Below are 57,671 nucleotides of genomic sequence, written 5' to 3' on the forward strand. Positions count from 1 at the left end.
CCGCCGCAAGCGGCTCTTTTTTTATCCCGCGCCCCGGGGCGCGCGGAACAAAAAAATGCGCCCGAGGGCGCATTTCGTGTCGCGAGGCATCCGCCGCGCGGCCGGCGGCGATCTCAGAACGTGTGGCGCACCCCGAATTGAACGCCTGTCGTGCTGTCCCCTGCATCGGGACGGTTAAGCAGGTTCCCACCCGGCGCCTGGGCCGCCCCCAGCGCATATCGAAGGCCCTTCGAATTGGTGATGTACGCGGCCGACGCGTATAGCGTCGTGCGTTTTGAAAGCGAATGCAGGTACATCAGGCCGAAGTGGTTCGCGTGCCCCTTGCCGGGAAAGACGGCCGCGTCGCTGTTTGCCGCGTCCGCTTTCACGTCGATGTAGGTGTAGCCAACGCTCAACTGATCCGCCGGCGTGATGAACCATGCCGCGCTCACCGAATACAGATCCTTGTTGATCGTGTCGTCCGACTGCTTGTTCTTGAAGTAGCCGAGGTACAGACGGAACGGCTTGATGTCGTAGCTACCGCCGATCGCGTACTGACGATCGACCACGCCCTTGTAGGCGTTCGGCGCACTGACGAGCGGACGCGCTTCCACATAACCCGCCAGGAAATACACGCCATTGCCGCGGTAATCGACCGCGACCTGCGACGACGTGCCATTCGCCTTGTTCTGTGCATCGTTGCCCAACGCGTGATGCAATTCGGCTCGCCAGCCCGCCACGCGCGGCGTCGCGATCATGATGTCATTCGAATTGCGGAAGTTGTAACCCGATTCCGTCCCCAGACCAGCGCCGTATGTACCGCCGTAGAAAGCGGCGATACTGCCGAGGAACATGAAGAAAACGCTGTTCTGCTGGCCGATGCGGAACTCGCCGTAATTCTCGTGGCTCAACCCCACCCACGCCTGGCGGTTGAACATGCCCCCGGTCACCGAACCCGTGCCATTGTTCATGTTGAAGCCGTTCTCGAGCTGAAAGTTGGCCTTCCATCGTCCGCCCAGGCCTTCCGAGCCGCGCATCCCCCAGCGCGAAACCTGCAGACCGCCGCTATCGACGCCGTACGCCGATCGTCCGCTGCTGAAGATGCCGGTGACATACGTGTCGATCACCCCGTACAACTGAATGCTGGTCTGCGCCTGCGCCGAAGCGGCGAAGGCCGACACGCCGGCCGCGAGACAAATCGATGCTGCGCGGGCCGTCAGGCCGCTGCCGACTCCCGGAACTCCCGGAACTCCCGTCGTTTTCATGATCCTGCTCCTTGCTGATGTGTGCTCTGGTAACTCGCTCGCGCGAGGCTTGCTCTCAGGGCACGGCAACCGGGCGGGCTTGTCTTGTGTTTTGCGTCCCGTGCGCCACGTCGTGCGCAGAACGAGCGCTGCCCAACGCCTTTGCACAGGCAAAGGCGCTCCCACCGCCCCTCGTGAAGGGGGCGTTATCTGGAACTGAAGCCTGACTTATTGGGAACAATGACCGGACGAGGCCGCAAGTCCACATCCGGCCGGGATTCACCCGGTCAGTCGCTCAACACATGCGTGTGAACCGGATCCCAATGAATCGGATGACGACTGCCGACCGTCACCCCCTGCATGTCGATGTTCGGCACTTTCACGCGCAGCGGCAGGCCCGCGCTGTGTCCGATCACCAACGCGCTGTCGCCGTAGTGAATGACGTTCGTCACCTCCAGCTGCGCATCCTTCACACCAGCCGAGCAGGCGGTGCCACCGCCCGTCCCCAGGCGGATCCATTCGGGACGAAGCAGCAGCGACACCGCCGAGCCCGCAATCTTCTCGCACGTCGCGGCACGCACGCTGCCCAGTGCCGGCGAGGCATATTCCCCCTTGGCCGCGTCGACCACGCTCACCTCGATGAAGTTGCTCTCGCCGATGAATTCGCCGACAAACCGCGTGCAAGGCGCCCCGTACAGATCCAGCGGCGCGGCGAACTGCTCCACCCGGCCGGCGTTGAACACCGCGATGCGATCGGACATCGTCATCGCCTCGCCCTGGTCGTGCGTGACGAAAACCGTCGTCATGCCCAGCTCGGTGTGCAGGCGCTTGATCTCGATCTGCATCTGCACGCGCAGGTTCTTGTCGAGCGCGGAGAGTGGCTCGTCGAGCAACAGCACATCAGGCTCGAACACCAGCGCCCGCGCAAGCGCCACGCGTTGCTGCTGGCCACCGGAGAGCTGCGACGGCATTCGCGCCCCGTGCTGGCCAAGGCCGACGATGTCGAGCGCGCGCTGTGCGCGCCTGACCTGGTCCGCCGTATTGACCTTTCGCATGCGCAGCGGAAACGCGACATTCTGCGCTGCCGTCATGTGCGGAAACAATGCATAGCTCTGGAACACCAGGCCGATATTGCGCTGATGCACGGGGATCTGCACCAGCGAGCGGCCGTTGACTCGAATGTCGCCTGCCGTCGGCGTCTCGAATCCTGCGATCATCGACAACGTGGTCGTCTTGCCCGAGCCGCTCGGCCCGAGAAACGTGACGAACTCGCCGCGGCGGATCTCGAGATTGACGTCGTCCACGACGCGGTGAACACCGTCGTACGACTTGCACAGGCGACTGACATGCAGGTACGCATCGGTCAGCGTGGGAGACGCCGCACTGGCACTGGCCATGACACCGGCGGAATGCATCGACTTCATAAACATGGATACCTCTGTGACATAGAGCGGGACAGTGTCGTCAAACAACGGCGACCGCCTGCATGGCCGAGCGCTGCAGCGCTGCCTGACGACGTGCCTTCACACGTCGCACCACCATCGGCGTCAACGAGCCGATCACCACCAGCGCCAGCAACAGCGTCGAGACCACCGAAATCACGGGGTCGGCCTGCGTGCGCAAGCTGTCGAACATCTTGCGCGGCAGCGTCGACACGTCGCGTCCGGAGATGAACAGCGAGACGATCGCCTCGTCGAACGAGTGGATGAACGCGAACATGCCAGCAGCGAGAAAGCCGGGGCGCAGCACCGGGAACGTCACCAGCCAGAAGGCCTGCAACGGCGTGGCGCCGCAGTTGGCGGCGGCTCGCTCCAGCGTGCGGTCGTAGCCGCGCAGACTCGCCGACAGGATCAGGTAGGCAATGGGCGTCGACAGGCACGTGTGCGCCAGGATCACGCCGAGATACGTCTGCGTCAGCCTCAACGTTCCGAAGTAATAGAAGTACCCCAGCGCGACCACAATGTTCGGCACCGTCAACGGCAGCAGAATGAGAAGGCTGCCAAATGCACGACCGCGAAACTCGTACCGCACCAGCGCAAACGATGCCGGAATGACCAGCGCGAGCGTGAGCGCCGCCGTTCCCAGCCCGATCAGCAGACTGTTGATGGCGGGTCCGGTCCACGTCGGGTCCGCGAAGAAGGCGGCGTAATAATGCGTCGACCAGGCGGGCGGCGGGAACTGGAACGACTCCGACGCCGAGAACGACATCGGAATGACGACCAGCAGCGGCGCGCCGATCAGGATCGCCATGACGACGGCAAAGCACTTGAGCGCCTTCATTTGCCTTTGCTCCAGAGTTTGTCGAGCCCGAAGAATCGGTTGTAGAGCGCATACAGGCTGAGCGTCGTGCATGCGAGCACCACGGCCATCGCGGAAGCGTCACCGAAGTTGCCGAACTCTTCCATCTGCTGTCCGATCAGTCCCGCCATCATCTGCTCGCTCGGGCTGCCCAGCAGTACCGGCATGACATAGAAGCCGAGCGAGACGATGAACACCATCGTGCAGCCGTTGACGACGCCAGGCAGTGAGAGCGGCAGGAACACCGCCCGAAACGCCGCGAAACGGTTCGCCCCCAGATTGGCCGCCGCCTTGACCAGCGCCGGGTCGATCTTCTTCATGACCGAGTACAACGTGATGGTCATGAGCGGAAGGAGCGCGTGCACCATCCCGAGCGTGGACGAGAAGCGGGTGAACAGCAGCTCTGGCGGCGTCTGCACCCCCAGCATCCGGAACAGCCCGACGATCGGGCCGCTGTTGCCGAGGATGATCATCCACGCATAGCTCCGAACGAGGAAGCTCGTCCAGTAACTCATGCCGACGACGAGCAGAATGCCGGCGCCGAACCGCGCCGTCGCCTGTGCCAGGCAGTAGGCAAGCGGGTAGCCCAGCACGAGACAGCACGCGGTCACGAGCAGCGACGTGAGGAACGTCATGCCCAACACGCGAAGATAGAACGGGTCCGCAAAGAAGTGCACGTAGTTGGCAAAGCCCGGCGTCGGTTCGGTGAAGCTCAGCCAGAGCACCTGGGCGAGCGGCATGAGAAAGAACGCCGTCAGGAACGCGGCCAGGGGGGCCAGCAGGAGATAAGGGCGAAGCTTGTGCATGACGCGCAGCCCCGGTTACCGGACGACGAACTGATCGAAGCGACGCGACAGCTCGTTGAGTTGCGGACCCATCCTGGCCAGATCCTGCTCGAAGGTCAGCCGATAATTCGCCGGATAGGTCGGCATGCCCTTGGCTTGCGCGTCGGGGATGAACTGGAACACGCGCTGATCGACCGGGCTGTAATCGGCTTGCATGCAGAACTTGGCCAGTCGTTCGGCCTTGAGCGCCGATGCGATGAACTGCCAGGCCTGCTTGGCCCGCGGCGTGCCTTTGGACACGACCCAGTACGCCCGGTCGATCTCACCCTGGTTCCACACCAGCTCCACCGGGGCGTTCTGACGAATCAGCGACAACGCTCGGCCATGCCAGATTGCCACGGCGTTGACCTCGCCGTCGCGCAGCAGTTGTTGCGACTGTTGTCCCTGCGTCCACCAGACACGCACGTCTTTCTTGATGCGATCGAACGACTTGAACGCGCGATCGAGATCCATCGGGTAGAGCTTGCCCGCCGGCACGCCGTCGGCGAGCAGCGCGAGCGGCACGACACGTGCCGCGTAGCGTTGCAGGCTCCTCGGTCCGGGAAATCGCTGCGTATCCCAGAACTCGGCCCAGTTCTGCGGTCCGCCGTTGGGGAACTTGTCCTTGCGCGAAGCGATGACGGTCGCGAACGCATGCGTAGCGATCCCACTCATGTAAGCCTGCCCCGGCGGCAGTTGCTTCATGTCGATGATGCTCGTGTCGATCTTTTCCACGAGGCCGGCTTCGACGGCGCGAATCAGCTCGCCGCCGCCAAGCGTCGTGACGTCGAATTCATACACCCCCGTGCGCGCCTGTGCGGCAAGCTTGGCGTACGAGACCGGCGAGACCGTGCGGATGGGGATGCCGGTATCCCGGGTGAAGGGCTCGAACAGATGCGCTGCGGCGGCCTTCTCCCAGTCGCCCCCCAAGTATTGACGAACAACGGGTCGGCGGCGCGCGCCGTGTGAATGAAGGGCGCGGAGACGGCAGCGCCCGCTGCCGCACCCAGAAGCTTGATGACGGAGCGGCGACCCGCCGACGGATTCGATGTTTCGTTCTTCACATGTTCCTCGCAATCTACTCAACGCTCCGGGGAGCGATCGGGGTGGTACCAATCTGGCGCTTTGCACGTATTAGAATTTAAATTGGTCACATCAAATAGTGCCGATCATTGAATGTTTGATGGAACCAATTTACGAGCAACAAACTCGGGTAATCCCTTCTTGCGCCTTATTTTTCCGGTGTTTCGGCAATATCGTGCAGTATTATCGCCCGATGGCATTGTCGTGACGCCGCCAAATTGCACCACACAGGTGCAAATACTTTCATTGTGGGGCCAATCTCGCCCCAAGGTGCCGCCTTCATGCAGATTCTGCTGTCCGATCTGATCCTTCAGCATCTCGAACCAAACGCGGAGATTCCGCGCAACCGGCAGCTGTACAACATCGTGAGAGCGTCGATTCTCGACGGACGTCTGCCGGGCGGCACCCGACTGCCCGCCTCGCGCGATCTTGCACGCGAGTTGGCCATCTCCCGAAACACGGTGCTGTACGCGTACGAGCAGTTGCGCGCCGAGGGCTACGTACGCTCACGCACCGGCGACGGCACGTTCGTGACCGACGCGATTCCGGAGGAGTCCATGGCAACCCGGCCAGGTCGCACGCCCGACGCGCCGCCGGATGCGGAGGTCAACCTCTCGCAACGTGGCCGGGGCCTTATCCTCAACGCGCGAGCGTCGCGGCGTCAGGCCGGTGCCTTCATGCCCGGTGTGCCCGACCTCGACGCCTTTCCGCTCAAGCAATGGACACGTCTGGTCGAGCGGCACTGGCGTCGCCGCACGCCGGAGAATCTGACCTACGGGTATGGCGGCGGTCACCCCGCGCTCAAGAAAGCGCTTGCCCAGCATTTGCGCTCGGCCCGCTCGGTGGCCTGCGAACCCGAGCAGATCATCATCACCGAGGGCATTCATCAGGCGATTCATCTGTGCGTGCAAATGCTCACGGACGTTCGCCACCGCGCCTGGGTGGAAGACCCCGGCTACTGGGGCATTCACAAGGTGCTCCAGGCGTATGGCGTGGAGACGATCTCGATCCCGGTCGACGCGGAAGGGCTCAGTCCTTCGCCCGCCGACTGGCGCAAGCCGCCGCGCCTGATCTTCGTCACGCCCTCGCACCAGTATCCGTTGGGCCATGTGATGTCGCTCGCGCGGCGCCGACAGCTATTGCAGTACGCCCGCAAGCACGACGCGTGGATCGTCGAAGACGACTACGACAGCGAATTTCGCTACGCCGGGCGCCCGATCGCGTCGTTGCAGGGCCTGGAGCCGGGGGCTCGCGTGCTCTATGCCGGCACGTTCAGCAAAACCTTGTTCCCGGGGTTGCGCATCGGCTATCTGGTCGTGCCCAAGGCGATGGTCGAGCCCCTGCAGCTGGGCATCGCGGAACTCTACCGCGAGGGTCGATGGATGGATCAGGCGGTGCTGGCCGACTTCATCGGCGAAGGGTATTATTCCGCGCACATTCGCCGCATGCGGCTCATCTACGGTCGGCGGCGGGCATTGCTTCAGGACGCCATCCGCCGGCACATGGGAGATGCGCGGCTCATATCCGCCGACAGCAATGCGGGCTTGCACCTGACGGTCAGGCTCGCGCCCGAGGTCGACGACGTCTCGCTGTCCGCACGTGCTCAGGAACTCGGCCTGATCGCATTGCCGCTGTCCCGCTATTATCTGGAGCAGCCGCCGCTGCGCGGACTCGTGCTCGGCTACGGATGCGTGCCTGACGACGACATCGAGCCGTCTCTGGCCAGACTCGCATCGCTGCTGGCGTGAGCCCATGCCGGACGAATGCTGCCCTGAACCCTTTCGACTCCGATGGATGTTGCGTGAACAAGAAGCCTGATCCTGCCGGCACGCCCGATGCCACCGACGACAAGCGCGACGACGAAGGCGGCGTGCGGCCGTTGTCGTCGGCGCTCAAGACACTGGAAGTGCTCGACGCGCTGGGCGAGTCGGTGAGCCCGATGCGCCTGGTGGACCTGACGCGCGTCGTCGGCGCAAGTCGCGCGACGGTTTATCAACGCCTGCTCACGCTCGTACGGGCCGGGTGGGTCGAACTCACGCACGATGGGGCATATCGGTTGAGTCTGCACGCGGCGCGCGTGGGCGACGCCGCGCTCGCCCATGCCAGCCTTGGCGACCGTGCCGAGGCCGTATTGCGAGCGTTGGCCGACACGACCGGCGAGACGGCGTCGTTGGCGGTGGTGGATGACGGGAGCATTCGCATCGCACGCCGTGCCGAACCCCATGGCGTGCTCAAGGCAGAGCTTCGCGTGGGCGCGGTGCTCACGCTCGACGGAAGCGCGTCGGGGCGCATTCTCGCCGCGTTCCTGCCGCAAACGACGCTCGAGACGTTGCTGCGCAATGGCGGCACGCTGGCGGACCCGCATGTGATCGAAGCGGCACGCGCGACCGGTTACGCGACGTCCAGTCAGCGCGACATGCCCGACGTCATGGCCGTAGCCGTGCCCGTCGACGACGCCCAGCAACAATGCTATGCCGCGCTGTCCCTCGTCGGACCGGTGTCCCGCTTCGATGCGCAGGCACTGCTCGGACCGCTTCGCGAGGCTGCCGCGGCGCTGACCGCCATGCATCACCGCCAGCACATCGGCATACGCCGCTAGACCGCCCCCTCGCCGACGCACCGGGCGCTCATCTCGCCACCGGCGCACTCGTCGCAGCGGGCGGGCCCGCCGCGTCGCCGGCCGCGCTCACGGCATTGGCGGTGCCCGAGCCGCCGTCGTCCGCCCCGCGCGCCGCGCCATGCGCCGAGATTCGCCGGTCGAAAAACGCGGCAAGCGCCGGGTCGTTCACCTTGAGATCGAACTGAAGATCATCGACCGCGGAGAAATAGCCGTCGCAAAGGTCCGCCTTCGCGGACTCGGTCGGCTGATCGTCGATGCTGCGCGAGTACACCACGAACTGGCGCTCCACGAGCATCGGCAACTGCGTGCGCAGCAACTCGTCGAAGCGCTCGCGCGCCTGGGAATCCGTGTAGGTTGCCTGCAATTCGGCGCGTACGCGTCGACCTTCGGCCAGATAGTCGCGATGCCGCGCCTGCCATGCGCGCAGGGCCGAATTGCCATGGTCACGTGTCGAAGCGCCATACAACCCGCACTTCTGCACCAGTCGCGCCAACACTTCGCCCACGCCCTCGGGCGACGCGATCGCGGCGCCCATCAGCTCCGCGTCGTTCTTGTACTGCGGCGGCTGGGCCAGCGCGGCCGTCGTGTCGAGCACCATCCAGAGGCACGCCGCGCCTGCGAATGCGCAGGCCGGCAGGCGTCGCAAAATCTTGCCACGTAGTTTCATTGCCGGATCATCGCAATGGCGGGCTCGAACGGCCTCGCTCTCGGAGATATCGCATCGGCCACGACGTCGATGCGTGCATCTTATCCGATGTCGCCGCGCAGTGGGCCGCATCGCGGTGTCGCCCCGGCCGCTCCCGCCCTCAGGCAGGCGACAGCGCGAGCACGCTCGCCCCGGCGGGCACGGCGGCCGACGCGCCCGCCGGCGCCATGGTGGCCTCAGGCCCGAGCCTGGCCACCATATAGCGCACGAAATGCTCCAGTTTCGACGACACGTAGCGCCCGGCCAGATGCACGAGCTGCATCGGCTCGCTCAGTCGCGCATCCGCTTCGAGCACGCGCACGAGCCGCCCGGCATCGACCTCCGGCGCGAGCAGGTACTCTGGCAGGAGGGCAATGCCCATGCCGCACACGGCCGCCTGCAACTGCGCCAGCGGGTTGTGAGCAATGAGCCGGGCGTCGCGCCCGGCCTCGGCGACATGCCACCGCCCAAGGACATCGTCGTATCGGAAGCCCAGACAGTCATGCCCCGCAAGATCGGCCGGCTGACGCGGCACGCCGCGCCGCGCGAGATAATCCGGCGATGCGCACGCCACGTGCGTTACACCGCGCAGCGCATGCGCAACCAGTCCCGGTTCGGCATTCCCCCCGCCTGGAAGGCCGCGTGAATGCCCTCCTCCTCGAGATCGACCGCGCGATCCTTGAGCGCGAGATCGAGCGCCACGTCCGGATGTGTCTGCAAATATTCCGCGAAGATCGGCATGAGCAGATGCGCGCCCACGGTGGTGGGCGCGCTCACGCGAATCTGCCCGACGTGACGCGACAACGCGCCCGACACCGACGCGGGGCGCCCCCCAACTGCGCCCGTGTCTGCGAGCGCCTCGGCGTCGGCCACGCGTGCGAGCACCTCGGTGCATTCGACGAAATAGCGCTCACCCAGCGCCGACGGCGCGTGACGCCGTCCGACGCGCCGCAACAATGGCTGTCCGAGCCGAGCTTCGAGCGCCTGCACGTGACGCGCGGCCGTGACCGTCGTCATGCCGCACGCCGCCGCGCCCGCCGAGAGGCTGCCGGCACGCACGACCTGCACGAACACTTCCATGCATTTGAAGCGATCCATGGTCAGTCGCGCAGTTTGGCACGCTCGATGGACATGTGCGTGGGCATCATGTTCGTGTTGGCGTTATGCATCACCCAGAGCGAGCCCGCCACGATGATCGCGATCAGCCCGGCGGTACACAGGAAGATGGCCGAATTCTGCCGCTGGCTGCGCTTCGCACCGATATGCAGGAAGTACACCAGTTGCACGACCAGCTGCGCCACGCACAGCAGGACGATCGACGTCAGCCCCATGCCGGCGGGCACCACGCCCAGCATGACCACGCCGAATGACGCGAACGTAAGCAGCAACGACAGGAAAAACCCCACCACGTAGTCGCGCAGGTGACTTTGCGAGGCATAGGCGCCGTGGTCATGGACTTGAGCGCTCGTCATACGAACTCCCGCAGGTAGACAAAGGTGAAGACACAGATCCAGACCAGGTCCAGGAAGTGCCAGAACAGGCTCAGACATTGCAGGCGGCGTCGCACCACCGGATCGAAGCCGAAGCGGCCGATCTGATGAATCATCACCACCAGCCAAAGCAGGCCGCAAGTCACATGCAGACCGTGCGTGCCCACCAGGGTGAAGAATGCCGAAAGGAACGCACTGCGCCCGGGGCCCGCGCCTTCGTGGAGCAATGCCGTGAACTCGTGGACTTCCATCGAGACGAACGCCGCGCCCAGCGCGAACGTGATCCACAACCAGCGCTGCACGACCGCCTCGTTGCCCGGGCGCATCGACAACGATGCCAGCCCGAACGTGAAACTCGAGAGCAGCAGCAGCACGGTTTCCCCGAGCACGAACGGCAGCTCGAAGAGCTCGCGTCCGGTTGGCCCGCCGGCGGTGCTCTGCGCCAGCACGCCGAACGTGGCGAACAGCACGCAGAAGATGAGACAGTCGCTCATCAGGTAGATCCAGAAGCCGAGCGTCGTGGTGGCGCCGCTGTCGTGGTGCGCGTGATCGGTGTGGTCGTTGGCCGGCGCCTTCGCGCCGCGACCGGAATTGGAGTGAAGGGTTGCCGAGGACATCAGGCCGCCTTTTGCAGGGATTGACGCGCGGGAAGCGCAGCACGCAGGCCGGCGAAGCGGGCGCTTTCGATACGCTCCACTTCCGCCGCCGGCACGTAGTAATCGACGTCACGGTCGTAGGCGCGCCACAGGAAAATGGCGATCGAGGCGACGAGGCTTGCGCCCGCCAGCCACCAGATGTGCCACACGAGCGCGAAGCACATCACGCCGCTGGCGACTGACACGAGGAATCCCGTTCCGGTGTTGCGCGGCATGTGGATGTCGTCGTACCGCGCCGGCTCGCGCCATGCCAGGCCCCGCGCCTTGTCGTCCCAATGCTGCTCGAGCGAGTCGATGTGCGGCACGTGAGCAAAGTTGTAGAACGGCGCGGGCGACGACGTGGCCCATTCGAGGCTGCGCGCGTCCCACGGATCGCCGGTCAGGTCGCGATTGGCGTTGCGATCGCGAATACTCACGACCAATTGCACGCCGAACGCCAGAATGCCGAGCCCGATGAGCGCCGCGCCGATCATCGCGACGACGAGATACGGCTGCCAGTCGGGTTGCACGTAGTGGTTCATGCGGCGCGTCATGCCCTTGAAACCGAGCACGTAGAGCGGCATGAAGGCCAGGTAGAAGCCGACCAGCCAGCACGCGAACGAGATCTTGCCCCAGCGCTCGTTGAGCGTGAAGCCGAAGACCTTGGGGAACCAGAACGTGATGCCTGCCAGGCACCCGAACACCACGCCGCCAATGATCACGTTGTGGAAGTGCGCCACGAGGAACAGCGAGTTGTGCAGCACGAAGTCGGCGCCCGGCACGGCGAGCAGCACGCCCGTCATGCCGCCGATGGCGAACGTCACCATGAAGCCGATGGTCCAGAGCGTGGCGGAGTGATAGCGGATACGCCCCTGGTACATCGTGAACAGCCAGTTGAACAGCTTCACGCCGGTCGGAATCGAAATGATCGTGGTCATGATGCCGAAAAAGGCGTTGACGTTCGCCCCCGAGCCCATCGTGAAGAAATGGTGCAACCACACGAAGAACGACAGGATACCGATCGACGAGGTGGCGTAGACCATCGATTTGTAGCCGAACAGCGGCTTGCGCGAGAACGTGGCGATGATCTCGGAGAACGCGCCGAACGCGGGCAGGATCAGGATGTAGACCTCCGGGTGCCCCCAGATCCAGATCAGGTTCACGTACATCATGGCGTTACCGCCCAGTTCGTTCGTGAAGAAGTGCATGCCCAGATAGCGATCGGCGGTGAGCAGCGCGAGCGTGGCGGTCAGCACGGGGAATACGGCAACGATCAGGATGTTGGTGATCAGCGCGGTCCACGTGAACACCGGCATCTTCATGAGATTCATGCCGGGTGCGCGCATGCGCAGGATGGTCACGATGAAGTTGATGCCCGTGAGCGTGGTGCCGAGCCCCGATATCTGCAGCGACCAGATGTAGTAATCCACCCCGACGGTCGGGCTGTACCCGAGTTCGGACAGCGGCGGATAGGCGACCCAGCCGGTGGCGGCGAAATCGCCCACGAACATCGACATCATCACCAGCACGGCGCCCATCGCCGAAAGCCAGAACGAGAGCGAGTTCACGAACGGAAATGCCACGTCGCGCGCGCCGATCTGCAGCGGCACGATCACGTTCATCAGGCCGAGCACCAGCGGTGTGGCCACGAAGAAGATCATGATCACGCCGTGAGCGGTGAAGATCTGGTCGTAGTGATGCGGCGGCAGGTAGCCCGCCTCGCCGCCCGCGGCGATGGCCTGCTGCGCGCGCATCATGATCGCGTCGGCAAAGCCCCGCAGCAGCATCACGAGCGCGAGCACGATGTACATCACGCCAATGCGCTTGTGGTCGACGGACGTGATCCACTCCGTCCAGAGATACCCCCACTTCCGATAATACGTAATGGCGCCGAGCAGCGCCGCGCCGCCCAGCAGCACCACGGCGAGCGTGCCCATGATGATGGGTTCGTGCAGCGGGATGGCGTCGAGATCGAGTTTTCCGAACATGAATTACTCCGTGAGCGCACGCGGTTCGGCAGGCACCGACGGGGTGCCTGCCGCGCGCTCGGCACGCTGCGCGAGCAAGGCGCGGCGGTCCAGTTGGCCGTCCGCGCGGCAATTCGCGGCGGCGATGATGTCGTCGATGGCATTACCCGACACCCGCATGCCCTGCGAGCCCCCTTCCATCGGTCCCATGTACTTGCCCACGATCGCGTCGAACAAGCCCGGCATGACGTTGGCATAGACAGCCACCGGCGCGCCGGTGCCCGGTTGTTCGAGCGTCACGTAGGCCGGTGCGTCGAGTGTGTCGGGCACGGCCTGCGCCGCTTTCACCCAGCGATCGAAATCGGCGCGCGACGTCACATGCGCCTTGAAGTGCATGTCGGAGAACCCCGGCCCGCTGTATGCCGACGACATGCCTGCATAGGTGCCGGTCTCGTTGGCGATCAGGTGCAGCTTCGTCTGCATGCCCGACATGGCGTAGACCATGCTGCCCAGTTGCGGAATGAAGAATGCGTTCATCAGCGACTCGGCCGTGAGCTTGAATTCGACGGGCGTATCGACCGGCAGCACCAGCCTGTTGACGGTGGCCACGCGATAGTCCGGGTAGATGAACAGCCACTTCCAGTTCAGCGCCACGACTTCGACGCGCACCGGTGGCGTGCCCGAGGCCACCGGCTCGATGGGACGATAGGGGTCGAGCTTGTGGGTCGTCTCCCAGATCATGACGGCGAGCGACACGACGATGATCACGGGAATGGTCCATACGACCACTTCGATCTTTGTCGAATGCGCCCAGCGCGGCGAATACGTGGCAGCCGTGTTCGTCTCGCGGTATCGCCAGAAGAACACCAGCGTGAGCACGATCACCGGGATCACCACGAGCAGCATGACGCCCATTGCAATCAGGATCAGATGCTTCTCCTGCTCGCCAACGCTGCCCTTCGGGTCGAGCAGTTCGAGCGTGCAACCGCTCATGGGCACTGTTGCCATCAGCGCCGCGGCGCGGACGCACAACGTGTGCCAACGCGTGCCGCGCGATGTGTCCGCCCTGCGCCGCATCGGCGGGAAGACGTTATGCATGGACATTTACAGCCTCGATGTATGTATAAGGAATTTGCGTTTCGAATGCTACGCATACACATATTCCATACATCGCGACATAATGACGCACTCGCGAACCGGTGCTTCCCGCGCTTCTCATCGTCTGCACGGCGGCGACGGAAACAAAAAAACGCCCGAGGTATCTCGTCCCTCGGGCGTTTTACACGCAATGACCGGTCAGGCGTGCGCTCGCCTGTGGCCTGCCGACATCAGAAGCGCCAGGTCGCCGACACCGATCCGGCAACATCCGCGTTGCCGGCCTTGTAGAAGTTGCTCGACACCGCGGCGCCGAACACGATGCGCTTGGCCATGCGATACGACACACCGGCCTGCAAGCCGAGGCTGTCACGACCTACGACTTCGCTGCGCGTCGTGAACGATGCCCCCGGATAACCGGCAAAGCTGGCACTTTGCGTTACAGCGCCTCCCGTCAGTTCGTGGTTCCAGGTCGCTTGCAGGTTGGCCGTGAGCGCATTGCCGGAGATCATCGGCAGATCGAAGCGCAATTCACCGCCCAGACGAGTGCGCAGCGAGTTGAACGTCTTGCCGTCGAGATGCAGGCGCGCGCCGTCGGCATTGTCTTCGGTCAGGCTCGGGCGATACAGCGCGGTGTAATCGAGCGCCGCCAGGGGACCGGCACTCACCGTGCTGCCAAGCTGCCAGCGCCATCCGCCGCCGACCGTCGCCGACGCGGTGGCACCGGTCCACGTGCCGCGCGGCGACGCGCTATAGCCGTTCACCGCGATGGAGCGATCCATACGGCCGTCCTCGACCCCCACGCGTGCCAACGCGAACGCATGCGGGCCCGCGTTCGGGTCCGGCGCGAAGCGCGCTTGCACACCGACATCGAACGCCGTGGTCTTGCCCGAGCCGGGCGTCTGGCCGTCCAGCCGGGTCGACTGGCCGCTGATCGCGCCGTGCACGCCAAACGTCCAGTCGCGCCCCTCGCCCGCCACCCGTTCGGCGCCGAACACCACGCCGTAGGTATTGCCGCTGGCCCCGGCCATGTCGCCGTCGCGACCGCGCCAGTAGCCGCTGCCGAACGGCATGGCGAATCCACGCCAGTTGCCCGTGAGCGCGCCCTCGCCTGCGCCCTTGGCACCGTCCGCGCCGACAGCGGCAGCCACCATGTCGGTGATCTGGCGCTCGCGCAGCAATGCGCCGGTGAACATCGCACCGTAGGCCGCCGGTGTGAGTTGCGGCAATGCCCTGGCGATATCGCTGCCATTCGCCGCCGAGAAGTCGAGCGCCGTGACGAGCGGTTGCAAGTCGGCCCCCACGCTGCCCGCGATCTGGTCCAGTGCCGCGCCTACCCGACGGCTGTTGCCGTCCGCGCCATATTGGGAGTAGGCATTCGCGGCCCGCGCGAGCTGGACACGGTAGGTGTTGTTGCCCAGCGACGACGCGGTGGCAAGCAGCGTCGGCGACGACAGCAGCGTGGTGACGCTGGCGAAAGCGCCGTTGACGCTCGACGCGCCCAGCCACTGGTTCGAGGTGACGGTGAAACCGTTCGCGTACCAGCTGCGCTGCGGCGCAATCGCGAGCGTGCCGTCCAGCGTCGCAGTGCCCGACACGATCAGCTTGCTGAACGTGCCGTCTCCCGACAGCGAGGACACGAGGCGGCCGGTGCTCGTTTGCGTGTAGTCGCCCGCGATGCTGATGAAGCCGCCCGTGAGCAGCGGCGCGACGGTGCCCGCGTTGACGAAGCCGGCCGTGGGATCGAGCGTGTAACGGCTGTTACCGGTCAGCGTGGCGCCGCTGGAGACGGCAACGTCGTGCACCGTATGATCGCCATTGATCTGCGTCGTGCCGCCGATCAGGGCGAGCGACAGGTTGCCGCCGACGATATTGCCGTCGTAGCGCAGGTTGAACGTGGGGTCGGCCTGTGCCGTTGCGACACCGTTCGCATCGGGGGTCAGACCGAAGCTCAGTCGCGTCAGGCGCAACGCGCCACTGGCGTCACGCTGGGCGTACTTCGAGATGATGTCGCCGTAGAGCGCTGCGCCGCGCATGATGTTGATCTGCCCGACATAGCCGTTCTCCGACATATACAGCGACGCATAGCTCCCCGCGAGGCGGCCGGTAATATCGGCGCGCGCGACAAGGGGGCCGTCGAGCTCGTCGAGCAGCGCCAGAGGTTGTCGTTGCGAGTCGTACTTCACGAAGATGTACGAGCCGCGATAGTCGCCGCTGTAGCCATCGTCGCCGTAATCGCCGAGCGCGTTGTGTCCGAAATCGAAGCTCGCGGCGATACCGTTCGCGCCCAGCGCCTGAACGTCGCCGCGCTGCACGAAGGTATGATTCTTGCCATACGTGAACATCACGCCACGGCCATTGCTGCCGTCCGCGTAGATGCGCGTACCGGGGAGCACGGTCACGTTGTTGCCCACGCCGTCCACGCGAATGCCCGCGCCGCCCGCGCCGATCGTGAGCAGGTCGGCGCGTTGCGACACGGTATTGCCGCTGCCGTAGATGTGCAGCCCCAGGCCTTGCGTCGCGGTGTTGTACGTGTTCGGTATGTAGTCCGTGCCGTCCGCGTTGCGGCCGAAGAACGGGTTGTCGTTCACAACGCTCAGGCCATCGTTGTAGATCGATCGCCCGAAGAAATTGCGCCGGTCGATGTTGTAGCCGATGTCTTGCAGCATCGCCAGCTCCGCCTCCATGAACCCCGTGTAATTGCGGTACGTCTGGTGGCTCATCAGGCTGTTCTTGAGCTCGATATGCGAGAGAATCGGCGAGTCGTAGGTGGTCTGCTCGAACATCGCCTTCACCGGGATATGTCCGTTCATGGCCCCCGCGAGGACCTCCTGCACATGGTCGCCGGTGAAATAGCCGTTGTCCTTGCGAATGTCGAACACGGACGGGTCGTACATGCTCGCGTTTGCCGGCGAGATGATCACCTGGCCTGGCCGGGCAGGATTCCCATTGTCGTCGTACAGATGCGCGGACCAGTCGTCGAGCACGGTGGCGAACTGGGCGTAAGGCAAGCCGTTCGCCGTGTAAGTCCCGACGAACATGTTGGTCCCGACACCCAGCGCGTGGGCGACTTCGTGTGCCATGACGGCCGTCATGTCGGCCTTCTCGGTCAATGGAATTTGCGAAGCGGCGTACGGTGCCGTCGAGAAGTCCATCTTGCCCAGCGTAATCTCGCCATGTGCCCCGAAGTAGGTCGGGCCGCCCAGATTGCTGTTCTGCAACGCCGCCTGCACGAGCGTCGGGTTCTGGTTGCCGACCGCGCGCGGATCCGTCGCTTCGTACACATACGGACTTTGCGCGTGCGCTCCCCCGTCGGTGCTCATGCCGACATTGATGATCGCCGGCGAGCGCCCAGGCGCCACCCTGATGATCTCCGCCCAATAGTCCAGCGCGGCTCGCACCTGGTCGGTCTGCAGCGGCGAAAGCGTGCCCGTCGATCTCACGGGCGTCACGCCGTCGTTGCCGAAGGTGTAGGGGTCGTCCGTCGGCGAGAACAGCCGCGCCTGTATGAACGGCGTGCCGTATCGGTCGTTGATGTCGATCGACGTTACCGCCATCGCTGACGACATCATCGTGCAGAGCGCCGCGAACGCAACGCTCGTCATACGAATGGTGCTCATTCAGTACTCCGTATCCATTTATGGCTTCCGTAAGGCTTTGTAATGCGAAGCGAATGGTACGGAGCGGTCCCTCGGACGTCACTGCGATTAATACGGGGTTTTTCGAAAATCGCCCGTAACCCACCGTGGAATAAGGACTTTTTCTTCGCCGGAGGTCTCGATCCGGGCACTTTCGTCCCGTCTTGTATTAATCACAGTTTCGCCACTCGGGGGCGACGACGATACTTCACTCAACGGCTGGCACGACACCGCGGCAGCCGGAAACCGAAACCACGACGCATCGACACAAGGAGAAACACCATGCCCGCACTCATCGCTTACGGCTTCGCCTCGGTCCTCGGCCTCGTCGGCGTTATCGCCCCGATCTTCGGCTGACCCCTGCCCCCCAAGCCCAACGACCCACGGAGAACCTCCATGACCCATCTCATCGACCTCATCGACAGCCTGCTCGGCAACGACGTGTGCGTGGAAGCCGGGATGCAATGCGCCGTCCACGTTGGGCACGTCTTCGGCTTCTGACGCGCTTGCCGGAACGTCGGCGACGGCGCATCGCCGGTGGACGGCGAAAAGCCTTCGGAAGGGACCGCCTGCGCGGTCCTTTTTTCCTTGTGCCGCCCCCTTCGCGGCACCGCCTGTCGTGCCGGCCTCGCGGGCACGGACGACGGAAATTTCGCCGTCCGGTGATTTTTTAGTACGATTTCACCATTCCACATAAAAAACCGGGGCCAGCGGGATGTCATCTCCCACCAAAGTTTTCTGTATTGAAGACGACCACGACTCAGCCGACCTGATCCGGGAAGATCTGACCGATCGGGGCTATACCGTCAAGGTGGCGCACGACTTCTCGAGCGCCCTGGCAACGCTCGCGTCGTTCATGCCCGACGTGATCCTGTGCGATGTGAACGTGCCGGGCATGACCGGCTTCGAGTTCCTGGAAAGCGCGCGCGGCATCATCCAGGGCGAGCGCAAGATTCCGTTCATCTTCCTCACGGGCAACGCCGACAAGGCGTCGATCATGCGCGGGCACAGCACCGGCGCTGACGAGTACATGCTCAAGCCGGTCGATTTCGACGTGCTCGACACCGTCATCCGCAAATACACGGACCACGACGAGCCGGAAGACGGCGCGCCCCTGCCGTTCGGCCTGACCAAACGCGAAGTCGAGGTGCTGCAATGGTCGGCGCGCGGCAAGACCTCGGCCGAGATCTCCATCATTCTGGATCTCGGCAAGCGCACGGTGGATTTCCACATCGACAACGCCCGCGAAAAGCTCAACGTCGCCACGCGCACCGAAGCCGTGGTGCGGGCCGCCCTGCTCAATATCATTCAGCTTTGATCGCGCGCCATCGCGCCGGAACGTTTTCGCATGGCTAAAGCCTCGTCTTCCCCCCGCAAGCCGCTCCCGATCCGGGGGCGCATGTACCTCCTGCTCGCCCTGTGCCTCGCGGCCATGATCGCCGTGGGCGTGATCGTGCATCGAGAAGTCGACGCCGCGCAGCAGCGCGCGATTGCCGCCGAGCGCACGCAGATCGAGCATCTGAGCGTGCTCGAGGAACTCAACGACTACATCTCCGACTTCCGCACCGTCGAATCCGAAGCGCTCGCCCCGATGCCGCCCAAGGCGCTCGCCGACATCCGGGCCGCCGCCAACGAGTTCGACGTCAAGATCCAGGCCGCGTCGCAGCGCTACCAGAAGGTGCTCGTGCACGACGAATTCCGCCTCGCCTTCGGCAAGTTTCAGTCACAGTGGGCACAGTACCGCCGCGCGTCGAACCAGGTATTCCAGTTGGCGCAGGCCGGCAAGCTGGTGGACGCCGCAAAGCTCTATCGCGGCGAGTCGAACAATAAATACACGCAGGCGAACAGCACGTTCGGCGCGCTGGTGTTTCGCAGCACGGAAGCGCTGATCAAGGACGTCGAGGCGAAGAACGCGGCCGCCCGCCATCGCCTGCTGCAAATCGACGCGCTGATCGCCGCCATGATCGTCGTCACGCTGCTGTGCCTGATTTACGTCGACGCCGTCATTCTCAGGCCGCTTACCCGCCTGATCCGCATGTCGGGCAACGCCGTGACCGGCAAGGCCAGGTTGCGTCTGCCGTGGTTGCAACGTGGGGACGAAATCGGCACGCTGTCGCGCTCGCTGGCCAAATTCCAGGAAAGCACGTCGTCGCTCGTTCGCAACCAGAAGCTCGCCACGGCGAAGAACACCATCCTGCAGCGCGCCCTGGCCAACGAGGAACGGCTCAACAACTTCCAGAAAACGTTCCGGTCCATGGCCACGCACGAATTCCGCACGTTGCTCAGCGTGATCGACGGACACGCGCAGCGGCTGTTGAATCCGCGCAACGAAGAGACCGATTCGCGGCCGCGCTATACGAAGATTCGCGAGGCCGTCGCCAAGCTCAACCATCTGATCCAGAACTGGCTCGACGCCGCGCAAAGCGCCTCGCTCGAAGACCCGAAGTTCGGCAAGCGCGCGGAGCTCTCGCTCGTGGCCCTGCTCGAGGACGTGCGCGGCGTTGGCACCGACATGTTCCCGAACGCCAGCATCACGGTGCAGGCCGCGCCGGAGCTGGACAGCCGCATGATCGGCGACAGCAACGTGCTGTTCCATGCGTTCATCAATCTGGTGAGCAACGCCACGAAGTACACGATGGCGCCGCCGGCCATCGACATCGGGGTGAGCGATGCGGGCGAGGCATTGCGTGTGGTGCTGCGCGACAACGGCACCGGCATTCCGGAAGACGAACTCAAGGAAATCTTCCAGATGTCGTTCCGCTCACGCAGCAACGCGGTGCTCGAAGACGGCTCGGGCGTGGGGCTCGCCGTGGTCTATGCGGCCATCGAATTCCACAAGGGCACCATCGACGTCGCCAGCCAGGTCGGCGTGGGCACCACGTTCACCGTGACGCTGCCCAAGTCGCCGCAAGGCTCGCAGACGTCCGGATCCGACGAAGCCGCGGCCTGAGATTCGCGCTGGACATCACCAACGAAAAAGGCCGGCATCGCCGGCCTTTTCGCATTTCGCGTCGTTTCGCGTCATTTCGCCGTTTTTCGCCATCGGGTCACGCCGGTGAGTTGGCGTCGACCGAATTGCCCGCGCCGCCGAGCGCCTTGTAAAGCGCCATTCGGTTGTTGAGACGATTCAGGCGGACCTGGGCTTCGGCCGCTTGCGAATCGCGCAGCGACTTTTGCTGCTGCAGCCAAGGCTGTATGTCGATCGCACCAGCGAGGTAGCGCGAGCGCAGTAGCGACTCGGCGCGCTGTGCCTGCGCCAGCGACAGGACACGCTGCTCGCTTTCCCTGGTCAGCTGGTCGCGCGCGGAGAGCGCATTCTCGACCTCGCTCAGCGCCGTGTACAGGCTCTTGCGGAAGTTCACCACGTTTTCCTCGTATTGCGTTTGCGACACCTTGATCTGCAACTGCATGGTGTTCCACTGAATGAACGGCAAGGTCAGTCCTGCACCCAGGGCCGCGATCGGGTTGCTCAGCACGCGCTCGAGCGTGCTGCTCGTGGTGCCGAGCGAGCCCGTGAGGGAGAACGTCGGGTAAAAGCCGGTGCGCGTGACGTCGACATTGGCCAGCGATTCGCGCAGACGCCACTCCGCCGCGCGCAGGTCGGGGCGCCGTCCGAGCAGCTCGGCAGGCAGACCGGCCGGCACGTCAGGCAACGCCTGCGTCGGCAGCGTCGACGGCTCGGCCGCCATCTGCTCGGGCGCGCGGTCGAACAGGATCGCCAGCGCATTGCGGTTCTCGGTGCGCTGCTGCAATTGCTGCGTGAGCGTCGCCCGCTGGTCGGCCAGCGACTGTTCGGCCTGTGCCACGTCGAGCGCCGAGACCGCGCCGGCGGCGTATCGCGAACGCGCCAGTGCCACCACGCGCTCGGCATAGGCAATGTTGCTCTGCGAGTACGCGATGATCTGGTTCAAATAGCCGAGGGTCCAGTAGTACTGGGCCGTCTGGCTGATGATGGACAGGCGCGCCGCTTCGCGATCGGCCTGTGTGGCCTCGTATTCCCAGCGGGCGGCGTCGCGCTGGGCGGCGAGCTTGCCCCACAGGTCGACCTCGTACTGCGCCGTGGCGTTCAGGCTGCTGCTTCGCGCCATGGTTTGGGTGTCGAGCGTGCGCGACACTCCGCCCTTGCCGTTCACGCTGACCGACGGCGTGAGATTCGTGTCGGCCAGCCCCGACTGCAACTGCGCTCGGTACGCGCGAATGCCGGCCGCTGCGAGATCGGTGTTGACGGCCAGCACCTCGGCGATCAGGCGGTCGAGTACGGGGTCGCCGAACGCGCGCCAGAATTCGGGCGCGATCGCGGCAGCCAACGGGTCAACGGGGTCCACCGGGTCCACCGGGTTCGATGCGTTCGATGCCATCGACACGCGCGAGGCGGCCACGCCGGCGTTCGGCCCGGGCATGGCCGGCGGGTTCATCGAGGCAACGGGCGCCCCGGCCCACTGCGCGGGCACCGGCACTGCCGGCAGCGGATCGTGGCGCACGCCGGCGCAGCCGGCAAGCAGCACCGCGGCGCTGGCGAGCGCGAGCCACGTGCGCGCCGGCTTCTCGAGGCGCCTTGCGGCATTCTTGGGAGTCGTTCGGATCATTTGGCCGTACCTCAATCGCGTGCCAGCGCTTCCACCGGGTCCAGCCGTGCGGCATTGCGCGCCGGCATGAAACCGAATACCACCCCGATGAGCGTCGAGCACAGAAACGCCGTGACGATCGAGCCCATCGAGAACACCATCTTCCATTTCGCGACGAACAGCGCGAAGACGAAGCTCGCGCCGAACGACAGTGCAATGCCGATCGCACCGCCCATCAGGCATACCATCACCGCCTCGACCAGGAACTGCTGCATGATGTCGCTCTGACGCGCGCCGACGGCCATGCGAATGCCGATTTCCCGCGTGCGTTCGGTCACCGACACGATCATGATGTTCATCACACCGATCCCGCCCACCACCAGTGAAATCACGGCGATCAGCGAGAGCAGCAGCGTGAGCGACTGGCTCGTCTTCTCGACCGTCTTCACGATGCTGTCCATGTTGTAGGTGAAGAAGTCCTTGCGCCCGTGGCGCTGCGTCATGAGTGTCTCGAGGCTCTTTTCGGCGGCCTTGCTCGGCTGGCCGTCACGTACCCGCACGGTAATGCTGTCGACGTTGCGCTGGCCAAACAGGCGCCCCGCGGCGGTGGTGTACGGCACCCAGATGTTCAGGCTCTTCATGTCCCCGAACGCGCTCTTCTTCTCGGCGGTCACGCCGATCACCACGCAAGGCAGGTTGCCCACGAAGATCACTTCGCCCAGCGGATTCGGATTCGCGCCGAAGAGCTTGCGACGCGTGTTCTGATCGATCACGGCGACCTGCGCCTGACGCCGCACTTCGTCGGCACCGAACGCAATGCCCTGTGCGATGTTCAGCCCGCGCACCTGGAAGTAGTGCTCGCCCACGCCGGTCACCATCGCGCTCGCGTCGATGTTGCGATAGCGCAGCAGCAGGCTGCGCGCCGTCTCCGGTGTGGCGCTGTCGACATAGACCTGCTCGGACAGGGCCAGCACGTCCTCGGGCACCAGCGTCTGGATCGTCGTGGCGCGGTTGTCTCCCCAGTCCTTGCCGGGATAGATGTTGATCGTGTTCGTGCCGATGCTCCCGATCTCGGCCAGCATGTAGCGTTTGGCGCCCTCGCCGATGGCCACGATCGAGACCACCGACGTGATGCCGATGATGATCCCCAGCATCGTCAGGAACGTGCGCAGACGATGCGAGACCAGCGCGATCCACGCCATGCGGAACGCCTCGGCGAACCGGTCGATGCCGCCGGCCCAGCGACGCGGCGCGGCCACCGGGTCCGGGGCGCCGGTGTGACCGGCCTGCGGCGCCGCCGGGTCGGGCCGGCGCGCCGCGCCCGGATCGTCCGGCGCTGGCTCGACGTCGTCGCCCGGCATCTCCTCGGGTGGCTCGACCACGGGCGTGTTCGCCCGGTCGGCCACGATCTCGCCGTCGCGAATCTCGATGATGCGACGGGCGTGCGCGGCGACGTTTTCGTCGTGGGTCACGATGATGACCGTGTGCCCCAGCGCATTGAGCTCCTTCAGAATGCGGATGACTTCCCTGCCGCTGCGCGAATCGAGCGCGCCTGTCGGTTCGTCGGCGAGAATGACTTCACCGCCGTTCATCAACGCGCGCGCGATACTCACGCGCTGCTGCTGACCGCCCGAGAGCTGGCTCGGACGATGATGCATGCGGTCGGCGAGTCCAAGGCGGGCGAGCAGCATCTCCGAGCGCACGCGACGCGACGCATGCGCGGCGCCGGTGTAGACGGCCGGCATTTCCACGTTCGACGCGGCGTCCAGATGGGGCAGCAGGTGATAGCGCTGGAAGATGAATCCGAAATGCTCCCGGCGCAACTGCGCGAGCGCGTTGGCGTCGAGATCGCGGGTCTCGCGCCCGGCCACCCGGTAGCTGCCCTCGCTCGGATGATCGAGGCAGCCGAGGATGTTCATCAGCGTGGACTTGCCCGAACCGGACGCCCCCATGATGGCGACGATCTCGCCGGCCTCGATGGCGAGGTTGACATCGTGCAGCACCACGACATCGCGCTCCCCCGCCGGAAACCGGCGGGTAATGCCCGAGAGCGACAGCATCGGGACCGACCCGGAATCGACGGTGGGCGGGGCGGAAGTGCTCGACATGCTCGGCGTCCCTTCCCTTTACTGTGCCTGGCCGGCGTTGGATGACGTATCGACAGGCGCGGACTCGCCCGCCTCGCCGATCACGACGCGCTCGCCGGCCGAGAGGCCTTCGCGCACTTCGACCCGGACGTTGTTGTTCAGGCCGGTCACGATCTGGCGCGTGACGGCCTTGCCGTCGTCGCCGAGCACGCGCACTTCGTAGCGATTCGGCCCGACGCGTTTGCCGAGCGCCGCCACCGGCACGTTCAGCGCCTGCCTGGCCGTGCCGAGCAGCACGTTGACCTGTGCGGTCATGGAGATGCGCAGGCGATGGTCGTCGTTAGGCACGTCGAACAGCGCGTTGTAGAACACGGCCGTATTGTTGCGCGTGGCGCCGCCGCCCAGCGTGCTCTGCGTGTCGAGGTAATTCTGCGGTGCGGGCTCGATGGCGCGCAGCTTGCCGTAATAGCGCTTGTCGGGGTCGCCAAGAATCGTGAAGTACGCCGTTTGTCCCGGCTGGATGCGGATCACGTCGGCTTCCGAGACCTGCGCCTTGACGGTGATGGTGCTCACGTCGGCGAGTTTCAGGATCACCGGCGCCTGCTGCTGGGCGACCACGGTCTGGCCTTCCTGGGTGACGATGGCGACGACCTCGCCGTCCATGGGGGCCTCGATGCGCGTGTAGCCGACACTGGCCCGCGCCGATTCGATCTGCACACGGGCCTTGCGGATCTGCGCGTCGAGCCCGAGCAGCGTGGCGCGCTGGGTGTCGAGCGCGGCCTGGGCCGCTTCGTAGTCCTGACGCGACGTCGCCTCATCGGGCAGCATCTGGCGCTGGCGCGCGAAGGCGAGCTCGGCCTGGCGAAGCTGCGCCTGCGCGGTGCGCTTTTGCGCCTGAAGATTCTGCTCGTCCGCCTCGGCCGAACGCAGGCCGTTCTGTGCAAGCACCGGATCAATCTGCGCGAGCCATTGTCCCTTCTTGACCTTGTCGCCGAGCTTGACCTTGAGCGACTTCAACTGACCGGTGACCTGCGCACCCACGTCGACCTGCTGCACGGCGCCCAGTGTGCCCGTTGCCAGCACGGTATTTTCGAGGTCGCTGCGCTCGACCCTGGCACTGATGTACTGCGGCGGCTTCGGGGTCGCGAGACTGCGCAGCCCCAGCACCACGAGCACGACGAGGGCAACGAGGCTGGCGACGAGGTAGCGTCGGCGGCGAATGAACTGGATCATGGAGCGAAATGAACGATCAAAAAGGCCCGTCGAAAAAAACGCTGCGCCATTGCGCTGCCGCTGACCGGCCTGCCGATCCGCCGGTGTGGCGAACCCGCCCGATCACCGCCGCCCGGCACCGTTCGGAGCACAAAAAGATGAGAGTTTAAGCCGTTTGACGCCTCTACAGACCATCCGGCGGCACGACCGCAGCAAAGAAAGCCCGCCGACGACGATGACGAAGCCGCTGTGAAGCTGGAAGAGCGTACGCATTACAGCGGCCTGATGCGCAGGAAACCGGCGATCAGGCCCGCGATCGCTTTGGGGAACAAGCCGGGAACGTAGCGCATGGTGGACTCCTTGACGTTGTGGTGACACGGCGAGCCCGATGGCCCGTGCCTGTGTCGTTTCATTGCAAGCAGTGTCTCATCGGCCCCACCTCCGGGAAACTTGTACAAATCACAGTGCGGGCGCGGCCCGATCGCGGCCGGATCGTGCTGGTGATATATTTCCCCGGCATTCGAAGGGACATTATGAAAACGGAAATCTTCTACGCGTTGTACCTGATCGCCATCGTGACCGAGGCGATGTCGGGCGCGATCATGGGGATGCAGCGCGGCATGGACCGCTTCGGCCTCGCCTTCGTGGGCATGGTGACGGCGCTGGGCGGTGGCACCATCCGCGACGTCCTGTTCGGCCGCCATCCGCTCGTCTGGATCGCCCATCCGGAGTATTTGCTGCTCACGCTGGGGGCCGCCACGCTGGCGTCCATCGTGGCACGTCACATTCACCGGCTGCGCATGACGTTCATCACCGTGGACGCCATCGGACTGGCCGCGTTCACCATTCTCGGTTGCGATATCGGCATGACGGTGAGCACGAGTCCGGTCATCGTCGTGATGGCCGGCGTGCTCACGGGTATCGGCGGGGGATGCTGCGCGATCTGCTTTGCGGACAGGTGCCGCTGGTGCTGCGACGCGAGATGTACGCGAGCGTGGCGTGCATTGCCGGTGCGCTGTACGTGGCGATGCTGCACTGGGGGGTACCGAACGGCGTGGCGACGACCATCGGCTGCCTGGCAGGCTTCGTGATCCGAATGCTGGCGGTCTGGTTCGGCTGGCGTTTCCGGACCTTCGAGAACGAAACGCCGACCGAACCGATGCACTAGCCGCCGGGCGCCCGGGGCCGGCATCGCGCTAGCGCGACGCCGGTGTCTCGAACGCCTCGGCCGACACCGGCCCGCCAAAGCCGTACTTCGCTCGCGGTCGCAGCATGAACGCCTGCGTGCGCTGCTCCGTGACATGGGCCACCCAGCCCGCCGAACGGCCGACGATCCACATCGCGGTGGACACGCCGTCGGGCAATTGCAGCGCGCGCGCGAGCGTGACCAGCCCCGTCGCAAGACCGGGATGTGCGTTCAACTCGATGCGCATACGCTCGAGAAACGCCAGCGTCCGGCGGGTGTTCTCGCGCGATGCGGCGTCCATCGCGCCTTTTCCCGTTGCCGCCATGAGATCCGCCGCGCACTGCATCATGAGATCGGCGCGTGCGTCGCCGCCCGGATACAGCGGATGGTTGAATCCGAACAGGCTTGCGCCGTATTCGCGTACGCGATCGACCCGCGAGTCGAGTGCGTCGTAAGGCTCGCACAACAGCAGCGTTTCGATCTTCTCGGTGCTGGTGCCCGTCGTGAAGCCGATATGCGAGCCGATGGCCGCCGCCACGCAACCGAACAGATCGGCGTTGGTCGACGCCGCCACACGCGCCGAGAACGTCGCCGGGGCCAGTTCGTTATCGGCCAGCACGACCAGCGCGGCATTCATCGCACGCAGCCGCATCGGCGTGAGCGCGATGCCGGCCGCGCGCAGCATGTGCGTGGCGATGTTCTCCCCGTTGCCGCGCGCCGCGAAGCAGCGCCCGGGTCCGAGAAAGCCGACGCAACCGGCCATGCAATGCAGCATCATGCGCGCGGCCTGGACGGCGGCGCCGTCGGCAAGCTCGCGTGCGCCGCGCTCGTGCATCGCGAGCGCGAACGGCACCATGCCCAGCAGATTGCCGATATCCGCGCTCGCGACTTCGTCGTTGTACGTCGCGAGAAAGCGCAAAACGTCGGGCGGTGTGTCCTGCATTGGCCACTCGGCAATGCTGTCCTGCCAGATGCCGGTCATGAGCAGATGCACCACCGACTCGAACGACGCACCGCCTGCCGCCAGGTCGATCGCCAGACGGTTGCGATAGCGGGGGCCGTGCGGCGTGATCTGCGTGATCGCGGAATGCAACACCGGGTCGCCGAAACGCATCGTCGATTCCGCCACCGCACCGGTCGGCGCCCGCCCGCGTTTGCGCGTGGCCAGGCGCTCCACGTCGCGCCGCAGGTACAGGCTCTTGCGCCCGTCTTCATGCGGCCTCGCGCGGATCAAGCCCCGGCTCACGTAGGCGTAAAGCGTGGCGGGCTTGATGGCGAGCATGCTGAGGACTTCCTCGCGCGTCATCAGGTCGGTCGGTTGCGTCATCGTCTGTCTCGTCTGTCTCGTCGGTCTCGTCGGTCTCATCTGCCCCTTGCACCTCAGGCGTTGCAGCGGGCGGTGATTCGTGCGGATCCTGCGCCTTTCGGCGGAATTCGCGACACATGATGCCATAGGTATATTGACTTTAATAATCAATATTGATAAACAAAAAACCGCCCAGTAAAGTCGACTCCGAAATTCACGACAAAGACACTGCGGAGCCACGATGCCGGCCTCCGACAGGTCGCCCCTTCGGAGACAAGGCATGGCCCATGACATCGCGCAGACGCCGTCGGAACGCATCGACGTTCGCGAGACGCTGCAATCCGCGCCACTGGGCGCGTTTCACTATCGGCTAGGCACGCTGCTTGCGCTGATCCTCCTGTTCGACGGCTTCGATCTCTACAACGCCGCCTACATCGTGCATGACGTCACCTCGCTCTGGCACCTCTCGCCAAGTCAGATCGGCGTACTGCTGTCGTGCGGGCTGGCCGGCTTCGCCGCGGGCTCGGCTGTCTCGGGGCCGTTCAGCGACCGGATCGGGCGACGCCGGGTGCTGCTCGCCGGCATCTGGCTCTCGGGCCTGATGAGTCTGGCGATCGCCGTCTTCGCGCACGACCTGATGTCGTTCATCGGCCTGCGTTTCGCGATGGGTATTTCGCTGGGGCTGTTGATGCCGGTGGCCGTCACGTACATCAACGAGATCGCACCCAAGCGCAGCGCGAACGTCTTCACGATCGTGTTCTTCACCTGTGGATGGATCGGCGGTGCCACGGCCTCGGGCTTCATCGCCGCCTGGCTGATCCCGCAATACGGCTGGCAAAGCATGTACTTCGTCGGCGGCCTGTCGGTCGTGCTCGCGCTCGTTTTGCAGTTCGTGTTGCCCGAGTCGGTCTCTTTTCTCGCCAGTCGCGGGCGTCAGGACGCCGTACGCGCGCAACTCGCGCGTCTGTGGCCCGCGCGCGCGCCGGAATTCGAAAAGGCGACGTTCACCTCGCCGGACGCCGGCATCAAGGCGGGCTCCGTGGCCGCGCTGTTCTCGGCCGGCTTCCGCCGTCAGACGATCTGCTTCTGGGCCATGGGAGCGTTGTCGTTGTTCTCGTCCTACGGACTGTCCGGCTGGCTGCCGACGATCATGCTCAAGCGTGGCGAGAATTTGTCGACGAGCTTCGCCTATGGTTCGCTGCTGGTCTTCGCCTCGGCGTTCGGTAGTCTGATCTGCGGCGTGCTCGCCGACCGCATCGGCAACCGCCGACTGGCAATGTCGCTCGCGTGGCTGTGCGGTGCGGCCGCCATTGCCATGCTCGCGCTCGCCTCCGGCGGCTCGGTGACGTTCGTGGGGATCGTCGTGGCCGGCATGTTCGTCATCGGCACGCAGACCGTGCTCAACAACCTGGTTGCCGTGAGCTATCCCACGGAGATTCGCAGCACCGCGGTCGGGCTCTACCTCGGTATCGCCCGCGTGGGCGCCATGTGTGGCCCGGCCATCGCGGGCGTGCTGCAACAACTCACCGGCGGGGCCGGCACGATGTTCTTCGTGCTCGGCGCCGCGCTCGTCACGGCCGCGGTGCTGGTGTTTCTCGTGGCGCGCCCCGAGCGCCTGCCCAAGGCCCCCGCCTTCGGTCACTGAGGGCTGCCCCCAGCCTCCCTCCGGCAAGCTCGGCGTTCCACGCGCCGCATCCAACGACATCGGGCGTCGCCGCGACAAGGCGCCGACGCCCGCGCAAGGGATCGCATCATGTCCACGCTGCCCCTCTCGCTCGCCATCAACGACTACGACCACGTGCGCGACCTGCTCGCCGGCCGGGTCGCGGCCGAAGGCATCGACCTCATTGCCTCGGTGCTGCCGGTCGAGGAGATCTTCTATCGCACCACGCATTATCAGGAGTGGGATCTCTCGGAGATGTCGCTCGCGAAGTACGCCTCGCTGCGCTCCCAGGGCGACGATCGCCTGATCGGCCTGCCGGTATTTCCGTCGCGCGTGTTCCGGTTGTCGTCGCTCTATGTGCGCGATCGTGGCGATATCGCGTCGCCCGCCGATCTTCGCGGGCGTCGCATCGGCGTGCCCGAATGGGCGCAAACGGCGTCGGTCTATTCGCGCGGCTGGCTCTCGCACGATCAGGGCGTGGCGCTGGCCGACATCGAGTGGGTGCAGGCCGGCGTGAACCAGGCGGGGCGGCGCGAGAAAGTCGCCGTTCGTGTGCCGGACCACGTGCGCTACCGGCCCGCGCCCGGCAAATCGCTTACCGGAATGCTGCTCGACGGCGAGATCGACGCCATCCTCAGCGCCCGGCCGCCCGCGCCGCCGCCCGGTCGCGAAACCGAGATCGTGCGGTTGTTTTCCGACGTCGAGTCCGCCGAGCGCGACTATTTCGCACGCTCGGGCATCTTTCCGATCATGCATCTGATCGTGATGCGGCGCGAGCGCTTCGCCGCGCATCCGTGGATCGCGGGCAATCTCCTTCGGGCGTTCACGCAGGCGAAGGACGCCAGCATCGCCCGTCTCGAGGACATCACGTGCTCGCATTTCCCGCTGCCCTGGATGCCCCAGCGCGCGGCCCAGGCGCGTGCCATGTTCGGCGGCGATCCATGGCCGTACGGCATAGCGCCCAACCAGGTGACGCTGGACGCCTTCCTGCGCTTCGCCCACGAGCAGGGGGTGTGCCATCGGCCGATGCAGGCCGACGAACTGTTTCCGCCGGAGCTCGGCGCCGACGTCAGGATTTGACGTGCGCCAACGTCGAGCCTCCGCTCGTTTCATCGCATTTCCACTTCAATCGCCAACACCATGTCGCAAGCTCGCCCCCCCTATCAGCCGGCCGTCACGGAACATGACGCGGGTTCGATGTCGCAACTGCGCGTCGATCTGGCCGCCGCGAATCATATCCTCGCCCACCACGAGGTGCTCGACGGCTTCGGCCACGTGAGCGTTCGCGATCCACGCAATGCCTCGCACTTTCTCATCGCGCAATCGATGGCGCCCGAGTTGGTGTCGCCTGACGACATCCTCACGCTCGACTTCGATTGTCAGCCGGTCGACGGCGACACCCGCAAGCGTTACCTGGAAACGTGGATTCACAGCGAAATCTATCGCGCACGCCCGGACGTCATGGCGATCGTGCACAGCCACTCACCGTCGGTGATCCCGTTTGCCGCGTCGTCGGTGCGGTTGCGCCCGGTGTACCACATGGCCGGCTTTCTGGGCAGCGGCGCGCCGGTGTTCGACATCCGGCACTGCTTCGGCTGCACCGACATGCTCGTGCGCAACGGCGAACAGGGCAAGGCGCTGGCGGCGTCGCTCGGCGACGCCGACGTGGCGCTCATGCGCGGGCACGGTTTCGTCGCCACCGCGCCCTCATTGCCCGCCGCGGTGTACCGCGCCATCTACACAGAACTCAATGCCGGCATGCAGTCGAAAGCCATCGCGCTCGGCGGCGAAGTCACTTATCTGGATGAGGAGGAAGGCAAGCGTTCGAATGCGACGAATCTGGGCGTCATCGAGCGTCCCTGGACACTGTGGAAGCGGCAGGTCGCGGCGTTGCGCGGCGAGTGATTGCGCCGTCATCGCCCCAGGCTCGCCCCGCATTGCACCTGCCCCGAGACCGGGTCCTTGCGACAGGCGGTCTGACCCTGTGCGTCGAGGTAGATCGAGCCCTGCGGGCTCGTCGGCGCGCCCGGGTAGCGCCCCTGAGGCGCACGTTGCGGGTCGGTCAGGCTGCGCATCTGCATGTCGCCCGCGGCGGCGGCTTCGCGCTGGCGCAACGCCTGCTGCTCTGCCTGGGCCATGCCTTGATTGAACTGAGCGCTCACGCCGCCCGCGGCGGGTTGCCGGGCCGCGGGCGGTGCGACGGATGTGCCCGACGAACCGCCCGACGCGGGCTGGTTGGATTGACGGATGCTGTTGAGATCGCCGCTCTGCAAGTAGGACTGCGCCCAGGCGCCGCCCGCCGTCGAAATGCCGACCGCGCTCATGCACGCGATCAGCAAGCGTTTCGCTGACATGTGTCGAATCCCCGTGAACGACATGCCGGATGCGCACCGTCGCCCCGGCGGGGGCGCCGTCTCGTCTCCGGCGATGCAAGTCTGATTGAATGTCGACAGAGTGTAGCGTGATTCGACGCCGGCCTCAGCCGCGACGCGTGGCGAGTTCGGTGCCCTGGCGCAACGCTTCGAGCAGGCTGCCTTCGTCGGCGATGCCCTTGCCCGCGATATCGAAAGCCGTCCCGTGATCGACCGACGTACGCACCACTTGCAGGCCCACGGTCACATTCACGCCGGCTTCGAGGCCCAGCACCTTCACCGGCCCGTGGCCCTGATCGTGATACATCGCGACCACCAGGTCGAAGTCGCCACGACCGGCGCGAAAGAACAGAGTGTCGGCCGGCAGCGGGCCTTCGATGTCCCAACCCCGTTCGCGCAGGTGCCGCACCGCCGGTACGATCTTCTCCTCCTCTTCGCCGTAGCCGAACAGGCCGTTCTCACCGGCGTGAGGATTGATACCGCACACGGCAATGCGCGGATTGGCGATGCCCGCCTTGACGAGCGTGGCATGCCCCCGCTCGATCGTTCGCTGCACCAGACCCGGTTCGATCTTGCGAATCGCGTCGATGATACCGATGTGGGTCGTCACGTGAATCACGCGCAGTTGCGGCGCCACGAGCATCATCGACACTTCGTCAACGCCGGTCAGATGCGCGAGCATCTCCGTATGCCCCGGAAACTTGTGACCGCCGGCGTGCAAGGCTTCCTTGTTCAACGGCGCCGTGCAGATGGCGTCGATCTCGCCGGCCTCGGCCAGCGTCGCGGCACGCGCGATGTATTGGTACGCCGCATCGCCCGCGATGGCGGACAACTGGCCGAACGGCAGATCTTCGGGAATCAGGCCGAGGTCGATGCACTCGATCATGCCTGGCGAAAAGGTCGCTTCGGCAACCGAAGCGATCCGGCGCACGGTCATCGGCTTGCCGACAATGGCGGCGGCCTGCTCCAGACGGCGCGCGTCGCCGATCACCACCGGACGGCACTGCTGATAAACGTGCTCGTGCGACAGACTCTTGACGATGATCTCGGGGCCGACGCCGGCGGCGTCGCCCATGGTGATGCCGATGACAGGCAGATAGTGATTCATGGCGTTTGCGTTGGTATCCATTTCAAGGGGGTGTGGCCCGGCACCGGGTCCGGGTCGATGTCCTGTTCGATGACGCACGCGCGATGCCGGGATCATTCTGGATCATCCCGGGCCGGTCCGCGTCGTCCGGGGTCATCGGGGCGCGCCGTCATCCGCGAGCGCGCGCAGGTGCCGATAGGCGCTGTGCAGCGCGGCTTCGCCGCCGAAGGCGCCCGCTTTCGTGACGATATGCGTCGGCGCCCCATTGGCGGGACGCCCCACCGCGACGCCCGGCTCGACTTCGCAGAGCAATTCCAGCGCACCGATGCCGGCCGCGCTCAACATCGCGCGCGCGGTCTCGCCTCCTGTGACGACCAGTCCGGACAGGCGCGCGAAGTGCGGCGCGATCAGTTCGGCCAGGGCCGCCGACAGTTGCGCGCCCTCCGCGGGATCGAACGCGTCGTCGCGGCCGATGCGCACCAGCAGGTCGGTACCTTCGTCGATGGCCCGACCAATGCGCGCGCCCCAGGCCGCGGCTTCGCGGTGCGCCGCCCCGGCGCGCAGTACGACAGGCGGCACGATCCATTCGACGACGGCATTGTCGCTTTTCAGCCGCGCGCATTGGTGTTCCGACACCGCCGACAGGCTGCCCACGAGCGTCAGTACCCGGGCACGCCCGGTGTCCGGCGCGGCCGCCGACGGCGGCGCGAGGTCTTGCGTGCGCGGCACCCCTGGGGGGACCGCAAACAACTCGGGAATTTCGGCCAGCTCGCGGGCGAGACCGCCCGAGCCGACCCAGAAGATATCCGTACGCGACGCCGTGGCGCGCGCCAGGCGCGCCAGGTCGTCGTCGGTCTGTGCATCGACGATCAGCGCTGTCACGCCGGCAGCGCGCGCCTGCGCAATGGTGTCGTCCAGCGCCGCCGCCACCGTCGCCGGATCGCCGCGCAGCAGTTCGACGGAAACGGTGCGCGTCGCCATGCCCGCGGCGCCGAGCATCGGTGCGATGCCGGCCTCCCGGCCGCGGTGCTCCAGGCACCACGTATCCGTCTCGGCCAGCGGCACGCCCCGCACGAAAACTTCGCCCCCCTGCACGACACGCCCCGTGGCCGGGAAGGCAGGGGCGACGATGGCCATGCCGGCCAGCGGCTGCAGGGCGGCCACTTCCGCGACCCAGTTGCCGCGCAACGTCGAATCGATTTTCTTGTACAAGCGTCGCCCGGGTGCCGCGAGCCGCTGCCATGCGGCCACGGCGCGCGCGGCCGCTACCGCCGGCGCGAGGCGCCGTGTGTCCGTGTCGATGGCCACGACTTGCGCCGCGGCATCGAAGCCGTCGAGGTCGAGCGACACCACACTGCGGCGACCGGCATTCGTGAAGCCGATCGCACAGTCGGCGGCGCCCGACAAATCGTCGGCGACAATCAGCATGCTCACTGCACGGCCCCCTTGGCGGCGGTGCCCCCGCTGCGGGCCATCGCCCGCTTGGCAACGGCAGCCGTCAGGATCGGCGAGACGATGGCCGTGACGACCACGCACGCCGCCACAAGCAGCGTGGCGCTCTTGGCCGCTTCCTCGTACACCGGGTTCGCGGCCGCGATCAGCGCGGGCACGGCAGCGGCGTTGCCCGCCGTGTTCGCCGCGGCCGTACCGGCAACGCCGGTGCCGCCCGTCAGACGGTCGACGATGTACAGCGGAATGCCCGTCACGACCACCACGGCGAAGCCGAGCAGAATGCCCAGCAGGCCGGCCTGCCAGACCTTGTGCAGATCGAGGCCCGCGCCGAGCGCCAGCGCGAAGAACGGAATCATCACCGGCACCGCGCGACCGAGGAAGTCGCGCATCTCGCGATCGAGGTTGCCCAGAATCATGCCCACGGCCAGCGGCAGGATGCTCCCTACCAGCGTCGGCCAGGGGAATGCGGACAGCCCCGCAACGCCGAGCGTCACCATCGTGAGGAACGGCCCCGATTCGAGCGACATGATGGTGTAGGCGCCTACGTCCTCCGAGCGGCCATATTGCCCCATGAGCGCCATGTACAGGCCACCGTTGGTGTCGTTCATCGCGGCAACCACGGCCAGCGTGGAAATGCCGGCAAACATGCCCGAACTCACCGGCGCCTCGCCGAGGAAATGACCCAGTACGATCCCGACCACAATGGCCGCGCCGACCTTCGCGGCAAACAATGCCCCACCCTTCTTCACGAGGTATGGCGTGGCCTTCACGTCGATGCTCGCACCCATGCACACGTAAAAAACGGCGAGAATCGGCAGCGCTCCCGTGAACAGCGCATTGGTGAACGAGCCGAAGAACTTCGGCATGCCCGGCATGAAGGTCGCAATCAACGAACCGATCAGCAGGGGAACGATCATCATCCCGCCCGGCACGCGCTCGATTGCCCGCTTGATACGTATTTGAGCCATTGTTGTCTCCCGACGAATATTAATTTTGACCGATCGATCATTATTTTGATCGATTCAAGCAGACTGAAGTCTAATCGCTGCCGGAAAAATGTGCAAACATTGCGACTTAGGGTTTATCCTCGGCAAAAACTGGGAATGAGCGCCATCGGATTGACGTGGATTGACGCGGAATGACTCGATTACGCACTCAGATTGATCGAATCGATCAATTTTGAGATACCGAACGAACCGCGCCTGCGCCACGGATTGCCACGCTCCGGTGACCGCCTCCCGCTCGCGGCAAGCTACACTATGCGCGCCATGCGCCGGGCGCTCCGTTCGCTCGCGTGCTTCCACGATTCGTTTCGTTCAGCCGTCAACCATCCATGAAAGTTGCGAACCGCCGCGAGGCGATTTTCAAAGCCGTTCTGTCCGGCATGACCGACGTCGCCGCACTGTGCGCGCATTTCGGCATGTCGGAAGCGACCGTGCGCCGCGATCTGCGCGCACTCGCCGACGAGCGCCGTATCGTGCGCACCTACGGCGGCGCCGCTGCGCCGGTGCGCATGCACGAACCCGAAGAGTCGCTGGAATTGCGCCGGGAGAGCTTTCGCGAACAGAAGGACGCCATTGCCCGCGCCGCGGTGGCGCACGTCGACGACGGCGACACCATCTTTCTCGACGGTGGCACGACGACCGAGGCGATGGCGCGTTTTCTGGTCGGACGCGAGGGCGTGCATGTGGTGACCAACAATCTGCTCGCGGTCGGCCCGCTGGCGACCAACAGGGTACCCGTGACCCTGATCGGCGGCGACGTGCGCCCGTCGAGCATGAGCGTGCTCGGGCCACTCGCACAGCTGGCGCTCTCTCGGGTGTCCGTCGACAAAGCCTTCCTCGGCGCCGACGGCGTCGTCGCCGGACGTGGCCTGTGCGAAGCGTCCGCCGAACAGGCGTGGCTCAAGGAATGCATCATCCGTCAGTCGGCGAGCGTGTATGTCCTGGTGACCGCCAACAAGCTCGACCGCGCAAGCCAGCAACACTGGACACCGCTCGAACGCGCCTGGACACTGGTGACCGACGCCGGTGCGGACGACGACGCGCTGACAGAATTCCGAAAGCACGCCGAGATCACGATCGAATCGGTGGGCTGATGCGAAGCCAAGCGCCACCCGCGCCCTCGATCGCCGGGCCGGGTGGTTCCCACGACGCCATACAGGACAGCACGCCATCGACATGACCACCGACGCCGCTCTCGTTTCCGCCTTCGCCCCCACTGGCGTGCTGCGCGCCTGCATCAACCTGGGCAATCCCATCCTCGCGGGCCTCGACGCGCAGTCGCGGCCCTGTGGCATTTCGGTGGATCTGGCGACGGCGCTCGCGCAGCGCCTCGGCGTGCCGCTCGCATTGCAAACCGTCGACGCGGCAGGGAAATCGGTTGACGCGGTGGCCTCCGAAGCGGCCGACGTCGGCTTCTTCGCGGTCGATCCGAAGCGGGCGGCCGCCATTGCATTTACCGCGCCATACGTGTTGATCGAGGGCTATTACCTCGTGCCCGACGCATCGGAGGTGAGGGTCAATGCGGACGTCGACCGTCCCGGCACGCGCGTGGTCGTCGGCAAAGGCAGTGCTTACGACCTGTTCCTCACGCGCGAACTGAAGCATGCGGAGATCGTGCGCGCACCGACGTCGCCGGCCGTGGTGACGACCTTTCTCAGCGGCGGGTATGACGTCGCCGCGGGGGTAAAGCAGCAAATCGAGGCAGACATTGCCGGCACGCCCGGTTATCGCCTTCTGGGCGAGCGATTCATGGTGATTCGTCAGGCGATGGGGCTGCCGATCGGGCGCGGCGAGGCCGCCAACGCCTTCCTCGCCGCGTTCGTCGAAGCGATGAAAACGTCAGGCTTCGTGGCCGAAGCGCTGCGCCGTCACGGCATAGACGGCGTGTCGGTCGCGCCCTGAGCGAGGCGGGATCGAGCGCCGGGCGAACCGACCGTCACCACGGTGCCGGCGCCGGCACCGCACACGGGCCGTCGATACCGACGCTGGTGAAATCAGCCGGCCCCACCACCTCCAGATACTCCATGTCGGGCGAATAGTCGAAGAGGAAATGGCGAATGCCGGGACGCTGGTGCACGCAGTCTCCCGCCTCCACGAGCGTTTCCTTGTCTTCGTACATGAACTTCGCCCAGCCCTTGAGCATGTACACGATGTGGAAATCGGCCCCGTGGATATGCCATCCCGTGCCAGCCTCCGGCGCGCTGTTGGCACGTACCAGATGGGCGATGACCTTGCCACCGGTGGCATCGGCAATGCCGAGATCGCGATACACGAAGAAATCGCGCAGGCCCCCACCGACGAAAGCGGTATCGCCTGGCTTGACGTGCGAGAACTTGTTTGGGGTGCTGTTCATGATGTCGGTTGTGACTCCATAAAAACTACGGGATGGGAAACCGCGACTACTGCGCCGTCCAGCCGCCGTCGGCGGCCCACGTCGCGCCGCGGACCTCCGCCGCCATCGGCGAGCAGAGCATCAATGCGATGCTCCCGAGCATCTCCGGCGTCACGAATTGACCGGACGGCTGTTTTTCCCCGAGCAAACGCGTGCGCGCGTCGTCCGCCGAGAGTCCTTCGCGCAGGGCAAGATCGTCGATCTGTTTCTGTACCAGCGGCGTGAGCACGAAACCCGGACAGATGGCATTGCACGTCACGCCGGTCGTCGCCGTTTCCAGCGCGGTGACCTTCGTGAGTCCGACCAGGCCGTGCTTGGCGGCCACATAGGCCGACTTTCCGGCGGAGCCCACCAGTCCGTGCACCGACGCGATGTTGACGATCCGCCCCCAGTTTCTCTCGCGCATACCCGCAAGGGCATGCCGCGTCGTGTGAAACGCCGACGTCAGGTTGATCGCGATAATGTCGTCCCACTGCTGCGCCGGAAACGACTCGATGGGCGCCACGTGCTGGATGCCCGCATTATTGACAAGGATGTCCACGCCGCCGAAGCGCTCGCGTGCGACGTCGAACATGTGCTCGATCTCGTCGGCGCGGCGCATGTCCGCGGGGAGATGAATCGCATGCGCGCCGGTCGATTCGACCGCGCGGCGCGCCGCTTCGACATCGCCAAAGCCGTTGAGCACGATATTCGCGCCGGCACGTGCGAGCGCCTGGGCGATGCCCAATCCGATGCCGCTCGTCGAACCGGTAATCAGTGCCGTCTTGCCGTTCAGGCGCATTGCAGCGTCCATCTCAGGTGCGGTACGAGCCGAAGTGGAGGAAATGGCGGTCATGTTCACACCAGCCCCGTCGTGTAATAGAGCGCGATCACGAAGAACACCGCCATCGTCTTGATCACCGTCACGGCGAAGATGTCGCGATACGATTCGCGGTGCGTGAGACCGGTCACGGCGAGCAACGTGATGACCGCGCCGTTGTGCGGCAGTGTGTCCATGCCGCCGCTGGCCATGGCGACCACGCGGTGCAGCACCTCGAGCGGAATGTGCGACGCCTGCGCCGCCTTGATGAACGTGTCGGACATGGCCGCAAGCGCGATGCTCATCCCGCCCGACGCGGAGCCCGTGATGCCCGCGAGCGTGGAGACGGAGACCGCGGCGTTCACGAGCGGGTTGGGAATTCCCTTGAGTGCGTCGGCCACCACGAGGAAGCCGGGGAGCGCCGCGATGACGCCGCCGAATCCATACTCGGACGCCGTGTTGAGCGTCGCGAGCAATGCACCGGAGACAGCGACCTTCGTACCGTTGGCGAAACGGTCGCGCACCTTGCCGAACGCGGTGACAAGCACGAGCAGGATGCCGGTCAGCAATGCCCCCTCCACCGCCCAGATCGCCACCACGCCGTTGATCGAGATCGACACCGGTGCATGAAGCCCCGGGAGGATATCGGGCGTGACATCGAATTGGCCGCCGTACCAATGCGGGATCGCCTTCGTGAGGGCGTAGTTCACCACGCCGACGAGGATCAGCGGCGTGATGGCGAGCACGGGGTTCGGCAGATTGTCCGAGTTCACTCGCTCGGGCTCATTGAGCAGCGAGGCACCATAGCCCTCGCCGTTGGCCGCGGCGGCGCGGCGGCGCCATTCGAGATAAGTCAGCCCCACCACGACGATGAAGACCGCGCCGGCAACACCGAGCACGGGTGCGGCCCAGGCCGTGGTCTTGAAGAACGTCGTCGGAATGATGTTCTGAATCTGCGGAGTGCCCGGCAGCGAATCCATCGTGAAACTGAAGGCGCCCAGCGCGATGGCGCCAGGCATCAACCGCTTCGGAATGTTGCTCTGCCGGTAGAGCTCCGCCGCGAACGGGTAGACGGCGAATACGACCACGAACAGAGAAACCCCTCCGTAGGTGAGTAGCGCACACACGGCCACGATGACCGCATTGGCCCGCGTGCGGCCGATGTACTTGATCGCGGCGGCCACGATGGACTCGGAGAAGCCGGACAGCTCGATGACCTTGCCAAACACGGCGCCAAGCAGGAACACGGGCAGATAAAGCTTGACGAAGCCGACCAGCTTGTCCATGAAAATCCCGGAAAACACGGGGGCAACCGCTTCCGGCTGGGTCAGGAGAACCGCCCCGAGTGCTGCGATGGGGGCAAACAGAATCACGCTGTAGCCGCGGTACGCGACAAACATCAGAAACGCCAGTGCGGCGAGCACGATGAGAAACGACATCTTGTCTCCAGTTTGTTTGCCTGCACGGGGTTGTGCAGGTTGAAGTTCTTACGTTCGACTGCCAGCTACGCAAAAAGCATGCCGCATCGCGTTAACATCATGATTACAAAGGACACCGACCTCCCTATCGAAGCGCCAAATGAAAAAACGAAGGCCGCTGACGGGCCATGCGGCGCCTTGACGTCTCCATTTGGAGACACTTCCGGGACATCCCACTACGCGGTAACAAGTCGATCGAGGTGAAACGAGAAGAATTCCGATGGTTCAGGCGTTTTCACCAATCGAGCAAATGTCTCCATTCGTGGAATAATCGTCTCCAAATGTGGACTTTCCGGATTTCAGCATGATGAACGACGATGCGCGCAACGCGCCGGGTCTCGATAGACAGCACGACCTGCTCTCCGATTACGAGTTCGTTCGCAAGCAGGCCATGCAATCGCTGTTCGAAACGCTGGATCATTCCAGCGAGGGCACCGTCGTGGTGGACGGCGATGCGCGAATCGTATGGATCAACCGGGGCTACGCGGCGCGGTTCGGATTCAGCAATCCGGATGCCGTGATCGGACTCGACTGCGAGGACGTCATCCCCAACAGTCTGATGCGCGAGGTGGTGTCCACCGGACGGCCGATTCTGCTCGACATTCTCGAGACCGGACACGAGCCGCTGGTGGTCACGCGGCTCCCCATCCGCGACGCCCATGGCAAAACGGTCGGCGCCGTGGGGTTCGCGCTGTTCGACGAACTCAAGGCGCTCACGCCCATGTTCAGCAAGTACTCGCGCTTGCAGACGGAACTGCTCGCAACGCGCCAGTCGCTCGCGCAAGCCAGGCGGGCCAAATACAGTTTTGGGAGTTTCGTGGGCACCAGCGCGGCAAGCCTGGAGACGAAGCGCCTCGGACGCCGTGCCGCGCAGCTCGACTCGCCGGTGCTGCTGCTCGGCGAGACCGGTACGGGCAAGGAATTGCTCGCGCACGCCATCCATGGTGCTTCCGCGCGGGCCGACAAACCCCTTGTCACGGTCAACGTGGCAGCCATTCCCGACGCCTTGCTCGAAGTCGAATTCTTCGGCGCGGCAGCGGGCGCCTATACCGGCGCCGACCGGAAAGGCCGCACCGGCAAGTTCGAGCTGGCCCAGGGGGGAACGCTCTTTCTCGATGAAATCGGCGACATGCCGCTACCGCTGCAGGGCAAGCTGTTGCGCGTGCTTCAGGAACGGGAGTTCGAGCCGATCGGATCGAACCGGATGGTGCATACGGACGTGCGCATCATCGCCGCCACCTCCGCCGATCTTCCGAATCTCGTGGCGCAAGGGCGCTTTCGCGCCGACTTGTACTACCGGTTGAATGTCCTGACGATTCGCGTGCCGCCACTGCGCGAACGGCCGTCGGATATCGAGGCCATGGCGTACGCGATTCTCGACAAGCTGAGCGCCTACCGCGACGCCGGTCATCTGGAACTGGACGAAGGCGCCATCGACTGCCTTCGCGCCTACCGCTGGCCCGGCAACGTCCGGGAGTTGCACAACACGCTCGAGCGCGTTGCCCTGCTCTCGGAAAGCGAGCGCATCGACGCGCGCTCGCTTTCCCGCTTCATCGGCGAGGGCATGGGCGACGGCGAGGCTAACCACCCGACCGGTGGCGCCGGCACTGCCGCTTTCGCCGTCCCGTCCGATAACAAAACCGCCGACGACGCGAATGCCCAGCGCTATGACGACGCCATGCGGGCGTTCGAGCGTCAATTGCTGACACAAGCGCTGCGCGCCGCCGGGGGCCGGGTTGCCGACGCCGCCGCGCGGCTCGATATCGGACGTGCCACCCTTTACAAGAAGATGGCCGCACTGGGCATCACGGCGCGCGAGTAACGCGCATGGGATCGACAGGCCGCGCAAACGCAATACTGCCCGATTTTTTCTCGTCAGTTGCCGCGTAGCCGGGCGATCGGCCATAATCGACCATTGCCTGTCAGAAGTCACAGGGCAACTGCGCTGGTTCGGGGCACAACTTATAACAAGCGAATTGCGACGCAAATGGCAGCCGTAATCACGAAATACGTCAGGGACGGGATCACGTATTACGAAATTCGGGGGGCTCTGCCCGACGGGAAACGCTACCGCGACCGGGTGGGTTTCAGCGAGGGCGAAATGAGATTCCGGGCACTCGTTGCGAGGCGCATCGTATTGATGCGCAACGATTACCTCTCCGAAATCAAACGCGTCGGCGACGAAATCAAAAATGCCAGGCCAACGCCCGGCTGGATGAGCCAACTGATTTTCTAGCGAACGCTACCCACACCATCGCTGCGCCCAGACTCGTGCCGGCCGGTTGAGCGGGCGGTTCCCCGTGGATGTTGCGCGACCGGCACGCCAACCGTGCAAGCGGCGCTCGGCACTTGGCGCGCGAGGGGCGACGCGCGCCCCGCCCCGATCACTCCAGCTTGAAGCTGAGCTTCGCGGTGATCCGAAAATTGACGATCTTTCCGTTGTCCACTTCGGCCGAAAGATCCTTGATGTAGATCGATTTGACGTCGCGAAGCGATTTCTGCGCCTCCTTGACCGCATTCCCGGCGGCGTCCTCCCAGCTTTTCGGCGATTCCGAGAGCACTTCGATAACCTTGACGACTTTGGACATGGTTGCCTCCTGTCTGAATTCGCGGACGGGCGTCGCCGAGCGAAATCGGGCCGCCCTCGACAAGCGTGGCATGCCGCAGCCAGTCGACGTTGACCGACGTCAAACGAATTCCGTTGCGCTCACGATGCATCGCGCTGACGCGGGCAGGTGCGGGCGCTCCCCTCATCCGGTTGGGGGAGCGGTCTGACGTAGATCAAAGGCACTCGCCATGAACGACGGATATGGCGGGCCTGCGGCTAAGTTGAAATTTCGACAGACCGACATGGAGCGAACGCGATGACGCCCGCCCGGATATCCGAAAAACGAACACCCGTCGAGGTTGAGATCAACGGCAACCATTATGTGGGGCACTACCGCGTGGTGAATGGCTCGGTCATCGCCTACGTGGGGGACGAGTGCGTTTTTGCGTCGTACGACATGAATACGCCCGAGGCGGTCGCACGGTGGCTCATCTCCGACATATGCCGCAAGCAGCAAAAGAGGGAAAAAAGGCCCCGATCACGGTGACACGCGACGTCGCGCCGCCCCGCAAGGCGCCGCCAGCGGAAGCGCCGGCATTCGCGACGGCCTCGCGGGCCGCGTCCGCGTGTCGATCGTCGACGTTCTCCGAGCTGGCCTCAACGTTGGTACGGTGCGGCGGCGTTCAGGCGACACGCATCGTGGCGGCCGGCGCCGCGGAAGACTTGCACCAGTTTCGCGTGACGATGCGTCGCTTGCGCGCGCTTTGGTGGACCTATCGTCCGTTGCTGGATCGCCGGCAATACGCGCGGCATCGCGCGCTGTTCAAGGGCCTCGGGGACATCGCCGGCCAGGTGCGAAACTACGACGTCCTGTCTTCATTGCTCGCGTGCGTCGCACACGACGCACCGCTGCCGGAAAACATTGCCCGCGAGCGCGCGCTCGCATTGGCGCACGCGAAAACGACGATGGCGCGACGCGAAGTCATGCGGGATCTGGCCAATACCAGCGCGCAAGCGGTGCAGTCCCTGCGCCCCTTGCCAAAGTGCGCGCAGAGCGAAGACGCGTTCGTCTCGCTGCGCATCGCCGTTGCAAGAAAAAACATGAAACGGGAGGCGAAAAGCGCGGGACACGCGCCAGGACGCAGCCGGCTGGAGCAACTCCATGAGCTTCGAAAGCGCGGGAAGACCGTGAGGTATCTGCTCGAATTGTTCGAACACGGCAACGCCGCCGACAATCGGCATCTCAAACAACTCGGCCGGTTGCAGGAATCGCTCGGCAAGCTTAATGACGTCGTCGCCAGCGAAGCCCTGCTGCGCAGTCGCCCTGGACTGCTCGGCGGCGAGTTGGATGCCGCAAAGTTGCGCAAGCGATTGCGATCCCTGAGAAAGCGCCATCTTCGCGCAGCGATGGCGTTGATTCGCGCATAGACAACGATGGCCAGGGCCATCGCGTGACCTCGGCCTCCGTCGACGCCCGGCACGGACGTCGCGGCGAGTGTGTTGCGGAGCGGCGCGGTGCCGCGCCGCGTCCGACGTCGCACGCTCGGATCGAGCGGTGCTGCCGCGTCACACCGGAACGCCGCTGCGCTCGCTGTTCATCACGTTGCCTTTCGGACCGCGCCGGTAAAGCCGCAGCGCGGCAAGCAGGCCACACAATGCCGCGAAACTCATCCAGTATCCCGGCGCCGCCTTGTCGTGCGTGATCTGGATCAGGTACGTGGAGATGGCGGGCGTAAAGCCACCGAACACCGCGGTCGCCAGGCTGAACGCGAGCGAGAATCCGGCCACGCGCACCTGCACGGGCATCACCTCCGTGAGGGCAGCGACCATCGCCCCGTTATACATCCCGAAGAAGAACGAGAACCACAGCAGCACGCTCAGCATGCGGGCAAAGCTCGGCGCCTGCGCCAGCCAGTCGAGCGCCGGATAGGCGGTACAGATCGCCAGAAGGGAAATGCCGATCAGCACAGGCTTGCGCCCGATCCGATCCGAGATCGCGCCGCCGATGGGCAGCCACATGAAATTCGATGCCGCGGCGAGCAAGGTCACCAGCAGGCTGTCAGACGTCGAGAGCTTGAGGACGGACTTGCCGAACGTCGGGGTATAGACGGTGATGAGATAAAACGTCGTGGTCGTCATCGCCGTGAGCATCATGCCGCCCAGGACGGTGCGCCAATGCGCGAAAAGCATCGCCACGATGTCGCGCAACGGGGGGCGATGGCCTCGTGCCTCGAAGGCGGCCGTCTCCTGCAGCGAGCGGCGCAGAACAAACAGCAGCGGCACGATGGCGCATCCGACGAAGAACGGAACCCGCCAGCCCCACGCCGCGATCTGTTGCCCGGTAAGCCACTGATTCAAGCCGTAGCCGATCGCCGCGGCCATCACGATGGCGACTTGCTGGCTCGCGGACTGCCAGCTCGTATAGAACCCCTTGCGGCCCGGCGTCGCCATCTCGGCGAGATAAACGGACACGCCGCCGAGCTCGGCCCCCGCCGAGAAGCCCTGCAAAAGCCGGCCCAACAGCACCAGTGCCGGCGCCAGCAAACCGATGCGCTCGTACCCGGGAACGCACGCAATGAGTATGGTGCCGCTTGCCATGATCGACAGCGTCACGATCAAGCCCTGGCGTCGCCCCACCTTGTCGATATAGGCGCCGAGGAAGATGGCGCCCAGTGGCCGCATGAGAAATCCCGCGCCGAACACGGCGAAGGTGAGCATGAGCGATGCGTATTCGCTGGTCGCCGGAAAGAATATCTTCGAGATCGACGTGGCGTAAAAGCCGAACAGGAAGAAATCGAACTGCTCGATGAAGTTGCCGCTCGTCACGCGCAGCACAGCGGCCGCCCGGTTCGCGCGGCGACCGCCGGCGCTCGCCGCAATGGATTCGGTGGGGTTCATGGTTGTCTCCAGGTTATTGTGTGGGCACCGGCGCTGCGTGAGCGCCGGGCCATCGCTATTCCGAGCCCAGGCTCAGGGTGTTGCGCTGCCGCCTCTCGATGGACGACTTGAGCAATGCCGCACTGCGAAAGATTCCGTGGGCGAACTTCCCGTAAGGCAGCGTTGCGAACAGCGCCATGACGATGCCCAGGTGAAGCGCGAGCAACGTCGGCATCGCGGCGGTTGTCCGGCACGCGAGCAATCCGAGGCCCGACGCGCTGGTCAACAGCAGGAGCGCGATGAAGCCACGATCCATCGGGCGCTGGCGCGTGTCGGTGCGCGCGGGATCGCGCCGGACGTTCAGCCACAGCAGCCCCGTCGGCCCCACGATGAGCCCGGCGCCACCGAGCACGCCCAGCACCACGGGAACGCTCAGGACCGGATACGGGGCCTCGAGGCCAAATGCATAGTGATAGAGCGTTGCCACGACGGTCGCGCCAAAGCACAGCATGAAGCCGTAAAAGGTCAGGTGATGGAAGCGGCGCCGCGCGAGCGTGAAGGCGTCGTCCGCTTCGTTGCAGCCCTCGCCGTGGCCGCCGTCGAGATACTTGAGCGTCAGCGCGTGACGGGCGGCCTCGCTCACCGCGGGCACGCTTGCCGTCCCCGGCGCAACGTCGCGCCAGAACCGCCGAACGCCAATACCCAATGCGAGCGCGGCGAACAGGAACACCGCCCCGAACATCACGGCGAGCAGGTTGTGCGGAAAGATCGCATAGAAGTCCGCAGGCGCGGCGCTCCGCGCAAGGCCGCCGCCCAGTCCCAGGCCCAGCAGCAGGAACAGCGAGATGCCGGCCGCCAGCGCGATGGACAACGTCACCCCATTGCGCCGGTACAACGCGCCGAACGCTGCGGGAAACGCGTACTCGGAATAGGTCTCGAGGCGCACTTGAGCCATCGCCTTGGGCACGTTGACGGCGAACTCATGGGGCGGCGCGTACTGGCACGCGTGATAACAGGCACCGCAGTTGTGGCAAAGATTGGCGAGGTAGTGCACATCTGCCTTGGCGAATTCGAGGCGGCGCGTCATTGCCGGGAATACGGCGCAAAAACCCTCGCAATAGCGGCAGGCGTTGCAGATCTGCATCTGACGCGCGACTTCCGCCTCGCCTGGATTAAGCGCGACGATGGGAATCACGCGCGCGGCCTTGCCTCGTGCGCCCGCGCCGGCGGGCTTCGAAACGAGCGGCGCCAACGAAGGGCCTTGCTCGGAGGGGATTGCGTCAGACTTCTGCACTGCGAAACTCCGTGTTCTTGAGGGCGGCGCGGGCGGCCTGCGTTCCGGCGATTCGCCCGAAAGCCGTTCCGATCGACATGCCGACGCCTGCCGTATAGCCCTTGCCGAGTACGTTGCCAGCCATCATTTCGCCGGCAACGAACAGGTTGTCGCTCGGCGCGCCGCCGAAATGCACCTGCGCGCGGTCGTTGGTCTTCAGGCCGAGGTAGGTGAAGGTGATACCGGGGCGCAACGCGTAGCCGTAGAACGGCGGCGTATCGATCCGGCGCGCCCAGTGTGTCTTGGGCGGCGTGAGGCCTTCCGTATGGCAGTCGTCGAGAGCGGTGTGATCGAACGTGCCGACCCGGCAGGCCTGGTTGTAGCGTGCGATGGTGTCCACGAACGGCCCCTCGGGCAGCTGAAGCTTGCGCGCCAGCGCTTCGAGCGAGTCGGCGCGCTCGCCCGGGAAGACCGGCGGCATGAAGCGTCCGATCGCCTTGGCGTCGATGATGGAGTAGCCGATCTGCCCCGGCTGGAGCGCGACGAGCCGACCCCAGATCGCATAGCGCTTGGGCCAGAAGTCCTCGCCCTCGTCGTAGAACCGATCACCGTCCCGATTCACGACGACGCCCAGCGACACGCAATCGATGCGCGTGCAAATGCCGCCGTCGTATAGCGGGGCGCGCGCATCGATCGCAACGCAGTGCGACTGCGACGGATCGCCGATCATGTCGGCGCCGGTATCCATCAGGTGCTTGAGCAGCACCCCCTTGTTGAAGCGCGTGCCACGAATCAGAAAGTTATCGGCAGGCCATTCGCCGCGCGCGTTCTGGCCCCAGGCGTCTCGCAGCCACTCGCGATTCGACTCGAATCCACCGGCGGCCAGCACGCAGGCGCGCGCGGCAAACCGCTTGTTGCCGCTGCGCGCCGCCACGAAGCGGTCGCCATCGAGCTCGAGCGAATCGACCGGCGTGTCGTAGCGGATGTCCACGCCGAGGGCTTCCGCACTGCGGTAGTAGGCATTGACGAGCGCCTTGCCACCGCCCATGAAGAAGGCGTTGGTGCGCGCGACGTGCAGCGCGCCGGACAGCGGCGGCTGGAAACGCACGCCGTGTTTCTGCATCCACGGACGGCACGACGACGATGCGCGGATCGTCAACCTGGCGAGATGTTCGTCGGTAAGCCCGCCGGTGACCTTCAGCAGGTCCTGCCAGAACTCCTCCTCGGGATAGGCATCGACGAGAACGTCCTGCGGGGCATCGTGCATGCAGCGCAGATTGCGCGTGTGCTGCGAGTTCCCGCCGCGCCATTCACGCGGCGCCGACTCGAGGAGCTGAACCGACGCCCCCGCCTCGCGCGCCATGAGCGCGGCGCAAAGCGCGGCGTTGCCTCCTCCGATTACCAGTACGTCGACCATTTGACTTGACTCCTTTCGCACGCATCATAGGGATGTCAAATCCGGGTCGCCAGACGTCAGGCGTCAAGGGGCCTTCACGTTTCGTGAACGGTCGGGGTACGCAGCCGCGCGCCGGGCCACCGGCCTTCGCGCACGAGTTGACGGGCCACGTCGGCAAGCACGACGCGCGCGGCGAGCCCGGCGGGCGACAGTTCATCGTCCGACACGCTGACGATCATGTTCGGCCGGGTGGCGTAGTGCTCGGCGACGGGCACGCTGGCCAGCGGCACCGGCGCTGGCCGCGCGAGCGCCGCCCCGGGTTGAATCGTCGCGCCCATGCCCGCGCAAACCATGTCCATGAGCAGTGCCAGGCCGTCGACCTCGGCGACCACGTTAGGCTCGAAGCGCGCCCGCTTGAACGCCGTGGCGAGCTGCGAGCGCAGGCCGTGCGTGCTGCTGGGCAGAATCAGCGGAAGCTTGTCGAGGTTCCTGAGCCTGACGGAGGTGCCGCTCGGCATACCGTCGAGGTCGACGGCGCCAATGAGGAACAACGGCTCGTCGAGCAGCGGCATCACGCTCCAGCGTTGCGCGGGGACCTCATGAAAAATCACGGCGAGATCGATCTGGCGCGCCCCGAGCATCGACGATAGATATCCGGAAAGACTCTCGACGATGCGCAGGCGAACGTCCGGATACCGTTCGCGCATGGACCGCGCGAAGGCGACGCCCAGCACACTCGCCGTGCTCGGCGCCAACCCAACGCTCACATGCCCCGACAGACGGGCGGAGCGCGCGGCGGATGCGGCGGCGTCGGCATGGCGCAGGGCAAGCTGCGCCTGGCGCCAGAACGCCAGGCCCGCGTCGGTGGGCACCACGCCGTTGGAGGTTCGCTGCAACAGGCGGGTCGACAGTTCGCTCTCGAGGCGGCTGATCTGCTGGCTCAGCGCAGAGGTCACGACGCCAAGTTCGAGAGCCGCTCGCCCCATGCTCCCGTGTTCGACCACGCTCACGAAATACCGCAGTTGTCTGAGTTCCATTTCACGATGGGGGACTTTGCCCGTCGGGGATTTTCGGTTGAAATCCCGCAGATATTACCTTCGTGCGCGATTCACCGATGGGTTTGGTGCGCGCTACGGCCTTCGGCCCAACGGCGATGGCTAACCTGAACGTCAGCGCATCTCGTCAGTGGCGGGCGGGGCCCGATTCCCGCCCATCGGCAACCGTGCGGGCGCCCGGCGAGCGCGACACAATGGCGCGCTCGATCAGTTCGACAACGCCATCGAGCGCCCGCGCCGGGTCCAGCCCGCTGTGGCGCATTGCAATTGCACGTGCGGCCTCGCGAAACGTCTGCGTCGCCAACATCGTCCGCAGGACGGGTCCAAAGTGTTCGGTCACGTGGGCCGGCAGAATGCCCAATCCGGCACCGGCATTGGCGACGTTTTCGGTCACGCGAAGCTGTTCGATATGCATTGGCAACGCCAACATCGGAACACCGGCGAGCAGGCACGCCAACGCCGTGCCATGCCCACCGTGGGTGATGGCCAGATCACAGCTGCCGAGCAGTGCGTCGATCCTTACCGGCTGATCGTAAATGCGCAGGGTTCGGTACCGCGCCGCCTGCGCCGGGCGAACGTCCGGCAACGTGGCGATGACTTCGGCACCGGCGTCGTCCAACAAACGCAAGACAGCGTCGAGGTACGGCGAGGCGCGCAGATAGACAAACACGCGCGGCACATCGTCACGCTTCCATTCGACAGGTTCACCATGGGATTCCGGAGCAGGCATTGCGCCAATGAACATCGCGTCCGGCGAACGCATCCCATCGTAGTGATCCAGCGCCGGGATACTGAGCAGGCGAGTTTCGTTCGCCCTGAAGCATTCATCGAGCGGGTATGGACCTCCGAACACCTGCTGCACCGCGAGCGCCACTCGATGCCCCGTTTGCACGACCTCATCCTTCATCGCCGAATCCCACGGGCGAAAGTTCGGCGCGGGCGCCAGCGTCGGCGCAATCGTGAAACCGGTGCCGAGGTGCACGGTAGGAACGCCAATGCGATTTGCCGCCAACAATGCAAACGGCGCATGTTCGACAAGCACGAGGTCGGGCTGGAGTACATCGAAGAGATGACGCCACGCGCCCACCATTCCTGCGAGATGCGTTGCGTGAGCCGCGCCACACGCGGCAAGAATATCGGTGTGAGAAGCGACATCGCGCCCCAGTGGCGGGACGCCTTGGGCGACCGGCGCGGCGAACCACCGCAACCCCAGCGGTGCCAGGTATCGATGCGCCTGCGCCACGTCTCGTATTCCGAACGAGACGTCGTGACCGAGCGACCGCAACCGCTGCGCGACCGGCAGCAAGTTCCAAAGATGCCCGAGATTCTCGCCAAGCTCCCAGGCGATGACGATACGGCTCATGTTCCCCTCTCGTTATACATTCGCCCGCCGGATGCCGCGCACTTGTCGGCCAACGCGCGCCCTTCGTCCAACCGCGGGTTTACTCGCAAAACTGCAGAACAAGCGCAGGCAATTAACCTGTCGACGATGAATAACGCTTCGCCATCGTAACAATATTCAAACGCGACGGAATCATTTCCGCAGATCTGTCACTCATGAGCAAGCCAACAACGATTGGCACGGAAAAGACGTGGTGAACTCGCGACTTTCATAGCGAGAACGGGGTCATCTGAATGCGGCGCAATCCTTGCGGTGAGCGCTCATCAGGTGTTTGCCGTCTCGTCCGTTGCGCGAAGTCTCTCCGCGTTATCCCCATTACGCGAGAGACCATGATCCAATCACCATCGCTTCCGAAGCAGACGCGATTGTCCGCCGCCGTGACAGCCGCATTTGCAACCATGGCCGTTCTGTTCTCCGAGCCATCGGCCGCACAAACCACCATCAACTCACCGGTCGGCCCGCAGACCTGGGCGTCCGGGACGTTGAGCATCACGACGACCGGCAGCGTCATCAACGCCGATACCAGCAACGGGTCCGGTATCGAAGCGACCGGCCCGGAACTCGGCACCCTGATTAACGACGGCACCGTTTCTGGCTACGTTTCAGCGCTCAACGCCGGCCTGGGGTCTTCAATTTCCGCCATCGAGAACGGCCGCACCGGTGTTTTCAAGTCATCGATGTTCTTCGGTGCCATCTGGAACCAGGGAAACATCGGACGGGTGTCGAACGACGGCGTGATGAATGGCGAAATCGGCGTGTCCAACGACAAACTGGCGAGCATCGGTCTGATCGCCAATGGCGCGAATGGCCTCATCACCGGGAGCTTCTCGGCAGTGCTCAACGATGGGACGATCATGCAGATCGTGAATGCCGGCAACATCATCGGCGCCAACGCGGGCATCGACAACTACGCCGACGGCACCATCGGAACCCTGACGAATACCGGCGTCATTCACGGGAATCGTGTCGGCGTCGATAACAGCGGACGTATTGAGCAGCTGCAAAATCACGCCGACATCAACGGCCAGACCGCCGTCGAGGTCAACGGGACCATCACATCACTGGTGAACGCCGGAAATCTTCGTGGGAACGATAATTTCAGCTCGATGGGTATGGCGATTTCGTACGGCGGCACGATCGGATCGCTGATCAACAGCGGCACCATTTCGGGCACGGTCGAAGGCACGCCAAACGCGAGCGGCGTGGGCATCTACGCACAAAACGGCAGCATCGGGTCGCTGACCAATAATGGGATCATCACGGGCAGTACCTACGCATTGAATTTCCGTGACGGTTGGGAGGTGAACGGCATTACGAATTCGGGGACCATTGCGGGAGACATCTATACCAGAGGCGGTCGCGGCCCGGGCCTTCGCATCGGAGGCGGCGCCGGGACTGTATACGGCACCCTCACCGGTCTCGGTGGCGCTATGGGCCAGATACTCAGCGATCAGGATGTCGAATTCACGAATGGCAATCTCGTTCTGAACGACCACATCGACGTTGGCTCGGCGGTTGTGACCAACACCGCAGCCAGGCTTCAGATCAACAATGCGGTTCGAATCACGGGCAACTTCCATCAGGCAAGCACGGGAACGTTGCAAATAGGGGTGTCGGATACCGCGACCGCCCGGGGAAACCCCGTGGATGACAGTGGTTACGGCCGACTGATCGTCTCGGGAAGCGCCGTGCTTGCGGCGGGCTCGTCTGTCACGCTTCAGCCGCTTGGCGCCTACGCCTTCGCATCCGGCCAACGCTTTGTTGTTGTCGACGCCTCATTGACCGGGACCCAGTACAACGAAGCGGCATTGCGGTATGCCGCAATTGGCTCGGGTCTTAAAGTCACCGGTGCATCGGTGACCACAACCGAGCGGAACTATCTGGTGCTGTCCCTGCACGCGCCGACGATTCTCACGTCGCCCCCTCCTCAGCCCTCCGCCCCACCGGCAATTCCGGGCATCAACAACTACACGGGCGTCGACGATCCGGGACTTCTCAATCTTTTCAATGCCACCAAGGCGCTGGAGCCGGCTGACCACAAGCAGGCCGCGCGTCAGCTCGGACCGCTCATGCAGGTCACCGCCAGCCGGGCCGCCGCGGCTCCGACGATGGACGCCCTGAACATCATTTCGGCGCGCGTCAATTCACTCAGAGAGTTCGCCACATCCCCTTCCACGTGCGACAGTGAACCGCTGCGCGGCATGTGGGGCCAGGCGCTGGGTGGACACGCCAGTCAGGCGGATGAAGGTTCCATCGACGGTTACAGCGCCAACTTCGGCGGGGTATTGGCCGGCCTCGATTGTGCTGTCAATGAGCGCTGGCGCGTGGGTGGTGTGATCAGTTACAGCAACACCGAGATCTCCAACACGGGCTTCACCTCGGGCAGCAAGACGCGAGTGGACGGGTTCGGGCTCATTGGCTACGGCAGCTACACCGCTGACCGTTGGTACGCCAATCTATCCGGTGGCGCCGTGCAACATCGATACGGCACCGCGCGCATCATGAATTTCCCCGGTTTTACGGGAACGGCTCGCGCCGGCTTCGGTGGCACGCAATTGGTGGCCCGTGCCGAGTTCGGCTATCCATTGGCGAGCGGCCCGTTCACCGTGACGCCGATTGTGGCACTGACTTACGGCTATCTGAATCAGAACAGTTATACGGAAGACGGCGGAGACGGCTCGGCACTTGCGGTGGGTTCCACGCACACGACGTCGGTGACGACGGATCTGGCGGTGAAGTTCTCTCGAAGATTCGAGGCAGCGCAGGGCATACTCGTACCGGAGCTTCAGATCGGCTGGCGCCATCAGTACGACAACGCACAGGGGCTAACAACGTCGAGCTTCGCCGCGGACCCCATCGGGGAAACGGCATTTACCACGTCAGGCCCACGCCCGACCACCAACTCCGCCCTCCTCACTGCCGGCATCTCGCTTCTGCGCCGGAACGACCTGACGCTGACGTTGCGCTATGACCTGCAGGCCGCTGCGGGTTTCCTGTCTCAGGCCGGCAGTCTGCGTGTGAGAAAGATGTTTTGACGGCAGCCGTGACGGTGTACTCGAGCGCCGAGCAGACCTTCGAATTCGGCACGCTTTCGCGCCCGCATCGTTTTCATCGACAAAAACAAGCGTCGAGGTCATTGCCGGCAACAGGATACTCACAGATCGACTATCGCGGATGCCGAATCAAATGACTGCCTCATGGCAATGTCCAACCATCGGAAAACGAGACTTTATTCATCTCACCTGACTCTGATAAATATTTAATAATGCTGACTATCTAGTCTCGACAAGATGGAAATCGCCCGGCGATTGGGGGAGGAAGACGGTGTCAGCCAAAATGAAATCAGCCCAAGTGCGCGCCGCCGGCGGCAAGCGGCAGATGGTGACCGCGGTCGTGGCCGCGATGCTGCCTTCCGCCCAGGCGCTGGCGCAATGCGCCCCGGCGCCGGCGTCCGTCAGCTTGTCGTCCGGGAGTTGCACCGATACGGCGTTCACCGCGCGAGAAAGCGCGGGCGCCGCCCCGGTCGTGGACGTCTCCGGCACAGGCGTCTATAGCGGCACGTCCGTCAGTCTGACGGCCACCGGCACAGGCTTGGGCGTACACGCGACCGGCAGTGGAACGGTCACCCTCGACGGCACTGTGGTCGACGGTTCCACGATCGAAACGCAGGGCGCCAGCGCGCATGGCCTCCTTGCCGACGGCGGCGGCCGGATCAGCGGAAGCTATACGTCCGTCTACACGAACGGGGCCGGCGCCAACGGCGTCGGTGCCGTCGATGCGGGCAGCGAGATCACGCTCACCGACAGTGCCGTGAACACGAGCGGCGACAGCGCGTACGGCGCGTATGCGGCAAATGGCGGGTCCGTCATCTTCACGCGCACCAACATCACGACGGCAGGCGCGGGCGCCTCGGCAGTCTTCACGGATGCCGGTGGCGCGATCACGCTCAACAGCCTGAACACGTTCAGCTATGGCGACAACACCCCGGGCGCAGCCGCGTCGGGCGCCGGCAGCCATCTCGGCCTGAACGGCACCTATATCAATGTCCTCGGCAATGGCAGCGCGGGACTCTTCGCCACCGCTGGCGGCGCGATCGCCATGAGCGGCGGCGCCATTGCGTCCGGGGACTATTACGGCGGCACAGTCATCGCCAACTCCCCGGGCATGCTCGCCCGGGGCACGGGCAGCAGCATCGTCGCCACCAGTGGCGCGAGTTCCGCCACCTATGGCGCGAACAGCCCGGGCATATGGGCCGACGCCGGAGGGAAGATCGACTTCTCGGGCTATGGCGTTTTCACCTACCAACCCGACTCGCCGGGCGCGCAGTCCAGCAGCGGCGGCGCCATCACGCTGACGAACACCATCGTCCGTACGTCGGGGCCTTCGAGCGCGGGCTTGCTGGTTCGAGACGGCGCCACGGTGCTTGCGACGGGCACGGAGATCACCACCGGATATCGCGTCGGCGGCAGCGCACCACCGGTCCTTCAGTTCCCCGACGCACAGATTGGCCTGCAAGCGCATGGTGTGAACGTCCTGGGTCAAGGCAGTCAGTGGCTGGGACAAAACAACGCCGTGACCACAAACGGCGACGGCGCCGTTGGCGTCTGGAGCGGCCAGGGAGGTGTGGCGCGCGTGACCGGTGGCACCATCACGACTCACGGCGCCGATACCAGCGCGCTCGGCGGCGCCGACGCCGTTCGCGCCACCGACAGCGGCAGCCTCGTCGACCTGACCGGTACCCGGATCAGCACCACCAACGTCAAGGCCGTCGGCCTGCACGCATCGGCTGGAGGAAGCATCGCCGCCACCGGCGCTGCCGTGGCCACGCAGGGGCAAAGCGCCTTCGGTGCCCAGGCACAGGATGCGGGCAGCGTCGTCACGCTCGACCGTACCACCATTACCACGGCGGGCAAGGCGGCCAATGCCATCCAGGCCGGCAATGCAGGCCGAGTGCAATTGACGGGTAGTTCGGTCGCGACCACCGGAGGGGCAGCGCATGGACTCGCCGCCATCGACGGCGGCACATTGTCGGCCACGGCAACGAGCGTTGCCGTGAGCGGCAACGGATCGGCGGCGATCTATCTCGCCGGCGGCGCCCCGAGCGCGATTTCGATCAGCGGCGGCAGCCTGAGTGCGACCGGCGGCGCCATCGTCCTCGCCCAGGGCGGCACCGGAAGCGTCTCCCTCAGCGGCGTGACTTCAATTGTCCCGGCGACCGTCAACGGCCGACAACTGCTGGCGATGGTGACCGAAGGCACCAGCGGCGCCCCATCGAACCTGACGCTCGACATCGTCGATACGCCCTCCGTCTCCGGCGATATCGTTGTCGATCCCTCCACCCTCACCTATCGCCTCGGCAACAGCCGCTGGGTTGGCGATCTGGTGCTGAGCGGCCCGGGCAATACGGCCAGTGCGAGCTTTTCCACATCCCAGTGGACCGGAAACCTGCTGGCCGACGCGGGCAACACAGCGAACGTTTCGCTGCAGAACAGTCTCTGGACGGGCCTGGCGCGCAACGCCACCAACGTCGTGATCGATGGCGCCAGCGTATGGAATGTCACGGGAGATTCCAACGCGATTGGCACCGTGACCAACGCGGGGCTGATCCAGTTCGTGGCCCGGACGGGATCGTACAGCACCCTGACGGTCGGCAGCTACGCCGGCGGCGCCGGTAGCCGCATCGGCTTCAACACGTATCTCGGTGCCGACAATTCGCCGACCAATCTTCTCGTGGTCAACGGCGGACAGGCCAGCGGCACCAGCACACTGCTGGTGAATAACGCCGGGGGCCCCGGCGCCCAAACGACGGCGGACGGCATCCGACTGGTGCAGGTGACCGGCGGTGGCGCCTCCGCAACGAATGCCTTTACGCTCGGCCAACGCGTTGCCGCCGGGGCGTACGAGTACCAGCTCTTTCGCGGTGGCAGTACTGGCGCGAACGACTGGTTCCTGCGCTCGAATCTCATCGAAGCGCCGAGCACGCCGTCGGCGCCCACCACGGAAGTTCCGCTCTATCGTCCCGAGGTTGCGCTTTACGTGCCGGTGCCGGCGCTCGCGCGGCAAATGGGACTCGCCACGCTCGGCACCCTGCATGAACGGGTGGGCGACGAAGAGGATCTGCGCGGCACTTCGCAAGGCCGCGACTACGGCAACCTTGGCTGGGCGCGCGTGTTCGGCGCGCGCGTGAGCAACCGGTGGACGGGCGACGTCGATGCCAAGGCGGCCGGCAATCAGACCGGGGTGCAGGCCGGCGTCGACCTGTTCCGGCGCACCACGGACAGCGGGCACCGCGACCATGTCGGCGTGTACGTCGCCTATACCGACTACAGCGCCACATCGGTGCAAGGCTTCGCGCTCGGCACGCAGGATCTGGCCGTCGGGAAGCTCTCGATGAGCGGGCCATCGCTCGGCGCGTACTGGACACATTTCGGCCCGAGCGGCTCGTATACCGACGCCGTCCTTCAGACGAGCTGGTACGACATCAAGGCCCGGTCGAATTACGGTGCCGAAGTGTCGCCGCATGCCACCGGGTTCGCCGCCTCGCTCGAGACCGGGTATCCGATGCGATTTGGCGACGAAGGGCAATGGCAGTGGGAGCCGCAGGCGCAGCTCATCTGGCAGGGTGTGTCGGTGAATCAGGCGCGTGACCCCTATTCCAGCGTGGACTGGGATTCGGGGAACGCCGTGACGGGACGGCTGGGCGTTCGCCTGCAACGCACGGCCCGGGACATGCGTGGCACGCTCTGGCAACCCTACGCAAGGTTGAACCTGTGGCATGCCTTCGCCGGCAGCGACCAGGCGACCTTCGGAACGAACGCCCCCATTACGAGCCGCTTCGGCGACACGGCGCTGGAGATCGGCGCTGGCGTGACGGCGCGCGTCAACGCCAACACGAGCTTTTACGGTCAGGCGAGTTACCGCGTGTCGCTGGACGACAGCCGCTCGCGGCAATCGGCCGT

At 65.0% G+C, this 57,671-nt stretch carries 45 protein-coding genes and 1 pseudogene (1 of these 46 running past the window's edge); 16 read left to right on the plus strand and 30 right to left on the minus strand.

Annotated features, from left to right (window positions below):
• Positions 1 to 113 precede the first annotated feature (113 nt).
• The 5 genes from LV28_RS41190 to LV28_RS41210 all read right to left on the minus strand — a co-directional run bounded on the left by LV28_RS41190 (position 114) and on the right by LV28_RS41210 (position 5,275).
• Positions 114 to 1,244 (minus strand): porin, encoded by a 1,131-nt coding sequence (locus LV28_RS41190; RefSeq protein ID WP_038620410.1) that lies wholly within the window; start codon positions 1,242 to 1,244, stop codon positions 114 to 116.
• A 266-nt stretch (positions 1,245 to 1,510) separates the two neighbouring features.
• Positions 1,511 to 2,647 (minus strand): ABC transporter ATP-binding protein, encoded by a 1,137-nt coding sequence (locus LV28_RS41195; protein ID WP_160117974.1) that lies wholly within the window; start codon positions 2,645 to 2,647, stop codon positions 1,511 to 1,513.
• A 40-nt stretch (positions 2,648 to 2,687) separates the two neighbouring features.
• Complete coding sequence (locus LV28_RS41200; RefSeq protein WP_025249524.1) at positions 2,688 to 3,503, minus strand: ABC transporter permease; 816 nt, start codon at positions 3,501 to 3,503, stop codon at positions 2,688 to 2,690.
• On the minus strand, positions 3,500 to 4,327 hold the full coding sequence (locus tag LV28_RS41205) for an ABC transporter permease (RefSeq protein WP_038620407.1): 828 nt from the start codon (positions 4,325 to 4,327) through the stop codon (positions 3,500 to 3,502). The genes LV28_RS41200 and LV28_RS41205 overlap by 4 nt, the downstream gene beginning before the upstream one ends.
• A gap of 15 nt (positions 4,328 to 4,342) precedes the next feature.
• Entirely contained in the window at positions 4,343 to 5,275 is a 933-nt protein-coding gene (locus LV28_RS41210; protein WP_218918587.1) for an ABC transporter substrate-binding protein, read from the minus strand.
• Positions 5,276 to 5,709: 434 nt separating this feature from the next.
• Between LV28_RS41210 and pdxR the strand changes: the two genes are divergently transcribed.
• Both pdxR and LV28_RS41220 read left to right on the plus strand, forming a co-directional pair.
• Positions 5,710 to 7,176, plus strand: coding sequence for a MocR-like pyridoxine biosynthesis transcription factor PdxR (gene pdxR / locus LV28_RS41215; RefSeq protein WP_029754210.1), 1,467 nt, complete (start codon positions 5,710 to 5,712; stop codon positions 7,174 to 7,176).
• A 53-nt stretch (positions 7,177 to 7,229) separates the two neighbouring features.
• Positions 7,230 to 8,027, plus strand: a complete 798-nt coding sequence (locus tag LV28_RS41220; RefSeq protein ID WP_048806564.1) for an IclR family transcriptional regulator — start codon at positions 7,230 to 7,232, stop codon at positions 8,025 to 8,027.
• 28 nt (positions 8,028 to 8,055) lie between these two features.
• Here LV28_RS41220 and LV28_RS41225 read toward each other — a convergent pair whose 3' ends face one another.
• The 8 genes from LV28_RS41225 to LV28_RS41260 form a co-directional block, all read right to left on the minus strand.
• Complete coding sequence (locus LV28_RS41225; protein ID WP_058371679.1) at positions 8,056 to 8,715, minus strand: hypothetical protein; 660 nt, start codon at positions 8,713 to 8,715, stop codon at positions 8,056 to 8,058.
• Positions 8,716 to 8,854: 139 nt separating this feature from the next.
• Positions 8,855 to 9,307, minus strand: a complete 453-nt coding sequence (locus LV28_RS41230; protein WP_058371680.1) for a LysR substrate-binding domain-containing protein — start codon at positions 9,305 to 9,307, stop codon at positions 8,855 to 8,857.
• Between the two features lie 5 nt (positions 9,308 to 9,312).
• Entirely contained in the window at positions 9,313 to 9,831 is a 519-nt protein-coding gene (locus LV28_RS41235; protein WP_058371681.1) for a LysR family transcriptional regulator, read from the minus strand.
• 2 nt (positions 9,832 to 9,833) lie between these two features.
• Entirely contained in the window at positions 9,834 to 10,205 is a 372-nt protein-coding gene (cyoD, locus tag LV28_RS41240; protein WP_023597022.1) for a cytochrome o ubiquinol oxidase subunit IV, read from the minus strand.
• The gene (gene cyoC, locus LV28_RS41245; protein ID WP_038620399.1) at positions 10,202 to 10,840 is read right to left on the minus strand and encodes a cytochrome o ubiquinol oxidase subunit III; all 639 of its coding nucleotides are present in this window, start codon (positions 10,838 to 10,840) and stop codon (positions 10,202 to 10,204) included. Before cyoC ends, cyoD begins: the two co-directional genes overlap by 4 nt.
• Positions 10,840 to 12,846 (minus strand): cytochrome o ubiquinol oxidase subunit I, encoded by a 2,007-nt coding sequence (gene cyoB / locus LV28_RS41250; RefSeq protein ID WP_023873527.1) that lies wholly within the window; start codon positions 12,844 to 12,846, stop codon positions 10,840 to 10,842. Before cyoB ends, cyoC begins: the two co-directional genes overlap by 1 nt.
• Before the next feature lie 3 nt (positions 12,847 to 12,849).
• A complete protein-coding gene (cyoA, locus tag LV28_RS41255; protein WP_023873526.1) occupies positions 12,850 to 13,902 on the minus strand; it encodes a ubiquinol oxidase subunit II in 1,053 nt (350 codons plus the stop codon).
• A 251-nt stretch (positions 13,903 to 14,153) separates the two neighbouring features.
• On the minus strand, positions 14,154 to 17,540 hold the full coding sequence (locus LV28_RS41260; protein WP_048806563.1) for an autotransporter outer membrane beta-barrel domain-containing protein: 3,387 nt from the start codon (positions 17,538 to 17,540) through the stop codon (positions 14,154 to 14,156).
• A gap of 733 nt (positions 17,541 to 18,273) precedes the next feature.
• On the opposite strand from LV28_RS41260, the gene LV28_RS41265 reads away from it, so the two are divergent.
• Together LV28_RS41265 and LV28_RS41270 are read left to right on the plus strand one after the other, a co-directional pair.
• Positions 18,274 to 18,876: a response regulator transcription factor gene (locus LV28_RS41265; RefSeq protein ID WP_023597028.1), complete on the plus strand. Its 603-nt coding sequence runs from the start codon at positions 18,274 to 18,276 to the stop codon at positions 18,874 to 18,876.
• Positions 18,877 to 18,906: 30 nt separating this feature from the next.
• Positions 18,907 to 20,508 (plus strand): sensor histidine kinase, encoded by a 1,602-nt coding sequence (locus tag LV28_RS41270; protein WP_080685152.1) that lies wholly within the window; start codon positions 18,907 to 18,909, stop codon positions 20,506 to 20,508.
• A 97-nt stretch (positions 20,509 to 20,605) separates the two neighbouring features.
• Here the strand turns inward: LV28_RS41270 and LV28_RS41275 are convergent, their stop codons facing one another.
• The 3 genes from LV28_RS41275 to macA all read right to left on the minus strand — a co-directional run bounded on the left by LV28_RS41275 (position 20,606) and on the right by macA (position 25,443).
• The gene (locus LV28_RS41275) at positions 20,606 to 22,144 is read right to left on the minus strand and encodes an efflux transporter outer membrane subunit (RefSeq protein ID WP_048806562.1); all 1,539 of its coding nucleotides are present in this window, start codon (positions 22,142 to 22,144) and stop codon (positions 20,606 to 20,608) included.
• 11 nt (positions 22,145 to 22,155) lie between these two features.
• Entirely contained in the window at positions 22,156 to 24,183 is a 2,028-nt protein-coding gene (locus LV28_RS41280) for a MacB family efflux pump subunit (RefSeq protein WP_038620396.1), read from the minus strand.
• 66 nt (positions 24,184 to 24,249) lie between these two features.
• The gene (gene macA / locus LV28_RS41285) at positions 24,250 to 25,443 is read right to left on the minus strand and encodes a macrolide transporter subunit MacA (RefSeq protein WP_023597032.1); all 1,194 of its coding nucleotides are present in this window, start codon (positions 25,441 to 25,443) and stop codon (positions 24,250 to 24,252) included.
• Positions 25,444 to 25,451: 8 nt separating this feature from the next.
• Between macA and LV28_RS48850 the strand changes: the two genes are divergently transcribed.
• Together LV28_RS48850 and LV28_RS41290 are read left to right on the plus strand one after the other, a co-directional pair.
• The gene (locus tag LV28_RS48850; RefSeq protein WP_155734172.1) at positions 25,452 to 25,592 is read left to right on the plus strand and encodes a hypothetical protein; all 141 of its coding nucleotides are present in this window, start codon (positions 25,452 to 25,454) and stop codon (positions 25,590 to 25,592) included.
• Positions 25,593 to 25,955: 363 nt separating this feature from the next.
• Positions 25,956 to 26,590, plus strand: a pseudogene (locus LV28_RS41290) (trimeric intracellular cation channel family protein).
• A gap of 28 nt (positions 26,591 to 26,618) precedes the next feature.
• Here LV28_RS41290 and LV28_RS41295 read toward each other — a convergent pair.
• Positions 26,619 to 27,935 carry a citrate synthase gene (locus LV28_RS41295; RefSeq protein WP_255315211.1) on the minus strand — a complete coding sequence of 439 codons (1,317 nt, stop codon included), beginning with the start codon at positions 27,933 to 27,935 and terminating at the stop codon, positions 26,619 to 26,621.
• 259 nt (positions 27,936 to 28,194) lie between these two features.
• Here LV28_RS41295 and LV28_RS41300 point away from each other — a divergent pair, with 259 nt between their 5' ends.
• From LV28_RS41300 to LV28_RS41310, 3 genes are all read left to right on the plus strand, one after another.
• Positions 28,195 to 29,559 carry an MFS transporter gene (locus LV28_RS41300; protein ID WP_023597036.1) on the plus strand — a complete coding sequence of 455 codons (1,365 nt, stop codon included), beginning with the start codon at positions 28,195 to 28,197 and terminating at the stop codon, positions 29,557 to 29,559.
• Between the two features lie 108 nt (positions 29,560 to 29,667).
• Positions 29,668 to 30,657 (plus strand): substrate-binding domain-containing protein, encoded by a 990-nt coding sequence (locus LV28_RS41305; RefSeq protein ID WP_038620395.1) that lies wholly within the window; start codon positions 29,668 to 29,670, stop codon positions 30,655 to 30,657.
• Between the two features lie 117 nt (positions 30,658 to 30,774).
• Entirely contained in the window at positions 30,775 to 31,482 is a 708-nt protein-coding gene (locus LV28_RS41310) for a class II aldolase/adducin family protein (RefSeq protein WP_062802177.1), read from the plus strand.
• A gap of 8 nt (positions 31,483 to 31,490) precedes the next feature.
• On the opposite strand, the gene LV28_RS41315 is transcribed toward LV28_RS41310, so the two are convergent.
• From LV28_RS41315 to LV28_RS41330, 4 genes are all read right to left on the minus strand, one after another.
• Entirely contained in the window at positions 31,491 to 31,931 is a 441-nt protein-coding gene (locus tag LV28_RS41315; RefSeq protein ID WP_147291617.1) for a hypothetical protein, read from the minus strand.
• Between the two features lie 124 nt (positions 31,932 to 32,055).
• Positions 32,056 to 33,057, minus strand: a complete 1,002-nt coding sequence (gene pdxA / locus LV28_RS41320; protein ID WP_023597040.1) for a 4-hydroxythreonine-4-phosphate dehydrogenase PdxA — start codon at positions 33,055 to 33,057, stop codon at positions 32,056 to 32,058.
• Positions 33,058 to 33,189: 132 nt separating this feature from the next.
• Positions 33,190 to 34,470 (minus strand): four-carbon acid sugar kinase family protein, encoded by a 1,281-nt coding sequence (locus LV28_RS41325; protein ID WP_023873519.1) that lies wholly within the window; start codon positions 34,468 to 34,470, stop codon positions 33,190 to 33,192.
• A complete protein-coding gene (locus tag LV28_RS41330; protein WP_023597042.1) occupies positions 34,467 to 35,456 on the minus strand; it encodes a 2-keto-3-deoxygluconate permease in 990 nt (329 codons plus the stop codon). Before LV28_RS41330 ends, LV28_RS41325 begins: the two co-directional genes overlap by 4 nt.
• A 365-nt stretch (positions 35,457 to 35,821) precedes the next feature.
• On the opposite strand from LV28_RS41330, the gene LV28_RS41335 reads away from it, so the two are divergent.
• Complete coding sequence (locus LV28_RS41335; protein ID WP_023597043.1) at positions 35,822 to 36,586, plus strand: DeoR/GlpR family DNA-binding transcription regulator; 765 nt, start codon at positions 35,822 to 35,824, stop codon at positions 36,584 to 36,586.
• Positions 36,587 to 36,668: 82 nt separating this feature from the next.
• Positions 36,669 to 37,394 carry an ABC transporter substrate-binding protein gene (locus LV28_RS41340; protein ID WP_023597044.1) on the plus strand — a complete coding sequence of 242 codons (726 nt, stop codon included), beginning with the start codon at positions 36,669 to 36,671 and terminating at the stop codon, positions 37,392 to 37,394.
• 34 nt (positions 37,395 to 37,428) lie between these two features.
• Here LV28_RS41340 and LV28_RS41345 read toward each other — a convergent pair whose 3' ends face one another.
• From LV28_RS41345 to LV28_RS41355, 3 genes are read right to left on the minus strand one after another with little or no spacing between them, the layout of a single operon-like run.
• Positions 37,429 to 37,845: a cupin domain-containing protein gene (locus LV28_RS41345; protein ID WP_174234926.1), complete on the minus strand. Its 417-nt coding sequence runs from the start codon at positions 37,843 to 37,845 to the stop codon at positions 37,429 to 37,431.
• Between the two features lie 46 nt (positions 37,846 to 37,891).
• The gene (locus LV28_RS41350; RefSeq protein WP_028730811.1) at positions 37,892 to 38,677 is read right to left on the minus strand and encodes a 3-hydroxybutyrate dehydrogenase; all 786 of its coding nucleotides are present in this window, start codon (positions 38,675 to 38,677) and stop codon (positions 37,892 to 37,894) included.
• Positions 38,678 to 38,721: 44 nt separating this feature from the next.
• Entirely contained in the window at positions 38,722 to 40,122 is a 1,401-nt protein-coding gene (locus tag LV28_RS41355) for a GntP family permease (RefSeq protein WP_023597047.1), read from the minus strand.
• Positions 40,123 to 40,465: 343 nt separating this feature from the next.
• Between LV28_RS41355 and LV28_RS41360 the strand changes: the two genes are divergently transcribed.
• Positions 40,466 to 41,983 carry a sigma-54 interaction domain-containing protein gene (locus tag LV28_RS41360; RefSeq protein WP_024788563.1) on the plus strand — a complete coding sequence of 506 codons (1,518 nt, stop codon included), beginning with the start codon at positions 40,466 to 40,468 and terminating at the stop codon, positions 41,981 to 41,983.
• Between the two features lie 165 nt (positions 41,984 to 42,148).
• On the plus strand, positions 42,149 to 42,397 hold the full coding sequence (locus tag LV28_RS41365; RefSeq protein WP_023597049.1) for a hypothetical protein: 249 nt from the start codon (positions 42,149 to 42,151) through the stop codon (positions 42,395 to 42,397).
• Positions 42,398 to 42,545: 148 nt separating this feature from the next.
• On the opposite strand, the gene LV28_RS41370 is transcribed toward LV28_RS41365, so the two are convergent.
• Positions 42,546 to 42,749 (minus strand): dodecin family protein, encoded by a 204-nt coding sequence (locus LV28_RS41370; protein ID WP_023597050.1) that lies wholly within the window; start codon positions 42,747 to 42,749, stop codon positions 42,546 to 42,548.
• Positions 42,750 to 43,210: 461 nt separating this feature from the next.
• Between LV28_RS41370 and LV28_RS41380 the strand changes: the two genes are divergently transcribed.
• On the plus strand, positions 43,211 to 44,137 hold the full coding sequence (locus LV28_RS41380; RefSeq protein ID WP_080738776.1) for a CHAD domain-containing protein: 927 nt from the start codon (positions 43,211 to 43,213) through the stop codon (positions 44,135 to 44,137).
• A 138-nt stretch (positions 44,138 to 44,275) separates the two neighbouring features.
• Here LV28_RS41380 and LV28_RS41385 read toward each other — a convergent pair whose 3' ends face one another.
• The 5 genes from LV28_RS41385 to LV28_RS41405 all read right to left on the minus strand — a co-directional run bounded on the left by LV28_RS41385 (position 44,276) and on the right by LV28_RS41405 (position 50,673).
• A complete protein-coding gene (locus tag LV28_RS41385; RefSeq protein WP_038620389.1) occupies positions 44,276 to 45,607 on the minus strand; it encodes an MFS transporter in 1,332 nt (443 codons plus the stop codon).
• 55 nt (positions 45,608 to 45,662) lie between these two features.
• On the minus strand, positions 45,663 to 46,880 hold the full coding sequence (gene tcuB / locus LV28_RS41390) for a tricarballylate utilization 4Fe-4S protein TcuB (RefSeq protein WP_038620388.1): 1,218 nt from the start codon (positions 46,878 to 46,880) through the stop codon (positions 45,663 to 45,665).
• The gene (gene tcuA / locus LV28_RS41395; protein ID WP_023597055.1) at positions 46,867 to 48,276 is read right to left on the minus strand and encodes an FAD-dependent tricarballylate dehydrogenase TcuA; all 1,410 of its coding nucleotides are present in this window, start codon (positions 48,274 to 48,276) and stop codon (positions 46,867 to 46,869) included. The genes tcuB and tcuA overlap by 14 nt, the downstream gene beginning before the upstream one ends.
• A 74-nt stretch (positions 48,277 to 48,350) precedes the next feature.
• Positions 48,351 to 49,292: a LysR family transcriptional regulator gene (locus LV28_RS41400; protein ID WP_038620385.1), complete on the minus strand. Its 942-nt coding sequence runs from the start codon at positions 49,290 to 49,292 to the stop codon at positions 48,351 to 48,353.
• A gap of 145 nt (positions 49,293 to 49,437) precedes the next feature.
• Positions 49,438 to 50,673, minus strand: coding sequence for a glycosyltransferase (locus tag LV28_RS41405; protein ID WP_038620382.1), 1,236 nt, complete (start codon positions 50,671 to 50,673; stop codon positions 49,438 to 49,440).
• A gap of 368 nt (positions 50,674 to 51,041) precedes the next feature.
• Here LV28_RS41405 and LV28_RS41410 point away from each other — a divergent pair, with 368 nt between their 5' ends.
• Positions 51,042 to 53,747 carry an autotransporter family protein gene (locus LV28_RS41410; protein WP_023597058.1) on the plus strand — a complete coding sequence of 902 codons (2,706 nt, stop codon included), beginning with the start codon at positions 51,042 to 51,044 and terminating at the stop codon, positions 53,745 to 53,747.
• 301 nt (positions 53,748 to 54,048) lie between these two features.
• A protein-coding gene (locus LV28_RS41415; RefSeq protein ID WP_038620380.1) for an autotransporter outer membrane beta-barrel domain-containing protein crosses the window boundary here: on the plus strand, positions 54,049 to 57,671 show its 5' portion. It continues 34 nt past the right edge of the window; 3,623 of the gene's 3,657 nt are visible here — the first part of the coding sequence; its start codon is at positions 54,049 to 54,051; the stop codon falls past the right edge of the window.

This window comes from Pandoraea pnomenusa, from assembly GCF_000767615.3.
Taxonomy (GTDB): domain Bacteria; phylum Pseudomonadota; class Gammaproteobacteria; order Burkholderiales; family Burkholderiaceae; genus Pandoraea; species Pandoraea pnomenusa.

Coding starts and splice junctions, on each gene's coding strand:
- LV28_RS41190 (WP_038620410.1), bottom strand. CDS start 1,244: ATGAAAACGACGGGAGTTCCGGGAGTTCCGGGAGTCGGCAGCGGCCTG.
- LV28_RS41195 (WP_160117974.1), bottom strand. CDS start 2,647: ATGAAGTCGATGCATTCCGCCGGTGTCATGGCCAGTGCCAGTGCGGCG.
- LV28_RS41200 (WP_025249524.1), bottom strand. CDS start 3,503: ATGAAGGCGCTCAAGTGCTTTGCCGTCGTCATGGCGATCCTGATCGGC.
- LV28_RS41205 (WP_038620407.1), bottom strand. CDS start 4,327: ATGCACAAGCTTCGCCCTTATCTCCTGCTGGCCCCCCTGGCCGCGTTC.
- pdxR (WP_029754210.1), top strand. CDS start 5,710: ATGCAGATTCTGCTGTCCGATCTGATCCTTCAGCATCTCGAACCAAAC.
- LV28_RS41225 (WP_058371679.1), bottom strand. CDS start 8,715: ATGAAACTACGTGGCAAGATTTTGCGACGCCTGCCGGCCTGCGCATTC.
- LV28_RS41235 (WP_058371681.1), bottom strand. CDS start 9,831: ATGGATCGCTTCAAATGCATGGAAGTGTTCGTGCAGGTCGTGCGTGCC.
- cyoD (WP_023597022.1), bottom strand. CDS start 10,205: ATGACGAGCGCTCAAGTCCATGACCACGGCGCCTATGCCTCGCAAAGT.
- cyoC (WP_038620399.1), bottom strand. CDS start 10,840: ATGTCCTCGGCAACCCTTCACTCCAATTCCGGTCGCGGCGCGAAGGCG.
- cyoB (WP_023873527.1), bottom strand. CDS start 12,846: ATGTTCGGAAAACTCGATCTCGACGCCATCCCGCTGCACGAACCCATC.
- cyoA (WP_023873526.1), bottom strand. CDS start 13,902: ATGCGGCGCAGGGCGGACACATCGCGCGGCACGCGTTGGCACACGTTG.
- LV28_RS41260 (WP_048806563.1), bottom strand. CDS start 17,540: ATGAGCACCATTCGTATGACGAGCGTTGCGTTCGCGGCGCTCTGCACG.
- LV28_RS41265 (WP_023597028.1), top strand. CDS start 18,274: ATGTCATCTCCCACCAAAGTTTTCTGTATTGAAGACGACCACGACTCA.
- LV28_RS41270 (WP_080685152.1), top strand. CDS start 18,907: ATGGCTAAAGCCTCGTCTTCCCCCCGCAAGCCGCTCCCGATCCGGGGG.
- LV28_RS41275 (WP_048806562.1), bottom strand. CDS start 22,144: ATGATCCGAACGACTCCCAAGAATGCCGCAAGGCGCCTCGAGAAGCCG.
- LV28_RS41280 (WP_038620396.1), bottom strand. CDS start 24,183: ATGCTGTCGCTCTCGGGCATTACCCGCCGGTTTCCGGCGGGGGAGCGC.
- macA (WP_023597032.1), bottom strand. CDS start 25,443: ATGATCCAGTTCATTCGCCGCCGACGCTACCTCGTCGCCAGCCTCGTT.
- LV28_RS48850 (WP_155734172.1), top strand. CDS start 25,452: ATGAACGATCAAAAAGGCCCGTCGAAAAAAACGCTGCGCCATTGCGCT.
- LV28_RS41295 (WP_255315211.1), bottom strand. CDS start 27,935: ATGACGCAACCGACCGACCTGATGACGCGCGAGGAAGTCCTCAGCATG.
- LV28_RS41300 (WP_023597036.1), top strand. CDS start 28,195: ATGGCCCATGACATCGCGCAGACGCCGTCGGAACGCATCGACGTTCGC.
- LV28_RS41305 (WP_038620395.1), top strand. CDS start 29,668: ATGTCCACGCTGCCCCTCTCGCTCGCCATCAACGACTACGACCACGTG.
- LV28_RS41310 (WP_062802177.1), top strand. CDS start 30,775: ATGTCGCAACTGCGCGTCGATCTGGCCGCCGCGAATCATATCCTCGCC.
- LV28_RS41315 (WP_147291617.1), bottom strand. CDS start 31,931: ATGTCAGCGAAACGCTTGCTGATCGCGTGCATGAGCGCGGTCGGCATT.
- pdxA (WP_023597040.1), bottom strand. CDS start 33,057: ATGAATCACTATCTGCCTGTCATCGGCATCACCATGGGCGACGCCGCC.
- LV28_RS41330 (WP_023597042.1), bottom strand. CDS start 35,456: ATGGCTCAAATACGTATCAAGCGGGCAATCGAGCGCGTGCCGGGCGGG.
- LV28_RS41335 (WP_023597043.1), top strand. CDS start 35,822: ATGAAAGTTGCGAACCGCCGCGAGGCGATTTTCAAAGCCGTTCTGTCC.
- LV28_RS41340 (WP_023597044.1), top strand. CDS start 36,669: ATGACCACCGACGCCGCTCTCGTTTCCGCCTTCGCCCCCACTGGCGTG.
- LV28_RS41345 (WP_174234926.1), bottom strand. CDS start 37,845: ATGAACAGCACCCCAAACAAGTTCTCGCACGTCAAGCCAGGCGATACC.
- LV28_RS41350 (WP_028730811.1), bottom strand. CDS start 38,677: ATGGACGCTGCAATGCGCCTGAACGGCAAGACGGCACTGATTACCGGT.
- LV28_RS41355 (WP_023597047.1), bottom strand. CDS start 40,122: ATGTCGTTTCTCATCGTGCTCGCCGCACTGGCGTTTCTGATGTTTGTC.
- LV28_RS41360 (WP_024788563.1), top strand. CDS start 40,466: ATGATGAACGACGATGCGCGCAACGCGCCGGGTCTCGATAGACAGCAC.
- LV28_RS41365 (WP_023597049.1), top strand. CDS start 42,149: ATGGCAGCCGTAATCACGAAATACGTCAGGGACGGGATCACGTATTAC.
- LV28_RS41370 (WP_023597050.1), bottom strand. CDS start 42,749: ATGTCCAAAGTCGTCAAGGTTATCGAAGTGCTCTCGGAATCGCCGAAA.
- LV28_RS41380 (WP_080738776.1), top strand. CDS start 43,211: ATGCCGCAAGCAGCAAAAGAGGGAAAAAAGGCCCCGATCACGGTGACA.
- LV28_RS41385 (WP_038620389.1), bottom strand. CDS start 45,607: ATGAACCCCACCGAATCCATTGCGGCGAGCGCCGGCGGTCGCCGCGCG.
- tcuA (WP_023597055.1), bottom strand. CDS start 48,276: ATGGTCGACGTACTGGTAATCGGAGGAGGCAACGCCGCGCTTTGCGCC.
- LV28_RS41400 (WP_038620385.1), bottom strand. CDS start 49,292: ATGGAACTCAGACAACTGCGGTATTTCGTGAGCGTGGTCGAACACGGG.
- LV28_RS41405 (WP_038620382.1), bottom strand. CDS start 50,673: ATGAGCCGTATCGTCATCGCCTGGGAGCTTGGCGAGAATCTCGGGCAT.
- LV28_RS41410 (WP_023597058.1), top strand. CDS start 51,042: ATGATCCAATCACCATCGCTTCCGAAGCAGACGCGATTGTCCGCCGCC.